This window comes from Mycobacterium sp. E3305, from assembly GCF_001666785.1.
Lineage (GTDB): Bacteria > Actinomycetota > Actinomycetes > Mycobacteriales > Mycobacteriaceae > Mycobacterium.
On sequence record NZ_LZJA01000133.1, the window covers coordinates 1 to 52,949 of the forward strand.

51 protein-coding genes and 2 pseudogenes are annotated in these 52,949 nt (G+C 68.3%); 44 read left to right on the forward strand and 9 right to left on the reverse strand.

The annotated features are described in order from the left end of the window. Positions 1 to 505 (reverse strand): annotated as a pseudogene (locus A5701_RS12485) (carotenoid oxygenase family protein); the annotation flags it as partial. Here A5701_RS12485 and A5701_RS12490 point away from each other — a divergent pair. From A5701_RS12490 to A5701_RS12535, 10 genes and pseudogenes are all read left to right on the forward strand, one after another. Further along, positions 503 to 1,258, forward strand: a pseudogene (locus A5701_RS12490) (carotenoid oxygenase family protein); the annotation flags it as partial. The pseudogenes A5701_RS12485 and A5701_RS12490 overlap by 3 nt on opposite strands. Positions 1,259 to 1,427: 169 nt before the next feature. After that, on the forward strand, positions 1,428 to 2,438 hold the full coding sequence (locus A5701_RS12495; RefSeq protein WP_067312439.1) for an ABC transporter ATP-binding protein: 1,011 nt from the start codon (positions 1,428 to 1,430) through the stop codon (positions 2,436 to 2,438). Between the two features lie 397 nt (positions 2,439 to 2,835). Further along, on the forward strand, positions 2,836 to 6,342 hold the full coding sequence (locus A5701_RS12500; protein WP_156670070.1) for a DNA-directed RNA polymerase subunit beta: 3,507 nt from the start codon (positions 2,836 to 2,838) through the stop codon (positions 6,340 to 6,342). Between the two features lie 41 nt (positions 6,343 to 6,383). Continuing rightward, entirely contained in the window at positions 6,384 to 10,334 is a 3,951-nt protein-coding gene (locus A5701_RS12505; protein WP_067753430.1) for a DNA-directed RNA polymerase subunit beta', read from the forward strand. Positions 10,335 to 10,479: 145 nt separating this feature from the next. Then, on the forward strand, positions 10,480 to 11,235 hold the full coding sequence (locus A5701_RS12510; protein ID WP_067753538.1) for a deoxyribonuclease IV: 756 nt from the start codon (positions 10,480 to 10,482) through the stop codon (positions 11,233 to 11,235). 11 nt (positions 11,236 to 11,246) lie between these two features. Continuing rightward, positions 11,247 to 12,077: a PHB depolymerase family esterase gene (locus A5701_RS12515; protein ID WP_067753433.1), complete on the forward strand. Its 831-nt coding sequence runs from the start codon at positions 11,247 to 11,249 to the stop codon at positions 12,075 to 12,077. Between the two features lie 51 nt (positions 12,078 to 12,128). Continuing rightward, positions 12,129 to 13,757, forward strand: a complete 1,629-nt coding sequence (locus A5701_RS12520) for an acyl-CoA dehydrogenase family protein (RefSeq protein WP_067753436.1) — start codon at positions 12,129 to 12,131, stop codon at positions 13,755 to 13,757. Then, entirely contained in the window at positions 13,754 to 14,692 is a 939-nt protein-coding gene (locus A5701_RS12525) for a crotonase/enoyl-CoA hydratase family protein (RefSeq protein ID WP_067753440.1), read from the forward strand. The genes A5701_RS12520 and A5701_RS12525 overlap by 4 nt, the downstream gene beginning before the upstream one ends. 3 nt (positions 14,693 to 14,695) lie before the next feature. Continuing rightward, complete coding sequence (locus tag A5701_RS12530) at positions 14,696 to 15,415, forward strand: PaaX family transcriptional regulator C-terminal domain-containing protein (protein ID WP_067753444.1); 720 nt, start codon at positions 14,696 to 14,698, stop codon at positions 15,413 to 15,415. Next, a complete protein-coding gene (locus A5701_RS12535) occupies positions 15,412 to 16,179 on the forward strand; it encodes a crotonase/enoyl-CoA hydratase family protein (protein ID WP_067753447.1) in 768 nt (255 codons plus the stop codon). Before A5701_RS12530 ends, A5701_RS12535 begins: the two co-directional genes overlap by 4 nt. 1 nt (position 16,180) lies before the next feature. Here the strand turns inward: A5701_RS12535 and A5701_RS29140 are convergent, their stop codons facing one another. From A5701_RS29140 to A5701_RS12550, 3 genes are all read right to left on the reverse strand, one after another. Continuing rightward, the gene (locus A5701_RS29140; protein WP_067753541.1) at positions 16,181 to 16,891 is read right to left on the reverse strand and encodes a DUF732 domain-containing protein; all 711 of its coding nucleotides are present in this window, start codon (positions 16,889 to 16,891) and stop codon (positions 16,181 to 16,183) included. A gap of 88 nt (positions 16,892 to 16,979) precedes the next feature. Then, on the reverse strand, positions 16,980 to 17,435 hold the full coding sequence (locus tag A5701_RS12545; RefSeq protein WP_369807416.1) for a DUF3060 domain-containing protein: 456 nt from the start codon (positions 17,433 to 17,435) through the stop codon (positions 16,980 to 16,982). A gap of 78 nt (positions 17,436 to 17,513) precedes the next feature. After that, complete coding sequence (locus tag A5701_RS12550) at positions 17,514 to 17,882, reverse strand: DUF3060 domain-containing protein (protein ID WP_067753450.1); 369 nt, start codon at positions 17,880 to 17,882, stop codon at positions 17,514 to 17,516. Positions 17,883 to 18,019: 137 nt separating this feature from the next. On the opposite strand from A5701_RS12550, the gene A5701_RS12555 reads away from it, so the two are divergent. From A5701_RS12555 to A5701_RS12595, 9 genes are all read left to right on the forward strand, one after another. Then, positions 18,020 to 18,664 carry a TetR/AcrR family transcriptional regulator gene (locus tag A5701_RS12555; protein ID WP_067753453.1) on the forward strand — a complete coding sequence of 215 codons (645 nt, stop codon included), beginning with the start codon at positions 18,020 to 18,022 and terminating at the stop codon, positions 18,662 to 18,664. A 269-nt stretch (positions 18,665 to 18,933) separates the two neighbouring features. Next, complete coding sequence (gene rpsL, locus A5701_RS12560; RefSeq protein WP_007167812.1) at positions 18,934 to 19,308, forward strand: 30S ribosomal protein S12; 375 nt, start codon at positions 18,934 to 18,936, stop codon at positions 19,306 to 19,308. Beyond that, positions 19,308 to 19,778, forward strand: coding sequence for a 30S ribosomal protein S7 (rpsG, locus tag A5701_RS12565; RefSeq protein WP_066999224.1), 471 nt, complete (start codon positions 19,308 to 19,310; stop codon positions 19,776 to 19,778). Before rpsL ends, rpsG begins: the two co-directional genes overlap by 1 nt. Before the next feature lie 69 nt (positions 19,779 to 19,847). Continuing rightward, on the forward strand, positions 19,848 to 21,953 hold the full coding sequence (gene fusA, locus A5701_RS12570; protein ID WP_073880591.1) for an elongation factor G: 2,106 nt from the start codon (positions 19,848 to 19,850) through the stop codon (positions 21,951 to 21,953). A gap of 109 nt (positions 21,954 to 22,062) precedes the next feature. Next, on the forward strand, positions 22,063 to 23,253 hold the full coding sequence (gene tuf / locus A5701_RS12575; RefSeq protein ID WP_007167815.1) for an elongation factor Tu: 1,191 nt from the start codon (positions 22,063 to 22,065) through the stop codon (positions 23,251 to 23,253). Positions 23,254 to 23,384: 131 nt separating this feature from the next. Further along, positions 23,385 to 24,140: a PE family protein gene (locus tag A5701_RS12580; protein WP_067753456.1), complete on the forward strand. Its 756-nt coding sequence runs from the start codon at positions 23,385 to 23,387 to the stop codon at positions 24,138 to 24,140. An 89-nt stretch (positions 24,141 to 24,229) separates the two neighbouring features. Then, positions 24,230 to 25,066, forward strand: coding sequence for an SHOCT domain-containing protein (locus A5701_RS12585; protein ID WP_067753459.1), 837 nt, complete (start codon positions 24,230 to 24,232; stop codon positions 25,064 to 25,066). 49 nt (positions 25,067 to 25,115) lie between these two features. After that, positions 25,116 to 25,934, forward strand: a complete 819-nt coding sequence (locus tag A5701_RS12590) for a mycofactocin-coupled SDR family oxidoreductase (protein ID WP_082954895.1) — start codon at positions 25,116 to 25,118, stop codon at positions 25,932 to 25,934. A 25-nt stretch (positions 25,935 to 25,959) separates the two neighbouring features. Further along, positions 25,960 to 27,138: an NAD(P)/FAD-dependent oxidoreductase gene (locus tag A5701_RS12595; RefSeq protein ID WP_067753465.1), complete on the forward strand. Its 1,179-nt coding sequence runs from the start codon at positions 25,960 to 25,962 to the stop codon at positions 27,136 to 27,138. A gap of 3 nt (positions 27,139 to 27,141) precedes the next feature. On the opposite strand, the gene A5701_RS12600 is transcribed toward A5701_RS12595, so the two are convergent. Further along, on the reverse strand, positions 27,142 to 28,188 hold the full coding sequence (locus A5701_RS12600; RefSeq protein ID WP_067753468.1) for a DUF2332 domain-containing protein: 1,047 nt from the start codon (positions 28,186 to 28,188) through the stop codon (positions 27,142 to 27,144). Beyond that, positions 28,185 to 28,781 carry a mycofactocin system transcriptional regulator gene (gene mftR / locus A5701_RS12605; protein ID WP_067753471.1) on the reverse strand — a complete coding sequence of 199 codons (597 nt, stop codon included), beginning with the start codon at positions 28,779 to 28,781 and terminating at the stop codon, positions 28,185 to 28,187. Before mftR ends, A5701_RS12600 begins: the two co-directional genes overlap by 4 nt. 98 nt (positions 28,782 to 28,879) lie before the next feature. On the opposite strand from mftR, the gene mftA reads away from it, so the two are divergent. From mftA to mftG, 7 genes are all read left to right on the forward strand, one after another. Next, positions 28,880 to 28,969, forward strand: a complete 90-nt coding sequence (gene mftA, locus A5701_RS12610; protein WP_046186817.1) for a mycofactocin precursor MftA — start codon at positions 28,880 to 28,882, stop codon at positions 28,967 to 28,969. A 4-nt stretch (positions 28,970 to 28,973) separates the two neighbouring features. After that, positions 28,974 to 29,246 (forward strand): mycofactocin biosynthesis chaperone MftB, encoded by a 273-nt coding sequence (gene mftB / locus A5701_RS12615; protein ID WP_067753474.1) that lies wholly within the window; start codon positions 28,974 to 28,976, stop codon positions 29,244 to 29,246. Continuing rightward, complete coding sequence (gene mftC / locus A5701_RS12620; RefSeq protein WP_067753477.1) at positions 29,243 to 30,409, forward strand: mycofactocin radical SAM maturase; 1,167 nt, start codon at positions 29,243 to 29,245, stop codon at positions 30,407 to 30,409. Before mftB ends, mftC begins: the two co-directional genes overlap by 4 nt. 3 nt (positions 30,410 to 30,412) lie before the next feature. After that, complete coding sequence (gene mftD / locus A5701_RS12625) at positions 30,413 to 31,603, forward strand: pre-mycofactocin synthase MftD (protein WP_067753480.1); 1,191 nt, start codon at positions 30,413 to 30,415, stop codon at positions 31,601 to 31,603. A 164-nt stretch (positions 31,604 to 31,767) separates the two neighbouring features. Next, positions 31,768 to 32,499 carry a mycofactocin biosynthesis peptidyl-dipeptidase MftE gene (gene mftE / locus A5701_RS12630; protein ID WP_067753483.1) on the forward strand — a complete coding sequence of 244 codons (732 nt, stop codon included), beginning with the start codon at positions 31,768 to 31,770 and terminating at the stop codon, positions 32,497 to 32,499. Beyond that, positions 32,496 to 33,908 carry a mycofactocin biosynthesis glycosyltransferase MftF gene (gene mftF / locus A5701_RS12635; RefSeq protein ID WP_067753486.1) on the forward strand — a complete coding sequence of 471 codons (1,413 nt, stop codon included), beginning with the start codon at positions 32,496 to 32,498 and terminating at the stop codon, positions 33,906 to 33,908. Before mftE ends, mftF begins: the two co-directional genes overlap by 4 nt. A gap of 18 nt (positions 33,909 to 33,926) precedes the next feature. After that, positions 33,927 to 35,366 (forward strand): mycofactocin system GMC family oxidoreductase MftG, encoded by a 1,440-nt coding sequence (gene mftG, locus A5701_RS12640; RefSeq protein WP_067753489.1) that lies wholly within the window; start codon positions 33,927 to 33,929, stop codon positions 35,364 to 35,366. 219 nt (positions 35,367 to 35,585) lie between these two features. Here the strand turns inward: mftG and A5701_RS12645 are convergent, their stop codons facing one another. Then, positions 35,586 to 35,870, reverse strand: coding sequence for a hypothetical protein (locus A5701_RS12645; RefSeq protein WP_156670071.1), 285 nt, complete (start codon positions 35,868 to 35,870; stop codon positions 35,586 to 35,588). 151 nt (positions 35,871 to 36,021) lie between these two features. Continuing rightward, complete coding sequence (locus tag A5701_RS12650; RefSeq protein ID WP_067753495.1) at positions 36,022 to 37,614, reverse strand: MFS transporter; 1,593 nt, start codon at positions 37,612 to 37,614, stop codon at positions 36,022 to 36,024. A gap of 142 nt (positions 37,615 to 37,756) precedes the next feature. Between A5701_RS12650 and A5701_RS12655 the strand changes: the two genes are divergently transcribed. The 15 genes from A5701_RS12655 (at position 37,757) to A5701_RS12725 (ending at position 48,286) form a co-directional block, all read left to right on the forward strand. Next, on the forward strand, positions 37,757 to 38,362 hold the full coding sequence (locus A5701_RS12655) for a TetR/AcrR family transcriptional regulator (protein WP_082950301.1): 606 nt from the start codon (positions 37,757 to 37,759) through the stop codon (positions 38,360 to 38,362). 337 nt (positions 38,363 to 38,699) lie between these two features. Further along, positions 38,700 to 39,005: a 30S ribosomal protein S10 gene (gene rpsJ, locus A5701_RS12660; RefSeq protein ID WP_003873519.1), complete on the forward strand. Its 306-nt coding sequence runs from the start codon at positions 38,700 to 38,702 to the stop codon at positions 39,003 to 39,005. Positions 39,006 to 39,019: 14 nt separating this feature from the next. Next, the gene (gene rplC / locus A5701_RS12665) at positions 39,020 to 39,673 is read left to right on the forward strand and encodes a 50S ribosomal protein L3 (protein WP_067753501.1); all 654 of its coding nucleotides are present in this window, start codon (positions 39,020 to 39,022) and stop codon (positions 39,671 to 39,673) included. After that, complete coding sequence (gene rplD, locus A5701_RS12670; protein ID WP_067753504.1) at positions 39,673 to 40,329, forward strand: 50S ribosomal protein L4; 657 nt, start codon at positions 39,673 to 39,675, stop codon at positions 40,327 to 40,329. Before rplC ends, rplD begins: the two co-directional genes overlap by 1 nt. Next, positions 40,330 to 40,632 (forward strand): 50S ribosomal protein L23, encoded by a 303-nt coding sequence (rplW, locus tag A5701_RS12675; RefSeq protein WP_046183668.1) that lies wholly within the window; start codon positions 40,330 to 40,332, stop codon positions 40,630 to 40,632. 29 nt (positions 40,633 to 40,661) lie between these two features. Further along, the gene (rplB, locus tag A5701_RS12680) at positions 40,662 to 41,504 is read left to right on the forward strand and encodes a 50S ribosomal protein L2 (protein ID WP_067274860.1); all 843 of its coding nucleotides are present in this window, start codon (positions 40,662 to 40,664) and stop codon (positions 41,502 to 41,504) included. 18 nt (positions 41,505 to 41,522) lie between these two features. Then, positions 41,523 to 41,804, forward strand: coding sequence for a 30S ribosomal protein S19 (gene rpsS, locus A5701_RS12685; protein WP_007167837.1), 282 nt, complete (start codon positions 41,523 to 41,525; stop codon positions 41,802 to 41,804). Then, entirely contained in the window at positions 41,801 to 42,343 is a 543-nt protein-coding gene (rplV, locus tag A5701_RS12690) for a 50S ribosomal protein L22 (RefSeq protein WP_067753507.1), read from the forward strand. The genes rpsS and rplV overlap by 4 nt, the downstream gene beginning before the upstream one ends. Next, on the forward strand, positions 42,343 to 43,176 hold the full coding sequence (rpsC, locus tag A5701_RS12695; RefSeq protein WP_067753510.1) for a 30S ribosomal protein S3: 834 nt from the start codon (positions 42,343 to 42,345) through the stop codon (positions 43,174 to 43,176). Before rplV ends, rpsC begins: the two co-directional genes overlap by 1 nt. 3 nt (positions 43,177 to 43,179) lie before the next feature. Further along, positions 43,180 to 43,596: a 50S ribosomal protein L16 gene (gene rplP, locus A5701_RS12700; protein WP_007167840.1), complete on the forward strand. Its 417-nt coding sequence runs from the start codon at positions 43,180 to 43,182 to the stop codon at positions 43,594 to 43,596. Continuing rightward, complete coding sequence (gene rpmC / locus A5701_RS12705; RefSeq protein ID WP_067274850.1) at positions 43,596 to 43,829, forward strand: 50S ribosomal protein L29; 234 nt, start codon at positions 43,596 to 43,598, stop codon at positions 43,827 to 43,829. The genes rplP and rpmC overlap by 1 nt, the downstream gene beginning before the upstream one ends. Continuing rightward, positions 43,829 to 44,173 carry a 30S ribosomal protein S17 gene (gene rpsQ / locus A5701_RS12710; protein ID WP_067753513.1) on the forward strand — a complete coding sequence of 115 codons (345 nt, stop codon included), beginning with the start codon at positions 43,829 to 43,831 and terminating at the stop codon, positions 44,171 to 44,173. Before rpmC ends, rpsQ begins: the two co-directional genes overlap by 1 nt. Positions 44,174 to 44,288: 115 nt before the next feature. Continuing rightward, complete coding sequence (locus tag A5701_RS12715; RefSeq protein ID WP_067753516.1) at positions 44,289 to 46,649, forward strand: arylsulfatase; 2,361 nt, start codon at positions 44,289 to 44,291, stop codon at positions 46,647 to 46,649. Then, complete coding sequence (locus A5701_RS28875) at positions 46,630 to 47,307, forward strand: hypothetical protein (RefSeq protein ID WP_231969169.1); 678 nt, start codon at positions 46,630 to 46,632, stop codon at positions 47,305 to 47,307. The genes A5701_RS12715 and A5701_RS28875 overlap by 20 nt, the downstream gene beginning before the upstream one ends. Positions 47,308 to 47,350: 43 nt before the next feature. Further along, complete coding sequence (locus A5701_RS12725) at positions 47,351 to 48,286, forward strand: DUF4436 domain-containing protein (RefSeq protein WP_067753520.1); 936 nt, start codon at positions 47,351 to 47,353, stop codon at positions 48,284 to 48,286. A 3-nt stretch (positions 48,287 to 48,289) separates the two neighbouring features. Here the strand turns inward: A5701_RS12725 and pstS are convergent, their stop codons facing one another. Then, positions 48,290 to 49,420 carry a phosphate ABC transporter substrate-binding protein PstS gene (pstS, locus tag A5701_RS12730; RefSeq protein ID WP_067753522.1) on the reverse strand — a complete coding sequence of 377 codons (1,131 nt, stop codon included), beginning with the start codon at positions 49,418 to 49,420 and terminating at the stop codon, positions 48,290 to 48,292. A gap of 375 nt (positions 49,421 to 49,795) precedes the next feature. Here pstS and A5701_RS12735 point away from each other — a divergent pair, with 375 nt between their 5' ends. The 3 genes from A5701_RS12735 (at position 49,796) to A5701_RS12745 (ending at position 52,779) form a co-directional block, all read left to right on the forward strand. Beyond that, positions 49,796 to 50,749 (forward strand): DUF4436 domain-containing protein, encoded by a 954-nt coding sequence (locus tag A5701_RS12735; RefSeq protein ID WP_067753554.1) that lies wholly within the window; start codon positions 49,796 to 49,798, stop codon positions 50,747 to 50,749. Between the two features lie 20 nt (positions 50,750 to 50,769). Then, a complete protein-coding gene (locus A5701_RS12740; protein WP_067753532.1) occupies positions 50,770 to 51,684 on the forward strand; it encodes a formylglycine-generating enzyme family protein in 915 nt (304 codons plus the stop codon). Between the two features lie 216 nt (positions 51,685 to 51,900). Beyond that, positions 51,901 to 52,779: a DUF4436 domain-containing protein gene (locus tag A5701_RS12745; protein WP_068266636.1), complete on the forward strand. Its 879-nt coding sequence runs from the start codon at positions 51,901 to 51,903 to the stop codon at positions 52,777 to 52,779. Positions 52,780 to 52,949 lie beyond the last annotated feature (170 nt).

A 52,949-nucleotide genomic window follows, 5' to 3' on the forward strand; every position in this document is an offset into this window, starting at 1 on the left:
TCCGGTTCATCAGGGCGTTGATCGGGCTCGGCACTCGCACGCGCCCGATCAGCGACTGCATCGCCAGCCGGGCCGGCAGGCCGAGCCAGCGGGGCATGGTCTGCGGCAGCGCCTGCACCGGGTCGAAGGTCACCGGCAGGTCGTAGATGACGACGTACTTCTCGGTCAGTGAGAAGTCGTGCATCATTGGCGACCCGGACACCTCGATGTCGACCGTGCGGCGGGCGCGGCCCCGGGTGTCGATCACCGAATACTGCACGGTGCGTCCGCGGGCGAACGAGTAAGAGACGGCGTGCAATTCGCCGGTGCGCGGGTCGCGGTGCGGATGGGCGGTGTAGCCGCCCGCCAGCGTGCCGTCGAAGTCGCAGGTGCCGACCGTGTCCAGCTCGTCGGTCAGCTCGTAGTTGGCCACCCCGCCCTCGACCAGCGCCAGGGTGCGCCCGGCGTGGGTCAAGACATTGGTGTTGGCGCCGAGCGAGAGCATGCCCGCCCGCGGGTCGAGCCGGCCCGGCTGGCGATGCAGTCGCTGATCGGGCGCGTGCGAGTGCCGAGCCCGATCAACGCCCTGATGAACCGGAACCCGAAGCACTCCGACCGCATGCCGTACGCCTGGAACCCCGGCTACCCGGCGCGCATCGGGGTCATGCCGCGCGAGGGCGGCAACGCGGACGTCCGCTGGTTCGAGATCGAGCCCTGCTACGTCTACCACCCCCTCAACGCCTACTCCGAGATGCGGGACGGCGCAGAGGTTTTGGTGCTCGACGTGGTGCGATACGCGCGGATGTTCGACCGCGACCGGCACGGGCCCGGCGAGACACCGCCGACGCTGGACCGGTGGACGATCAACCTGGCGACCGGCGCGGTGGCCACCGAATGCCGCGACGATCAGCCGCAGGAATTTCCGCGGATCAACGAGGACATGCTGGGCGGCCCGCACCGCTTCGGCTACACCGTCGGGGCTTACTTCGCCGGCGGCGCCGCCGCGCTGTACAAGCACGACTACCAGACCGGCGCCCGCGAGGTCGCCGCGCTCGATCCCGACCTTTTGCTCGGCGAGATGTCCTTTGTGCCCAACCCCGGCTCCCAGAAGGGACGAGTCGAGGACGACGGCGTTCTGATGGGCTACGGCTACCACCGGGGCCGCGACGAGGGCCAGCTGGTGTTGCTCGACGCGCAGACGCTCGAGTCCGTGGCCACCGTGCATTTGCCACAGCGGGTGCCGATGGGCTTTCACGGCAATTGGGCGCCCACTGGCTAACGCGCGTCGAATAGGATGGCGGCCGCCGGCGACGGCCGGATCTCAGGTCAGCCAATTTTTCCCGGCTGTGCCTTGCAACCCTGATGCCGTGCAGCAAGCGTGCGCTACAGTGACTCATGCCACATAAAAGGGCAGGTGGCGGGCATGAGCGTCGACGGAAGGATCTCCCATGGGTGTCGCTATTGAGGTGAACGGCCTCACCAAGTCCTTCGGATCGTCGAGAATTTGGGAAGACGTGACCCTGGAGATCCCCGCCGGGGAGGTCAGCGTGCTGCTGGGGCCGTCCGGTACCGGCAAATCGGTGTTCCTGAAGTCCCTGATCGGCCTGCTGCGTCCCGAGCGCGGCTCGGTGGTCATCGACGGCACCGACATCCTGCAGTGCTCGGCCAAGGAGCTCTACGAGATCCGCACGCTGTTCGGCGTCATGTTCCAGGACGGTGCCCTGTTCGGTTCGATGAACCTGTTCGACAACGCCGCCTTCCCGCTGCGCGAGCACACCAAGAAGAAGGAAAGCGAGATCCGTGACATCGTCATGGAGAAGCTGCAGATGGTGGGTCTCGGCGGCGACGAGAAGAAGTTCCCCGGCGAGATCTCCGGCGGTATGCGCAAGCGCGCCAGCCTGGCCCGCGCCCTGGTGATGGACCCGCAGATCATCCTCTGCGACGAGCCCGACTCCGGTCTGGACCCGGTCCGCACCGCCTACCTGAGCCAGCTGATCCTCGACATCAACGCCCAGATCGACGCCACCGTCCTCATCGTCACGCACAACATCAACATCGCCCGCACCGTGCCGGACAACATGGGCATGCTCTTCCGGCGCAAGCTGGTCATGTTCGGCCCCCGCGAGGTGCTGCTGACCAGCGACGAGCCGGTCGTGCGGCAGTTCCTCAACGGCCGCCGCATCGGCCCGATCGGCATGTCCGAGGAAAAGGACGAGGCGACGATGGCCGAAGAGCAGGCCGCCCTCGAGGCCGGCCAGCACGCCGGCGGTGTGGAGGAGATCGAGGGCGTGCCGCCGCAGATCGTCGCGTCCCCCGGGATGCCCGAGCGCAAGGCCGTCGGCCGGCGCCAGGCGCGGGTGCGCGAGATCCTGCACACCCTGCCGCAGAAGGCGCAAGCCGCGATCATCGACGACATGGAGGGCACCCACAAGTACCGCGCGCACGAGGTCGGCGACTAGCTCCTCCGGCCCGAGGTTTCGCGATAACTTCGCGTAACTCCCCCGGCCCGCCCTCTTGACGACGGGCCGTAAACGGGCCAGTCTGTTGGGCAGCATGTATCCAGCGGAGAGTCGAGATGCCAGCCAGCGCCGATGTCCCTGGATGTCCTGTGCTGGACAGTTGAGGAATGCGCCGCCCTACGCTATTGTTGGACGTTGCGCTGGCTACCTCCTGCCCACCTCACCCGCCACCTGACACCGTGGTCTAAGCCTGAGCCCCCTGCAAGCGGCTTAGTTCTTTCACCGTGCGCGTGAGATCCGGACAGTTCGTTCGCCGGCCTAACCGACACAATTCGCGGCGAACGCAACCGGTGGTTCCGGTCTTCGTGAGTCGCACGAGGTGCTGGAAGGATGCATCTTGGCTGATTCTCGCCAGAGCAAAACGGATCGCCCACAAAGTTCCTCTAATGGAAGTTCCCTAAACGGCTCCGTCCCCGGAGCGCCCAACCGAGTTTCCTTCGCCAAGCTCCGCGAACCGCTCGAGGTTCCCGGCCTGCTCGACGTGCAGATCGACTCCTTCGAGTGGTTGATCGGCTCACCGCGCTGGCGCGAGGCCGCCACCGATCGTGGCGAGCCCAGCCCGGTCGGCGGCCTCGAAGAGGTGCTCTACGAGCTCTCGCCGATCGAGGACTTCTCCGGCTCGATGTCGCTGTCGTTCTCCGATCCCCGTTTCGACGAGGTCAAGGCGCCGGTCGACGAGTGCAAAGACAAGGACATGACGTACGCGGCCCCGCTGTTCGTCACGGCCGAGTTCATCAACAACAACACCGGCGAGATCAAGAGCCAGACGGTGTTCATGGGCGACTTCCCGATGATGACCGAGAAGGGCACCTTCATCATCAACGGGACCGAGCGCGTGGTCGTCAGCCAGCTCGTTCGCTCGCCCGGCGTGTACTTCGACGAGACCATCGACAAGTCCACCGAGAAGCTGCTGCACAGCGTCAAGGTGATCCCCAGCCGCGGCGCGTGGCTGGAGTTCGACGTCGACAAGCGCGACACCGTCGGCGTGCGCATCGACCGCAAGCGCCGCCAGCCCGTCACCGTGCTGCTCAAGGCGCTGGGCTGGACCAACGAGCAGATCCACGAGCGGTTCGGCTTCTCCGAGATCATGATGGGCACGCTGGAGAAGGACAACACCGCGGGCACCGACGAGGCGCTGCTGGACATCTACCGCAAGCTGCGCCCGGGCGAGCCGCCGACCAAGGAGTCCGCGCAGACCCTGCTGGAGAACCTGTTCTTCAAGGAGAAGCGCTACGACCTGGCCCGCGTCGGCCGCTACAAGGTCAACAAGAAGCTCGGCCTGCACGCCGGCGAGCCGATCACGTCGTCCACGCTGACCGAGGAAGACGTCGTCGCGACCATCGAATACCTGGTCCGCCTGCACGAGGGCCAGGCCACGATGACCGTCCCGGGCGGCATCGAGGTGCCGGTGGAGACCGACGACATCGACCACTTCGGCAACCGGCGGCTGCGCACGGTCGGCGAGTTGATCCAGAACCAGATCCGGGTCGGCATGTCCCGGATGGAGCGCGTCGTCCGCGAGCGGATGACCACGCAGGACGTCGAGGCGATCACGCCGCAGACGCTGATCAACATCCGGCCGGTCGTCGCCGCGATCAAGGAGTTCTTCGGCACCAGCCAGCTCTCCCAGTTCATGGACCAGAACAACCCGCTGTCGGGTCTGACCCACAAGCGCCGCCTGTCGGCGCTGGGCCCCGGCGGTCTGTCCCGTGAGCGGGCCGGGCTGGAGGTTCGTGACGTGCACCCGTCGCACTACGGCCGGATGTGCCCGATCGAGACCCCGGAGGGTCCGAACATCGGCCTGATCGGCTCGCTGTCGGTGTACGCGCGGGTCAACCCGTTCGGCTTCATCGAGACGCCGTACCGCAAGGTGGTCGACGGTGTGGTCACCGACGAGATCCACTACCTGACCGCCGACGAGGAGGACCGCCACGTGGTGGCGCAGGCCAACTCGCCGATCGACGCGAAGGGCCGGTTTGAGGAGTCGCGCGTCCTGGTCCGCCGCAAGGCGGGCGAGGTCGAGTACGTGCCGTCGTCCGAGGTGGACTACATGGACGTGTCGCCGCGCCAGATGGTGTCGGTGGCCACCGCCATGATCCCGTTCCTCGAACACGACGACGCCAACCGTGCCCTGATGGGCGCCAACATGCAGCGTCAGGCGGTTCCGCTGGTGCGCAGCGAGGCGCCGCTGGTGGGCACCGGCATGGAGCTGCGCGCCGCGATCGACGCCGGCGACGTCGTCGTCGCGGACAAGGCCGGGGTGATCGAGGAGGTCTCCGCCGACTACATCACGGTGATGGCCGACGACGGCACCCGGCACACCTACCGGATGCGCAAGTTCGAGCGGTCCAACCACGGCACCTGCGCCAACCAGTCGCCGATCGTGGACGCCGGGGACCGGGTCGAGGCCGGCCAGGTCATCGCCGACGGCCCCTGCACCGAGAACGGTGAGATGGCGTTGGGCAAGAACCTGCTGGTGGCGATCATGCCGTGGGAGGGCCACAACTACGAGGACGCGATCATCCTGTCCAACCGCCTGGTTGAGGAGGACGTGCTCACCTCGATCCACATCGAGGAGCACGAGATCGACGCCCGCGACACCAAGCTGGGCGCCGAGGAGATCACCCGGGACATCCCGAACGTCTCCGACGAGGTGCTGGCCGACCTCGACGAGCGCGGCATCGTCCGCATCGGCGCCGAGGTGCGCGACGGCGACATCCTGGTCGGCAAGGTCACCCCGAAGGGGGAGACCGAGCTGACCCCGGAGGAGCGGCTGCTGCGGGCGATCTTCGGTGAGAAGGCCCGCGAGGTCCGCGACACCTCGCTGAAGGTGCCGCACGGCGAGTCCGGCAAGGTGATCGGCATCCGGGTGTTCTCCCGCGAGGACGACGACGAGCTGCCGGCCGGTGTCAACGAGCTGGTCCGCGTCTACGTGGCCCAGAAGCGCAAGATCTCCGACGGTGACAAGCTCGCCGGCCGGCACGGCAACAAGGGCGTGATCGGCAAGATCCTGCCCGTCGAGGACATGCCGTTCCTGCCGGACGGCACCCCGGTGGACATCATCCTGAACACGCACGGTGTGCCGCGACGGATGAACATCGGCCAGATCCTGGAGACCCACCTCGGGTGGGTGGCCAAGTCCGGCTGGAACATCGAGGGTTCCCCCGAGTGGGCGGCCAACCTGCCCAAGGAGCTGCAGAGCGCGGAGCCGAACGCCATCGTGTCGACGCCGGTGTTCGACGGCGCCCGGGAGGCGGAGCTGCAGGGGCTGCTGTCCTGCACGCTGCCCAACCGGGACAACGAGGTGATGGTGGACGGCGACGGCAAGGCGGTGCTCTTCGACGGCCGCAGCGGTGAGCCGTTCCCGTACCCGGTGACGGTTGGCTTCATGTACATCATGAAGCTGCACCACCTGGTGGACGACAAGATCCACGCCCGCTCCACCGGCCCGTACTCGATGATCACCCAGCAGCCGCTGGGCGGTAAGGCGCAGTTCGGTGGCCAGCGGTTCGGTGAGATGGAGTGCTGGGCCATGCAGGCCTACGGCGCCGCGTACACGCTGCAGGAGCTGTTGACCATCAAGTCCGACGACACGGTCGGCCGGGTCAAGGTGTACGAGGCGATCGTCAAGGGCGAGAACATCCCCGAGCCGGGCATCCCCGAGTCGTTCAAGGTGCTGCTCAAGGAGCTGCAGTCGCTGTGCCTGAACGTCGAGGTGCTCTCGTCGGACGGCGCGGCGATCGAATTGCGCGAAGGCGAGGACGAGGACCTGGAGCGGGCTGCGGCCAACCTGGGAATCAACTTGTCGCGCAACGAATCCGCCTCCGTTGAGGACCTGGCTTAATCACTTTTAGTTACTAAACCCGCAAGGGGAAAGGGAGTTACGTGCTCGACGTCAACTTCTTCGATGAACTCCGTATCGGCCTGGCCACCGCGGAGGACATCAGGCAATGGTCTTACGGCGAGGTCAAGAAGCCGGAGACGATCAACTACCGCACGCTGAAGCCGGAGAAGGACGGCCTGTTCTGCGAGAAGATCTTCGGACCTACTCGCGACTGGGAGTGCTACTGCGGCAAGTACAAGCGCGTCCGCTTCAAGGGCATCATCTGTGAGCGTTGCGGCGTCGAGGTGACTCGCGCCAAGGTGCGCCGCGAGCGGATGGGTCACATCGAGCTGGCCGCGCCGGTCACGCACATCTGGTACTTCAAGGGTGTGCCGAGCCGCCTCGGTTACCTGCTCGACCTCGCCCCGAAGGATCTCGAGAAGATCATCTACTTCGCGGCGTACGTGATCACGTCGGTCGACGACGAGATGCGGCACAACGAGCTGTCCACGCTCGAGGCCGAAATGATGGTGGAGCGCAAGGCCGTTGAGGATCAGCGCGACGCCGACCTGGAGGCCCGCGCGCAGAAGCTGGAGGCCGACCTGGCCGAGCTGGAGGCCGAGGGCGCCAAGGCCGACGCCCGCCGCAAGGTGCGCGACGGCGGCGAGCGGGAGATGCGTCAGCTCCGCGACCGCGCCCAGCGTGAGCTGGACCGGCTGGAGGACATTTGGAGCACCTTCACCAAGCTGGCCCCCAAGCAGTTGATCGTCGACGAGAACCTCTACCGCGAGCTCGTCGACCGCTACGGCGAGTACTTCACCGGCGCCATGGGCGCGGAGTCGATCCAGAAGCTCATCGAGAACTTCGACATCGACGCCGAGGCCGACTCGCTGCGTGACGTCATCCGAAACGGCAAGGGGCAGAAGAAGCTTCGCGCCCTCAAGCGCCTGAAGGTGGTCGCCGCCTTCCAGCAGTCGGGCAACTCGCCGATGGGCATGGTGCTCGACGCCGTCCCGGTGATCCCGCCGGAACTGCGCCCGATGGTGCAGTTGGACGGTGGCCGCTTCGCGACCAGTGACCTGAACGACCTGTACCGCCGGGTCATCAACCGCAACAACCGCCTCAAGAGGCTGATCGACCTCGGCGCGCCCGAGATCATCGTCAACAACGAGAAGCGGATGCTGCAGGAGTCCGTCGACGCGCTGTTCGACAACGGCCGTCGCGGCCGCCCGGTCACCGGGCCGGGCAACCGTCCGCTGAAGTCGCTGTCGGATCTGTTGAAGGGCAAGCAGGGCCGGTTCCGTCAGAACCTGCTCGGTAAGCGTGTCGACTACTCGGGCCGCAGCGTCATCGTGGTCGGCCCGCAGCTCAAGCTGCACCAGTGCGGCCTGCCCAAGCTGATGGCGCTCGAGCTGTTCAAGCCGTTCGTGATGAAGCGGCTCGTCGACCTCAACCACGCGCAGAACATCAAGAGCGCCAAGCGGATGGTGGAGCGGCAGCGTCCCCAGGTGTGGGACGTCCTGGAAGAGGTCATCGCCGAGCACCCGGTGCTGCTGAACCGCGCACCCACGCTGCACCGGCTGGGCATCCAGGCCTTCGAGCCGATGCTGGTGGAGGGCAAGGCGATTCAGCTGCACCCGCTGGTGTGTGAGGCGTTCAACGCCGACTTCGACGGTGACCAGATGGCGGTGCACCTGCCGCTGAGCGCCGAGGCGCAGGCCGAGGCCCGCATCCTGATGCTGTCTTCCAACAACATCCTGTCGCCGGCCTCCGGCCGCCCGCTGGCCATGCCGCGACTGGACATGGTGACCGGGCTGTACTTCCTGACCACCGAGGTCGACGGCGACAAGGGCGAATTCTCGCCCGCCGCAAAGGATCAGCCGGAGGTTGGCGTGTACTCCTCGCCGGCCGAGGCGATCATGGCCGCCGACCGCGGCGTGCTGTCGGTGCGGGCCAAGATCAAGGTGCGACTGACGCAGCTGCGTCCGCCCGCCGAGATCGAGGCCGAGCTGTTCGGCGCCAACGGCTGGCAGCCGGGCGACGCCTGGATGGCCGAGACGACGCTGGGCCGGGTGCTGTTCAACGAGCTGCTGCCGGTGGGCTACCCGTTCGTGAACAAGCAGATGCACAAGAAGGTGCAGGCCGCGATCATCAACGACCTCGCCGAGCGCTACCCGATGATCGTGGTGGCGCAGACCGTCGACAAGCTCAAGGACGCCGGCTTCTACTGGGCCACCCGCAGTGGGGTCACCGTGTCGATGGCCGACGTGCTGGTCCCGCCGCGCAAGAAGGAGATCCTCGACCAGTACGAGGAGCGGGCCGAGAAGGTCGAAAAGCAGTTCCAGCGAGGCGCTTTGAACCACGACGAGCGCAACGAGGCGCTGGTGGAGATCTGGAAGGAAGCCACCGACGAGGTCGGTCAGGCGCTCCGCGAGCACTACCCCAGCGACAACCCGATCATCACGATCGTCGACTCGGGTGCCACGGGTAACTTCACCCAGACCCGAACGCTGGCCGGCATGAAGGGTCTGGTGACCAACCCGAAGGGTGAGTTCATCCCGCGTCCGGTCAAGTCGTCGTTCCGCGAGGGCCTGACGGTGCTGGAGTACTTCATCAACACGCACGGCGCCCGAAAGGGCCTGGCGGACACCGCGTTGCGTACCGCCGACTCGGGTTACCTGACCCGTCGTCTGGTGGACGTGAGCCAGGACGTCATCGTCCGCGAGCACGACTGCGAGACCGAGCGCGGCATCATCGTCGAGCTCGCCGAGCGTCAGCCCGACGGCACCCTGATCCGCGACCCGTACATCGAAACCTCGGCGTACGCGCGGACTTTGGGCACCGACGCGGTCGACGAGGCCGGCAACGTCGTCGTCGCGCGCGGCGAGGACCTGGGTGACCCGGAGATCGACGCCCTGCTGGCGGCCGGCATCACGCAGGTGAAGGTGCGCTCGGTGCTGACCTGCACCACGGGCACCGGCGTGTGCGCGACCTGCTACGGGCGTTCGATGGCCACCGGCAAGCTGGTCGACATCGGCGAGGCCGTCGGCATCGTCGCGGCCCAGTCCATCGGTGAGCCCGGCACGCAGCTGACCATGCGTACCTTCCACCAGGGTGGTGTCGGTGAGGACATCACCGGCGGTCTGCCCCGGGTCCAGGAACTGTTCGAGGCCCGCGTCCCGCGCGGCAAGGCGCCGATCGCCGACGTCACCGGGCGGGTGCAACTCGAGGAGGGTGAGCGCTTCTACAAGATCACCATCGTTCCCGACGACGGGAGCGAGGAGGTCGTGTACGACAAGCTCTCCAAGCGGCAGCGGCTGCGCGTGTTCAAGCACGACGACGGTTCCGAGCGGGTCCTGTCCGACGGCGACCACGTCGAGGTGGGCCAGCAGCTGATGGAGGGTTCGGCCGACCCGCACGAGGTGTTGCGCGTGCAGGGCCCCCGCGAGGTGCAGATCCACCTGGTCCGCGAGGTCCAGGAGGTTTACCGCGCCCAGGGTGTGTCGATCCACGACAAGCACATCGAGGTGATCGTCCGCCAGATGCTGCGTCGCGTCACCATCATCGACTCGGGCTCGACGGAGTTCCTGCCCGGCTCGCTGATCGACCGCGCGGAGTTCGAGGCGGAGAACCGTCGCGTGGTGGCCGAGGGCGGCGAGCCCGCCGCCGGGCGCCCGGTACTGATGGGTATCACGAAGGCATCGCTGGCCACCGATTCGTGGCTCAGTGCGGCGTCGTTCCAGGAGACCACGCGAGTGCTGACCGATGCGGCCATCAACTGCCGCAGCGACAAGCTCAACGGTCTGAAGGAGAACGTGATCATCGGAAAGCTGATCCCGGCCGGTACCGGCATCAACCGGTACCGCAACATCCAGGTGCAGCCGACCGAGGAGGCCCGGGCCGCCGCGTACACGATCCCGTCCTACGAGGATCAGTACTACAGCCCGGACTTCGGCCAGGCGACTGGAGCCGCGGTTCCGCTGGACGACTACGGCTACAGCGACTACCGGTAGTCGACACAGAAAAAGCCCCGGGCACTCGCCCGGGGTTTTTTCGTACCCGCTCGTACCCGCCGACTGTCACGCCAGCGTGGCTCTGGCGACCCAATGTCACGCTGGCGTGACGCTCGCGTCGGCCGCCCTTTACTACACTGGCGACGTGCTCATCGGTTCACACGTCCACAACGAAGACCCGCTGGCGGCCGCCCAGGCGGACGGGGCCGACGTGGTGCAGTTCTTCCTCGGCAACCCGCAGAGCTGGAAGAAGCCGAAGCCCCGCGACGACGCCGGCACGCTCAAGGCGTCGGCCGTGCCGCTCTACGTCCACGCGCCGTACCTCATCAACGTGGCGTCGGCCAACAACCGCATCCGCATCCCGTCGCGCAAGATCCTGCAGGACACCTGCGACGCGGCCGCGGAGATCGGCGCGACGGCCGTGATCGTGCACGGCGGCCACGCCGACGACGACGACATGGAGGCCGGGTTCGAGCGGTGGGTCAAGGCGCTGGACTACCTGGAAACCGATGTGCCCGTGTACCTGGAGAACACGGCGGGCGGCGACCACGCGATGGCGCGTCACTTCGACACCATCGGCAAACTCTGGGATCACATCGGCGACAAGGGAATCGGCTTCTGCCTGGACACCTGCCACGCCTGGGCCGCCGGCGAGGCGCTGGTCGACGCGGTCGACCGGATCAAGGCGCTGACCGGCCGCATCGACCTGGTGCACTGCAACGACTCGAGGGACGCGGCGGGCTCGGGCGCCGACCGGCACGCCAACTTCGGCACCGGCCAGATCGATCCCGAGCTGCTCGTCGCGGTGGTCACGGCGGCCGCTGCACCCGTCATCTGCGAGACCGCCGACGAGGGACGCAAGGACGACATCGCGTTCCTGCGGGAAAAGACCGGCGGCTGAGATCTCCGCCCGTGCTCGGTCGGCTCGCAACGCTCCTCGGGGTCGTCCTCCTGGTCGCGAGCTGTTCGCCTGCGCCGCCCTCGGGCTTCGTCACCGGGACCAGCCTGCACCACCTCGATGTGGGCGGGCACGATCGCAGCTACCGGCTCTACGAGCCGGCGGGCAAATCCGCATCGCCTCCGCTGGTCGTCGTGCTGCACGGCTATTCCGGGAGCGCCCGGCAGGTCGAAAGGGATTACGGCTGGGACGAATTGGCCGATTCGGCCAAGGTCGTCGTCGCCTACCCGGACGGGCTGGACCGGGCCTGGAACGTCGACGGGGAGACCTGCTGCGGCCGGCCGGGACGGGAGGGCGTCGACGACGTCGCGTTCATCAGCGCGGTCGTCGCCGACGTCGCCAAGCACGTCGGCACCGACCCCGCCCGTGTCTATGTCTCCGGAATGAGCAACGGCGGCATCATGTCCTTTACGCTCGCGTGCGCCACCGACATCTTCGCCGCGATCGGGCCGGTCGCCGCCACGCAGCTGACTCGATGCCCCAACCCGCGTCCGACGTCGATCATGCACATTCACGGCACGGCGGACCGGCTGGTGCCCTACGGCGGCGGGCAGGGTTTCAGCGTGATCAACGGCCCCGCGGTGCCCGAGGTGAATGCGTTCTGGCGCAACGTCGATCAGTGCGCAAGCCCGGCCACCACCAGCAATGGCCCGATCACCACGTCGACGGCGGGCTGCGCAGGCAACCGCGGCGTCACGCTCATCACGATCGATCAGGGCGGCCACGAGTGGCCGCCGTTCGCCGCCCGCACCCTGTGGGAGTTCTTCGCCGCGCACCCACGGTGACGTCGCATTACACCTCTTGTGCGGCTGTCGAAAAAATGTAACATGAGGGGCATGTCGGATACGCATGTCGTCACCAACCAGGTTCCCCCGCTGGAGAACTACAACCCCGCGACGTCCGCGGTACTCGCCGAGGCCCTGATCCGTGAGGGTGGGGAATGGGGCTCCGAAGAGGTGACCGAGGTGGGCGCGATCGCCGGCGGCGCCCAAGCCCAGCGCTGGGGCGAGCTCGCCGACCGCAACCGGCCCATCCTGCACACCCATGACAAATACGGCCACCGGGTCGACGAGGTCGAGTACGACCCGGCCTACCACGAACTGATGCGCACGGCGATCGCCAGCGGCATCCACGCGGCACCGTGGGCCGACGGGCGCCCGGGCGCCCACGTGGTGCGTGCGGCCAAGATGTCGGTCTGGAACGTCGAGCCCGGCCACACCTGCCCGATCTCGATGACCTACGCCGTCGTCCCTGCGCTGCGCTACAACCCCGAACTCGCGGCGGTCTACGAGCCGCTGCTCACCAGCCGCGAATACGATCCCGAGCTCAAGCTGGCCACCACCAAACGCGGCATCACCGCGGGCATGTCGATGACCGAGAAGCAGGGCGGCTCCGACGTGCGGGCGGGGACGACGCAGGCCACCCCGAACGGCGACGGCACCTACAGCCTCGTCGGTCACAAGTGGTTCACCTCGGCCCCGATGTGCGACATCTTCCTGGTTCTCGCGCAGGCCCCGGGCGGGCTGTCCTGCTTCCTGCTGCCGCGGGTGCTGCCCGACGGCAGTCGCAACCGCATGTTCCTGCAGCGGCTCAAGGACAAGCTGGGCAACCACGCCAACGCGTCCAGCGAGGTCGAGTACGACGGCGCCACCGCATGGTTGGTGGGCGAGGAGGGCCGCGGCGTCCCCACCATCATCGAGATGGTCAACCTGACGCGGCTGGACTGCACCCTCGGCAGTGCCACCAGCATGCGCACCGGCCTGACCCGCGCGATCCACCACGCTCAGCACCGAAAGGCGTTCGGCGCCTACCTGATCGACCAGCCGCTCATGCGCAACGTGCTGGCCGACCTGGCCGTGGAGGCCGAGGCCGCCACCATCGTCGCGATGCGGATGGCCGGCGCCACCGACAAGGCGTTGCGCGGCGACGACCGGGAGGCGTTGCTGCGCCGCATCGGGTTGGCGGCCAGCAAGTACTGGGTGTGCAAGCGCGCCACCCCGCACGCCGCCGAGGCGCTGGAATGCCTGGGCGGCAACGGCTACGTCGAGGACTCGGGCATGCCGCGGTTGTTCCGTGAGGCGCCGCTGATGGGCATCTGGGAGGGCTCGGGCAATGTGAGCGCGCTGGACACGTTGCGCGCCATGGCAACTCGCCCCGAATGCGTCGAGGTGTTGTTCGGTGAACTCTCCGAAAGCGCCGCGGCCGACCCGCGACTGGGCGCGCACGTCGACCGGCTGCGGCAGGACCTGAGCGACCTGGACACCATCGCGCATCGGGCCCGCAAGGTCGCCGAGGACATCTGTCTGGCGCTGCAGGGCTCGCTGCTGGTGCGCCACGGCCACCCCGCGGTCGCCGAGGCCTTCCTGACCACCCGGCTCGACCGTCGGTGGGGCGGCGCGTTCGGCACGATGCCCACCGGGCTCGACCTGGCTCCCATTCTCGAGCGTGCTCTAGTAAAGGGATGACTCACGCGATCAGGCCGGTCGACTTCGACAACCTGAAGACGATGACCTATGAGGTCACCGATCGGGTTGCCCGGATCACCTTCAACCGGCCGGAGAAGGGCAACGCGATCGTCGCGGACACCCCGCTGGAGCTCTCGGCGCTGGTGGAGCGCGCCGATCTGGATCCCAATGTGCACGTGATCCTGGTGTCGGGTCGTGGCGAGGGCTTCTGTGCGGGCTTCGACCTGAGCGCGTACGCCGATCGCACCGGCTCGGCCGGCGGGACCGGCGCCTATGCGGGGACCGTTCTCAGCGGAAAAACCCAGGCGGTCAACCACTTACCCGATCAGCCGTGGGACCCGATGATCGACTACCAGATGATGAGCCGGTTCGTGCGCGGCTTCTCCAGCCTGATGCACGCCGACAAGCCGACGGTGGTCAAGATCCATGGCTATTGCGTGGCCGGCGGCACCGACATCGCGCTGCACGCCGACCAGGTGATCGCTGCCGCCGACGCCAAGATCGGGTACCCGCCGACCCGGGTATGGGGCGTCCCGGCGGCGGGCCTGTGGGCGCACCGGCTGGGCGACCAGCGCGCCAAGCGCCTGCTGTTCACCGGCGATTGCATCACCGGGGCTCAGGCCGCGGAATGGGGCCTGGCGGTCGAGGCGCCGGAGCCCGAAGACCTCGACGAGCGCACCGAGCGGCTGGTGCAGCGGATCGCCGCGGTGCCGGTCAACCAGCTGATCATGGTCAAGCTCGCGCTCAATTCGGCTCTGCTGCAACAGGGTGTGGCCACCAGCAGGATGGTCAGCACCGTGTTCGACGGTGTCGCCCGGCATACCCCCGAAGGCCACGCCTTCGTCGCCGACGCGACCGAACACGGCTTCCGGGAAGCGGTGCGGCATCGCGACGAGCCCTTCGGTGACTACGGCCGCCGCGCGTCACAGGTCTAGCCCATGGCCACCATGACGGCCCGGTCGGTGGTGCTCAGCGTGCTGCTGGGCGCCCACCCGGCGCACGCCCGGGCCAGCGAATTGGTCAGGCTTACTGCGGATTTCGGCATCAAAGAGACCACCCTGCGGGTGGCGCTGACCCGCATGGTGGGTGCCGGTGACCTGATCCGCTCCGCCGACGGCTATCGGCTCTCGGATCGGCTGCTGGCCCGGCAGCGCCGCCAGGACGACGCCATCGACCCGCGGGTCCGCCCGTGGGGCGGGGAGTGGGTCACGCTGATCGTGACCAGCGTGGGCGGCGACGCGCGTACCCGGGCCTCGCTGCGAAACGCCATGCACGGCAAGCGCTTCGGTGAACTGCGCGAGGGTGTGTGGATGCGCCCCGACAACCTGGAGTCCGACCTCGATCCCGAGATCGACGCCCGGGTGCGGGTCCTGCGGGCGCGCGTCGACGACGCCGCCGAACTCGCCACCCAGCTGTGGGACCTGCCCGCGTGGGCCCGGGCCGGTAACCGGCTGCTCGACGAGATGGCCGCCGCGCCGGACATTCCCGCCCGGTTCGTGGTGGCCGCGGCGACGGTGCGACACCTGCTCACCGACCCGGTCCTGCCCGACGAACTGCTGCCCGCCGACTGGCCCGGTGCGCGGCTGCGGGCGGCCTACCACGACTTCGCCACTGAGCTGCTGCAGCGGCGGGAACCACTATTCGCGGAGGCAAAATGAGCGACCCAGTGCGGATCGAACGCAACGGCCCGGTGACGACGGTGATCCTGAACCGGCCGGCCGCCCGCAATGCGGTCAACGGCCCCACGGCCGCCGCGCTGTACGCGGCGTTCGACGAATTCGACCGCGACGACAGCGCATCGGTCGCCGTGTTGTGGGGCGACGGCGGAACGTTCTGCGCCGGCGCCGATCTGAAGGCCTTCGGCACGCCCGACGCCAACGCCGTGCACCGGACGGGCCCGGGCCCGATGGGGCCGACGCGAATGGTGTTGTCCAAGCCGGTGATCGCCGCCGTCAGCGGCTTCGCGGTCGCCGGGGGTTTGGAGTTGGCCGTCTGGTGCGACCTGCGGGTGGCCGAGGAGGACGCCGTGTTCGGGGTGTACTGCCGCCGCTGGGGCGTGCCGCTGATCGATGGCGGCACGGTGCGGTTGCCGCGGCTGATCGGACACAGCCGCGCGATGGACATGATCCTCACCGGCCGCGGCGTCAAGGCCGACGAAGCCCTCGCGATGGGGCTGGCCAACCGCGTCGTGCCCAACGGCCAGGCGCGGCAGGCGGCGGAGGAATTGGCGGCGCAACTGGCCGCGCTGCCGCAGCAGTGCCTGCGGTCCGATCGACTCTCGGCGTTACATCAATGGGGGACAACGGAATCCGAGGCGATCGACTTCGAATTCGCCAGCATCTCCCGCGTCGCCGCCGAGGCGAACGAGGGGGCTGGGCGGTTCGCCGCCGGCGCGGGCCGGCACGGCGCTCCCGCGGGCTAGCCTACGGCGCGAGCCGCACCCTGCCGGGCGGCGTGGGAGGGGTGTCACCGCCGGCGCCGGGAGGGCCACCCGGTGCGGGAGCCACCGTCGGTCCCTGCTGCGGTCCCGGTTGTGGCTCTTGCGCCGGTGCGGGCGCTTGCGGCCGCGGCGACGGGGCCGCGACGGGCGGGGGCGGCGCCAGGATCTGGGCCGTCGGGGCGGGCGGCGGCGGAAGTTGCGGCGGGTCCGGCTGCGCGGTTTCCCCCGCGGGCAACGGTCCGTACGACGCCAGCCGAACCCCGGCCGGTTGGGCGGTTGGTTCGCTCGAACCGGGTCCGCGATTGGCCACGCCCTGCAGCGAAGCGATCTTCGGCTGGTTGTTCGGGCAATAGGCCTCGACCGAAGCGGAGATGAATCGGGCGATGGTGCGCGCCACGCGATCGGCGGGGTACTGGCCGCCGCCCGGATTGGCTTTGAAGGCCCGTTCCCTCAGGTCGTCGACTACGCCGTCGACCGGCATCCCGCCATCGAGTTGGCGGCAGATCCGGTGTGCCGTGCCGATGAGGCTGGGAATGTTGTCCAGCGCGGGGATTCCCTTTTGGTCGAGCAGTGATACGAACTGGTCGTCGGTCGGGTCGGCCGCCGCCACCTCGTGGGGAAGCATCACGACGCCGGTCAGCACCACGATCGCCGTGACCAGTGCGCCGGCGCGGATGGTGGTGCGGGTGAGCATGGCTGGATTCCGTTCTGCCGGGATCATCATATGCCCCAATCAAAACGCTCGCCTCACGGCGAATGCCCCTGTCAGGGAACGACTACCGTCAGCCGCCCTTGGTGATCGTGTTGCCCGAGCCGAGGTTGTCCACCTTGGGCTCACCGTCCTTGTAGGTGATGGTGTTGTTGAATCCGATCACGCTGATCCGCGTGTCGACCTTGTCCAGGGTGATCTTGTTGCTCGCGCCGCCGACGGTCACCGTCGCGCAGGAGCCGGTGATGGTGAGGGTGTTGTCCGAGCCGCCCACGTTCAGCGACTTGCCGCTGGCGCAGTCAAGCGTCGCGGTGGTCCCCATCGACCCGTAGGTGAGCGTGTTGCCGATCTCGACTGACGCGGTGGTGCTGGCCCCGCCCGACTTGGTGGTGGTGGCCGCCCCGGCGCTTGTCGTCGTCGTCGGGCTGCTCTTGGTCGTCGTGCTGGAACCGCCGGGCGGGTTGGCCGTCGAGCTGCAGCCGGCCACCAACACGGCCGCGAGCGCCGGGGCCACGGTGAGCGCGATCAGCCCCGAGGGGCGGTCAAAGATGCGGGCGGACAATGTTCCTCGATTCCCCTGAAGTTGGATGGTGACGTGGTGTCGGGCCTAGCCGGGCACTTGCTGGAGCCGGTTGGTCATGCCCAGTTCGCGGCCGCGGTCCCACAGGACCGGCGCGCCGTTGTGGAAGAACACGGTCTGGTCGTAGCCGTAGACGGTGATGTCGTGCGAGACGGAATCGGCGACGACGGTGTTGGACGAGCCCATCACCGTCACCGCGTAGCAGTTGCCCAGCGCCGTGACGTTGTTGAAGGAGCCGTTGACGAACAGCGTGGCGTCGTTGCAGTCCAGCGTCTGCTGGATGCCCTGGCCGACGACGTGGGTGTCGCCGTTCTTGGCGTGCGCCGCGGGGGCGGGGGTGGCGGCGACGGTGATGACACAGGTAGCCAGCGACCCGGCGACGGTTGTCCAGTGCACTGCGGGCCCCCTTGGTGACGGGTGATCAGCTGGACTGAGATTACGTCCATCCGGCCGTGGCTGAAATAGTTTCGCGACCGGCGTCAACTAGAGTCATTAGTTAAGCACCCCGAACATCCCGAGCGAAGGGCCCCGCCATGGCAGCTCAGCCCGAAACGCCGACGGCGGCCGGGCGCCCGCGCGGGGGGAGGGCCGGCTCCCGCCCGGCCAAGCTGAGCCGCGAGGGCATCATCGACGGCGCGCTGACCTTCCTGGACCGGGAGGGCTGGGACGCCCTCACCATCAACGCGCTGGCGACGCAGCTGGGCACCAAGGGGCCGTCGCTGTACAACCACGTGGACAGCCTGGAGGACCTGCGCCGGGCGGTGCGGATCCGCGTCATCGACGACATCATCACGATGCTGAACCGGGTCGGCGAGGGCCGCGCCCGCGACGACGCGGTGCTCGTCATGGCGGGCGCCTACCGCAGCTATGCGCATCACCACCCCGGCCGCTACTCGGCATTCACCCGGATGCCGCTGGGCGGCGACGACCCGGAGTACACGGCGGCCACCCGGGGCGCGGCCGCGCCGGTGATCGCGGTGCTGTCCTCCTACGGGCTCGACGGCGACGAGGCCTTCCACGCGGCGCTGGAGTTCTGGTCCGCGCTGCACGGCTTCGTGCTGCTGGAGATGACCGGTGTCATGGACGACATCGACACCGACGCGCTGTTTTCGGACATGGTGCTGCGCCTGGCGGCGGGTCTGGAGCGGCGCGTCACCCACGACGGCGTCAGGGGCTAGCTTCGACGGTGTCCGGGGTTTGACCGCCGCTTTGACCTGCAAGACCGGCGGCGGGTATTGTGGAGGCTCGTGCCTGGCGGCTTACGGCGCCTAACCGTAAGGAAGTGGATGCCGGGCGAATTCACATGTCCACGATGCATCGGATCGTCCTCCGGTGCGCAACGCGTGCGACACACCCGGCCGCGGGGTAGTGCGACCGGGCATAACTGCAGTACGAAGACTTGAGAACCGCCGACAGACGCCCAACACGAACACAGAAAGCCTCCTAGATGCCAACCATTCAGCAGCTGGTCCGCAAGGGTCGCCGCGACAAGATCGCCAAGGTCAAGACCGCGGCCCTGAAGGGCAGCCCGCAGCGCCGTGGCGTATGCACTCGCGTGTACACCACCACCCCGAAGAAGCCGAACTCGGCGCTTCGGAAGGTCGCGCGCGTGAAGCTGACGAGCCAGGTCGAGGTCACCGCCTACATCCCGGGCGAGGGCCACAACCTCCAGGAACACTCGATGGTGCTGGTGCGTGGTGGCCGAGTCAAGGACTTGCCCGGCGTGCGCTACAAGATCATCCGCGGTTCGCTCGACACCCAGGGCGTCAAGAACCGCAAGCAGGCCCGCAGCCGTTACGGCGCCAAGAAGGAGAAGAGCTAATGCCGCGCAAGGGGCCCGCGCCCAAGCGTCCGCTGGTCAACGACCCGGTCTACGGTTCGCAGCTCGTCACGCAGCTCGTCAACAAAGTCCTGCTGGACGGGAAGAAATCGCTGGCCGAACGCATTGTTTATGGTGCGCTCGAACAAGCTCGTGAGAAGACCGGCACCGACCCGGTGATCACTCTCAAGCGCGCCATGGACAACGTCAAGCCTTCCCTCGAGGTGCGGAGTCGCCGCGTCGGTGGTGCGACGTATCAGGTTCCGGTCGAGGTGCGACCGGACCGCTCGGTGACGCTGGCCCTGCGTTGGCTGGTCAGCTTCTCCAAGCAGCGTCGCGAGAAGACCATGGTCGAGCGGCTGGCGAACGAGATCCTGGACGCCAGCAACGGCCTGGGTGCCGCCGTCAAGCGACGCGAGGACACCCACAAGATGGCCGAGGCCAACCGCGCCTTCGCGCACTATCGCTGGTGATCTAGCCGGCGACGGGGCCGGCGCAAACAAGACAGCGAACCAAGCAATCGAAAGAGTGGGAAGACTTCTGTGGCACAGAAGGACGTGCTGACCGACCTGACCAAGGTCCGCAACATCGGCATCATGGCGCACATCGACGCCGGCAAGACGACGACGACCGAGCGCATCCTCTACTACACCGGTATCAGCTACAAGATCGGTGAGGTGCACGACGGCGCCGCCACCATGGACTGGATGGAGCAGGAGCAGGAGCGGGGGATCACCATCACCTCCGCGGCTACCACCTGCTTCTGGAACGACAACCAGATCAACATCATCGACACCCCGGGCCACGTCGACTTCACCGTCGAGGTGGAGCGCAGCCTGCGCGTGCTCGACGGTGCCGTCGCCGTCTTCGACGGCAAGGAGGGTGTCGAGCCGCAGTCCGAGCAGGTGTGGCGCCAGGCCGACAAGTACGACGTTCCGCGGATCTGTTTCGTCAACAAGATGGACAAGATCGGCGCCGACTTCTACTTCTCCGTGCGCACCATGGAGGAGCGCCTGGGCGCCAACGTCATCCCGATCCAGCTGCCCGTCGGCTCCGAGGGTGACTTCGAGGGCGTTGTCGACCTGGTCGAGATGAAGGCCAAGGTGTGGAGCGCCGAGGCCAAGCTCGGCGAGAAGTACGACGTCGTCGACATCCCGGCCGACCTGCAGGAGAAGGCCGACGAGTACCGCACCAAGCTGCTCGAGGCCGTCGCCGAGACGGACGAGGCGCTACTGGACAAGTACCTGGGTGGTGAGGAGCTCACCGTCGAGGAGATCAAGGGCGCCATCCGCAAGCTGACCATCAGCTCGGAGGCCTACCCCGTCCTGTGCGGCAGCGCGTTCAAGAACAAGGGCGTCCAGCCGATGCTGGACGCGGTCATCGACTACCTGCCCTCGCCGCTGGACGTGCCGCCGGCCGTCGGCCACGCGCCGGGCAAGGAGGACGTCGAGGTCATCCGCAAGCCGTCGACCGACGAGCCGTTCGCCGCGCTGGCGTTCAAGGTGGCCACGCACCCGTTCTTCGGCAAGCTGACCTACGTCCGGGTCTACTCGGGCAAGGTCGACTCCGGCAGCCAGGTCATCAACGCCACCAAGGGCAAGAAGGAGCGGCTGGGCAAGCTGTTCCAGATGCACTCCAACAAGGAGAACCCGGTGGAGACCGCGTCGGCGGGTCACATCTACGCCGTGATCGGCCTGAAGGACACCACCACGGGCGACACCCTGTGCGACCCGAACGACCAGGTCGTCCTCGAGTCGATGACCTTCCCGGACCCGGTCATCGAGGTGGCCATCGAGCCCAAGACCAAGAGCGACCAGGAGAAGCTGAGCCTCTCGATCCAGAAGCTCGCCGAGGAGGACCCGACCTTCAAGGTGCACCTGGACCAGGAGACCGGCCAGACCGTGATCGGCGGAATGGGCGAGCTGCACCTGGACATCCTGGTGGACCGCATGCGTCGCGAGTTCAAGGTCGAGGCCAACGTCGGCAAGCCGCAGGTGGCCTACAAGGAGACCATCAAGCGGGCCGCGAACAACGTCGAGTTCACCCACAAGAAGCAGACGGGTGGCTCGGGCCAGTTCGCGAAGGTGATCATCAACCTCGAGCCGTTCACCGGCGAGGACGGTGCGACCTACGAGTTCGAGAACAAGGTCACCGGTGGCCGCATCCCCCGGGAGTACATCCCGTCGGTGGACGCCGGGGCGCAGGACGCCATGCAATACGGTGTGCTGGCCGGCTACCCGCTGGTGAACCTCAAGGTCACCCTGCTCGACGGCGCCTTCCACGAGGTCGACTCGTCCGAGATGGCGTTCAAGATCGCCGGTTCGCAGGTCCTGAAAAAGGCTGCGCAGCAAGCACAACCGGTCATCCTGGAGCCGATCATGGCCGTCGAGGTCACCACGCCCGAGGACTACATGGGCGACGTGATCGGCGACCTGAACTCCCGCCGTGGCCAGATCCAGGCCATGGAGGAGCGGAGCGGTGCACGCGTCGTCAGGGCGCACGTGCCGCTGTCGGAGATGTTCGGCTACGTCGGCGACCTGAGGTCCAAGACCCAAGGCCGGGCGAACTACTCCATGGTGTTCGACTCGTACGCCGAAGTACCGGCCAACGTGTCGAAGGAGATCATCGCGAAGGCGACGGGTCAGTAAAAATCCCCTCGGAGTAATCTTGCCGGGTCATTGCAAAGCCTTGGGCGCGGCACAACTGAAAACACCAACACTGCTTTAACGAGCACCAACAGTCCAGGAGGACAACGAAGTGGCGAAGGCGAAGTTCGAGCGGACGAAGCCGCACGTCAACATTGGGACCATCGGTCACGTTGACCACGGCAAGACGACGCTGACCGCGGCTATCACCAAGGTTCTGCACGACAAGTACCCGGACCTGAACGAGTCCCGCGCGTTCGACCAGATCGACAACGCTCCCGAGGAGCGTCAGCGCGGTATCACCATCAACATCTCCCACGTGGAGTACCAGACCGACAAGCGCCACTACGCGCACGTCGACGCCCCGGGTCACGCCGACTACATCAAGAACATGATCACCGGCGCCGCCCAGATGGACGGCGCGATCCTGGTGGTCGCCGCCACCGACGGCCCGATGCCGCAGACCCGTGAGCACGTGCTGCTCGCGCGTCAGGTCGGCGTGCCCTACATCCTGGTCGCGCTGAACAAGGCCGACATGGTCGACGACGAGGAGCTCCTCGAGCTCGTCGAGATGGAGGTCCGCGAGCTGCTGGCCGCCCAGGAGTTCGACGAGGACGCCCCCGTCGTGCGGGTCTCGGCGCTCAAGGCGCTCGAGGGCGACGCCAAGTGGGTCGAGTCCGTCGAGCAGCTGATGGAGGCCGTCGACGAGTCGATCCCGGACCCGGTCCGCGAGACCGACAAGCCGTTCCTGATGCCGGTGGAGGACGTCTTCACCATCACCGGGCGTGGCACGGTGGTCACCGGTCGTGTCGAGCGCGGCGTGATCAACGTGAACGAGGAAGTCGAGATCGTCGGCATCCGCCCCGCCAGCACCAAGACCACGGTCACCGGTGTGGAGATGTTCCGCAAGCTGCTCGATCAGGGCCAGGCCGGTGACAACGTCGGTCTGCTGCTCCGCGGTATCAAGCGCGAGGACGTCGAGCGCGGTCAGGTCGTCACGAAGCCCGGCACCACCACGCCGCACACCGAGTTCGAGGGCCAGGTCTACATCCTGTCCAAGGACGAGGGCGGCCGGCACACGCCGTTCTTCAACAACTACCGTCCGCAGTTCTACTTCCGCACCACCGACGTGACCGGTGTGGTGACGCTGCCGGAGGGCACCGAGATGGTGATGCCCGGTGACAACACCAACATCTCGGTCAAGCTGATCCAGCCCGTCGCCATGGACGAGGGGCTGCGGTTCGCGATCCGCGAGGGTGGCCGCACCGTCGGCGCCGGCCGGGTCGTCAAGATCATCAAGTAGGTCCAGTTCGCCATAGGGCCCGGATTGCCGAAAGCGGCAATCCGGGCTTTATGCGTTTACCGGGCCTGATGCGGGCGGCTCCGCTACGATTCCGTGATAAGGGAGTCGGGGGAAGACGGCCGGGAGGTTAGATGTCCTTCGTATTCACGACGCCTGAGTACGTCGCCGCGGCGGCGTCGGACCTGGCCAGGATCGGCTGGACGATCACGTCCGCCAACACGATGGCGCTGGGTCCTACGTCTAACGTGCTGGCCCCGGGTGCCGACGAGGTGTCGGCCAGCATCGCGACCCTGTTCGGCGCGCACTCCCAGGTGTACCAGGCGCTCAGCGCGCAGGCCGCGGCGTTCCACCAGCAGTTCGTGCAGCTGATGAACGGCGGCGCGGCGCAGTATCTCGCCACCGAGGCGGCCAACACCTCGCCCCTGCAGAGCGCGGCGGCGCCCGCGTCGATGGCCGCCCAGCTGCCGGCGGTGACGGCCGCGGGTGGGTCGGCGCCGGGCGTGCCCGCGGGACCCGTGGCCTCGGCGATCGCCCCCGCTTCGGCGCTCGCGGGAGCGCAGGCGCAGGCCGGCCAGACGGCGGCCGCCGCCACCGCGGGGCCGGCGGCGATGGCCCCGGCCGCCACACCGGCGACGCCGGTGCGGATGGTGACCCCCGCCTACACCCCGGCCACCGCGACGCAGCCGGCGGCGCCGGCACCGGCGCCGGTGAACCCGCTCGCGACGGCGCCGGCGCAGGTCGAGACGCCGCAGGCCGCCGCGGCGCCCGCGATGCCGGTGTCGACCGGCACGCCGGTCAAGATGGTGTCGGCGCATTCGCCCGTCGGGGCGACGCCCGCGGGGTCTTCGGAGCGCCCGGCGCCGACGGTGATACCCAAGATCGACTGACGCTCGCCGGTTTGCGCGTATGGCGCGCGTGGCGACAGCGCGGAAGCTAACCTGGCACGAAAATTCCCAGCAAGGGTAAGGAGACACTCGTGTTGGCGCGCTATCTCAAGGCACAGTTGATCGTTTTGCTGTGTGGCGGCCTTGTCGGGCCGATCTTCCTCGTCGTCTACTTCACCCTCGGGTTCGGCAGCCTGCTGCAGTGGATGTTCTACGCCGGCCTGCTCATCACCGTGGCCGACGTGCTGATCGCGCTCGCGCTGGCCAACTACGGCGCGAAGTCGTCGGCCAAGAACGCGGAGCTCGAGCAGAGCGGCGTGCTGGCGCTGGCCCAGATCACCGGGGTCACCGAGACGGGCACCTGGATCAACAACCAGCAGGTCGTGAAGGTGCACCTGCACATCGCGGGCCCCGGATTCCTGCCGTTCGACAGCGAAGACCGGGTGATCGCCAGCGTCACCCGGCTCGGCAACCTGTCCGCCCGCAAGCTGGTGGTGCTGGTCAACCCGACCACCAACGAGTACCGGATCGACTGGGAGCGAAGCGCTTTGGTCAACGGCCTGGTCCCCGCGCAGTTCACCGTGGCCGAGGACAACAAGACCTACGACCTGAGCGGCCAGGCCGGCCCGCTGATGGAGATCCTGCAGATCCTCAAGGCCAACAACGTTCCGCTGAACCGGATGGTCGACATCCGGTCGAACCCTGCGCTGCGCCAACAGATCCAGGCGGTGGTGCGCCGGGCGGCCGAACAACAGGCGCCGGCTGCCCAGCCGCAGCCGGCCACCGCCGGAGGGCCGGCACCGGTGGTGACGCCCCCGCAACCGTCGATCGCTCAGCGGCTCCAGGAGCTCGAGACCCTGCGCGCCAGCGGCGCGCTGACCGACCAGGAATACAACAGCCGGCGGGCCCAGATCATCTCGGAAATCTGACCGCCGGGCGAGTTAGAACAGGTTTCAGTTCCGCTGCTAGCCTTGCCTCGTGGCTGACTCACTGCAAGGCCGGGTGGCATTCATCACCGGCGCCGCGCGCGCCCAGGGCCGCTCGCACGCGGTGCGGCTCGCCCGCGAAGGCGCCGACATCATCGCGCTCGACATCTGCGCGCCCGCGTCAGAGAGCATCACCTACACGCCTGCCACGCCGGAGGACCTCAACGAGACCGTACGGCTGGTGGAGGCCGAGGGCCGCAAGGTCTTGGCCCGTGAGGCCGACATCCGGGACGATGCCGCACTGCGCCAGCTGGTGGCCGACGGCATCGAGCAATTCGGCCGGCTCGACATCGTGGTGGCCAACGCCGGGGTCTTGAGCTGGGGCCGGCTCTGGGAGCTCACCGACGAGCAGTGGGACACCGTGATCGGCGTCAACCTGACCGGCACCTGGCGCACGCTGCGCGCCGCCGTGCCCGCGATGATCGAGGCGGGCAACGGGGGCTCGATCATCGTGGTCAGCTCGTCCGCGGGCCTGAAAGCCACACCGGGCAACGGGCACTACTCGGCCAGCAAGCACGGGCTCACCGCGCTGACCAACACGCTGGCCATCGAGCTCGGCGAATACGACATCCGGGTCAACTCCATCCATCCGTACTCCATCGACACCCCGATGATCGAGCCCGAGGCGATGATGGAGATATTTGCCCGCCATCCCAGCTTCGTGCACAGCTTCCCCCCGATGCCGTTGCAGCCCAACGGGTTCATGTCGCCCGACGAAGTGGCCGACGTCGTGGCGTGGCTAGCTGGTGACGGGTCGGCCACGGTGACGGGCACGCAGGTCCCCGTCGACAAGGGCGCATTGAAGTACTGATCGGCGATCGTGGTATGAACTCCACGTGACCGCGAGCAAAGGAATAGTGATCGTCGGTGGCGGCCTGGCCGCCGCCCGGACCGCCGAGCAACTTCGCCGGGCGGAGTACGCCGGCCGCGTCACGATCGTCAGCGACGAGGTGCATTTGCCCTACGATCGCCCGCCGCTGTCAAAAGAGGTGCTGCGCAAGGAGGTCGACGACGTCGCCCTCAAGCCCCGGGAGTGGTACGACGACAACGACATCACCCTGCGGCTGGGCGCGGCGGCCACCGCCCTGGACACCGCGGCGCAGACGGTGACGCTGGCCGACGGGTCCGTGATCGGCTACGACGAACTCGTCATCGCGACCGGCCTGGTACCGCGGCGCATCCCGACACTGCCGGACCTCGAGGGCATCCGGGTCCTGCGCACGTTCGACGAGAGCATGGCGCTGCGCGAGCACGCGTCCTCCGCGCGGCGCGCCGTCGTCATCGGCGCCGGATTCATCGGCTGTGAGGTCGCGGCCAGCCTGCGCAGCCTCGGCGTGGACGTGGTGTTGGTCGAGCCGCAGCCGACGCCCCTGGCGTCGGTGCTCGGCGAGCGGATCGGCGAGCTGGTCGCGCGCCTGCACCGCGACGAAGGGGTGGACGTCCGTCTCGGCGTCGGGGTGGCCGACGTGCGCGGCGACGGACGAGTGGACACGGTGCTGCTGACGGACGGCACCGAGCTGGCGGCCGACCTGGTGGTCATCGGCATCGGGTCGCACCCAGCGACCGGTTGGCTCGAGGGCAGCGGCGTCGCCGTGGACAACGGTGTGCTCTGCGACGGGGCCGGGCGGACCAGCGCGCCCAACGTGTGGGCGCTCGGCGACGTCGCCTCCTGGCGCGACGCCACGGGACATCAAGCGCGCGTGGAACATTGGAGCAACGTCGCCGACCAGACCCGCGTCGTGGTGCCCGCGATGCTTGGACAGGACTCCTCGTCGTCGGCCGTCGTAGTTCCGTACTTCTGGAGCGACCAGTACGACGTCAAGATCCAGTGCCTGGGCGAACCGGAAGCCACCGACACCGTCCACCTCGTCGAGGACGACGGCCGCAAGTTCCTGGCCTACTACGAGCGAGACGGCGTGCTCGTGGGCGTGGTCGGCGGCGGGATGCCCGGCAAGGTCATGAAGGTGCGCGCGAAGATCGCGGCCGGCGCGCCCATTTCCGACGTGCTGGGCTGAGCCCTAGCGCCACTGCACCGGCGGGCCGTGCGGATGGCATTCGCCGAGGATCTCGAGACCGCCGCCCGGCCAGCGCCGCGCCCGCACCAGGAACCGGATCGGCGCGTCGGGCGCGTCGCGTGCCGGTTCCAGCGTGAGGTGGACGAGCGGCGACCGTTCGTCGGCCTGCTCGCCCAGCGCGCTGATCGTGGCGCGGACCGTGTCGCGCTCCTCGTGGCTCAGGTACTGCCAAGTGATCGAGTGCCACAGCACCGTCAACGCGCCCGCGGCCAGCGTCAGCCCGGCGACCGCGTCGGCCGCCGATCGGCGCTCCAGCCGCGCGGGCACCCGGCGGGCGACCTCGACGGCGCCGCGCAGCCGCTCGAGCCGCGCGGTCTGATCTGGCCAGACGTAGCTCAACACCGTGAGCTCCCCGTCGGTGGCGGTGACGTCGATGGGTGCGATGTCGAAGCCGTGCCGCTCGACGATCCGCACCCCGCCGTCGGGCGGTAGCGCGCCGCGCCACGCGTCCTCGATGGTCACGGGCGAATCGCCCGGGCCCCACTGGCCGTCGGCGAACCGGTAACGGTAATGGTCGGCGCGCAGGTTCAGCCCCGCACTGGAGCCGATCTCGAAAAGCCTTATCGGCAAACCTGATTCACCGTTGGCGCGCAGCAAGCCGCCGATCAGGGCGGCCGATCGGCCGACCTCGTTGGTCTGCGGCGGTTGCCGCAGGGCGGCGCGTAGCGCGTCGGCGTGTTCGGCCGCGACGCCCTCGATTTCCGGCCAGGCGGCCTCGGCGTCCCAGCTGCCTCCGGTGCTGGGGTACCACCGGCGCAATCCCGGTGCCCGGCCGTCGAGCACCAACCGGTGTAACCCGCCGAGCAGGCGCAGCGGCACCGCGAGGGGCGCGGGGTCGTCCTCGTGCCCGGACAGGATCGTTGCGAAGACGCCCCCCGACTCGACGTCGCGGGCCACCAGCTCGAAGAGTTCGCCGTACATCGGGGACCCGGAGCGGGCGCAGAACCGCCCTTGCGCGCGCAGTGTGTGCAGCAGGTGGTCCGCGGTCACCGATCCAGCCCGTCCAGCCCGGCGCCGACGACATCGAACGCGTTGCCCAGCGCGGTCGGCAGCGGGACGGACTCGTCGCCGAGCCAGTGCTCGTAGGCCGCCAGCGCCACCCCGAGCATCGTCCAGGCGGCGGTCTGGGGCAGCAGGTCCGTGGTCTTGAGGTCCGACCGGCGGGCCACGAATCCGGCGATCACCTCGCGCCAGCCCGCGTACATCGTCATCGAGTAGGCCTGCAGCTCGGCGGTTTGCAGGATCACCCGCATGCGCTGGCGGTGCCGCGCCGTCTCGGACTCGTCAAAGGTGTTGAACGCCAACAGCGCATCGCGCAGCGCCTGACCCAGCGGCACGCGCGGGTCGACGTCGTCGAGCAGGTCGCGCAGGCGCGCGAGGTGGGTGTCGAAGTCACCCCAGGGGATGGCGTTCTTGGAGGCGTAGTAGCGGAACAGCGTTCGCCGGGAGATGCCGGCGGCCTGGGCGACGTCGTCGACGCTGACGTCGGCGAAGCCGCGGGCGCTGAACAGCTCGATGGCGACGTCGGTGATGTGGTGCGGCGTTGTCGAGCGGCGACGGCCCACCCGCGGCTGCGGCACCATGAGACCCGCCCTTCCATTTCGGCACTCGATGCCATATTCTGACGAAGCTTGTGACTCGATCCCCATCGTTGTCAAGAACCGACGAAAGGCAATGACCCGTGGACCACGAAACCGAGACCGAGACCCAGCTCGTCACCGAGACCCTGGTCGAAGAGGTGTCCATCGACGGCATGTGCGGGGTCTACTGACCCCGTGTTCGACCCCGACCGCGGCTGGCGGTTGCACCCGCAGGTGGCGGTTCGACCCGAACCCTTCGGGGCGCTGCTCTACCACTTCGGCACCCGCAAGCTGTCCTTCCTGAAGAACCGCACCATCCTCACCGTGGTGCGGTCGCTGGCCGACCATGCCGACGTCCATTCCGCCTGCCGCGCGGCGGGGGTGGACGACGCCGGCGAGGCGCCCTATCTGCACGCGCTCGGCGTGTTGGCCGATTCGAAGATGTTGGTACCCCAGGAGGCCCCATGACTGCCACCGTGCCGCGGCTCATCGAGCAGTTCGAGAGCGGCCTGGACGCGCCCATCTGCCTGACGTGGGAGCTCACGTACGCATGCAACCTGGCGTGCGTGCACTGCCTTTCGTCCTCGGGCAAGCGCGATCCGCGAGAGCTCTCCACCCGTCAGTGCATGGACATCATCGACGAGCTGGAACGCATGCAGGTGTTCTACGTCAACATCGGCGGCGGGGAGCCCACCGTCCGGCCGGACTTCTGGGAGCTGGTCGACTACGCGACCGCGCACCACATCGGGGTGAAGTTCTCCACCAACGGGGTCCGCATCACCGAAGAGGTCGCCGCCCGGCTGGCTGCCAGCGACTACGTCGACGTCCAGATCTCGCTCGACGGCGCCACCGCGGAGGTCAACGACGCGGTCCGCGGTCCGGGGTCCTTCGCCATGGCGGTGCGCGCGCTGGAGAACCTGGCCGCCGCCGGTTTCGCCGACGCGAAGATCTCCGTCGTGGTGACCCGCCACAACGTCGACCAGCTTGACGAATTCGCCGCGCTCGCAAGCCGTTACGGCGCCACCTTGCGGATCACCCGGCTGCGGCCCTCGGGCCGCGGCGCGGACGTCTGGGAGGATCTGCACCCCACGGCCGCCCAGCAGGTTCAGCTCTACGAGTGGCTGGTGGCCAAGGGCGAGCGGGTGCTCACCGGCGACTCCTTCTTCCACCTGGCGCCACTGGGCTCCTCCGGGGCGCTGGCCGGCCTGAACATGTGCGGCGCCGGCCGGGTGGTGTGCCTGATCGACCCGGTGGGCGACGTGTATGCCTGCCCGTTCGCCATCCACGACCGCTTCCTGGCCGGAAATGTGTTGACCGACAACGGGTTCGACAATGTCTGGAAGAACGCCCCGCTGTTTCGCGAGCTGCGGAAGCCGCAGTCCGCGGGCGCCTGCGGCAGCTGCGGGCACTACGACGCCTGCCGGGGCGGCTGCATGGCGGCCAAGTTCTTCACCGGCCTGCCGATGGACGGCCCGGACCCCGAGTGCGTCCAGGGCCACAGCGAGGCGGCGCTGGCCCGGCGGCGCGAGACGCCGCGCCCCCGCGCCGACCACTCCCGGAAGTCCGGCGGCCCGGTACCCCTGACACTGTCTCGGCCGCCCGCCCGCCTGTGCAACGAAAGCCCCGTCTAGACCATGGCCGGCCAATGGTTCGAAACGGTCGCCATCGCGCAGGAACGCGCGAAACGGCGGCTGCCCAAATCCGTCTATTCGTCCCTGATTTCCGCGAGCGAAAAAGGGGTCACGGTCGGCGACAATGTCGCGGCGTTCAGCGAACTCGGTTTCGCGCCCCACGTCGTCGGCGCACAGGAAAAGCGCGACCTGGCGACCACCGTTATGGGCCAAGATATTTCACTGCCGGTGATCATTTCGCCCACCGGTGTCCAGGCGGTCGACCCCGACGGGGAAGTGGCCGTCGCGCGGGCCGCCGCGGCGCGCGGAACTGCGATGGGCCTGTCCTCGTTCGCGAGCAAACCGATCGAGGAGGTCATCGCCGCCAACCCCAAGGTCTTCTTCCAGGTGTACTGGCTGGGCGGGCGGGACGCGATCGCCGAGCGGGTGGAACGGGCCCGTCAGGCCGGCGCGGTCGGCCTGATCGTCACCACCGACTGGACCTTCTCCCACGGCCGCGACTGGGGCAGCCCGCAGATCCCCGAGCAGATGAACCTGCGGACCATCCTGCGGCTGTCGCCGGAGGCGATCACGCGTCCGCGGTGGCTGTGGAAGTTCGGCAAGACCCTGCACCCGCCCGAGCTGCGGGTGCCCAACCAGGGGCGCCGCGGCGAGCCCGGCCCGCCGTTCTTCGCGGCCTACGGGGAGTGGATGGGCACGCCGCCCCCGACGTGGGAGGACATCGCCTGGCTGCGGGAGTTGTGGGGCGGGCCCTTCATGCTCAAGGGTGTGATGCGCGTCGACGACGCGAAAAGGGCTGTGGATGCCGGAGTTTCGGCGATCTCGGTGTCGAACCACGGCGGCAACAACCTGGACGGCACGCCGGCGTCGATCCGGGCCCTGCCCGCGGTGGCCGCCGCGGTCGGCGATCAGGTGGAGCTGCTGCTCGACGGCGGCATCCGCCGCGGGAGCGACGTCGTCAAGGCCGTGGCGCTGGGCGCCCGCGCGGTGATGATCGGCCGCGCCTACCTGTGGGGCCTGGCGGCCGCCGGCCAGGCCGGCGTGGAGAACGTCCTCGACATCCTGCGCGGCGGCATCGACTCGGCGCTCATGGGGCTGGGCCACGCGAGTGTGGCAGACCTCGGCGCGGACGACATCCTGGTGCCGCCCGGCTTCACCCGGGCGCTCGGCGTGCCACCCACCGGGAATACCTGAGCAGCCAATTACCGATATCCGGGGCAGGCCTACCCGGATGATTGACGCCCCCGCAAACGGTGGTACAAGCGTGGTGCCCGTGACGAACGAGCACAAAATTCGAACGCCCGATGAACCAGCCAGAAAAAAATAGTTTTCACCAGACAACAATTGGTGCACGCCAGGTGAATTCGTCCTACCATCACCGAGTGCCCGTACTCGGCGAATTGGCGATGGCCACATCAGGCCGGCTATCGGGCACCTCGCCGTCGATATTGATCCCGCTCGGGTCCACCGAACAGCACGGTCCGCACCTGCCGTTGGACACCGACACCCGCATCGCCACCGCAGTCGCGCGCGGCGCCCGGGCCGGTCTGGACGGCGACTGGTGGGTGGCGCCGGCCGTCGCCTACGGCGCCAGCGGCGAGCACCAGAGCTTCGCCGGAACGATCTCCATCGGTACCGAAGCCCTGACCGCGTTGCTGGTCGAGTACGGCCGGTCGGCCGCCGACTGGGCCCGGCGCCTGGTCTTCGTCAACGGCCACGGCGGGAACATCGCCGCCCTGACCGCCGCCGTGACCCGGCTGCGGGCCGAGGGCCGCGACGCCGGCTGGTGCCCATGCCTGGCCGGCGGCGGCGATGCCCACGCCGGGCACACCGAAACCTCGCTGGTGCTGCACATCTCGCCAGCCGACGTGCTGACCGACCGGTGGCTCGCGGGCAACAGGGCGCCGCTGCCGGAATTGCTGCCGTCGATGCGCCGCGGGGGAGTCGCCGCCGTCAGCCCCGTCGGCGTGCTGGGGGACCCGACCACCGCGACCGCCGCCGACGGCGAGCGCATCCTCGCCGAGATGGTGGACACCTGTGTCCGTCGAGTGGTCCGCTGGTCGCCCGGGCGCGACGGAATGCTGACATGAGCCAGCCCCGGCTGCCCGACGGCTTCGCCGTCCAGGTCGATCGCCGCGTCCGGGTGCTGGGCGACGGCTCGGCGCTGCTCGGTGGTTCGCCGACGCGGCTGCTGAAGCTGGCGCCGGCCGCCCAGGACTTGCTCTGCGACGGCCGGCTGAAGGTGCGCGACGACGTGAGCGCGCAGCTGGCCCGCACGCTGCTGGACGCCACGGTGGCGCATCCGCGGCCCGCGGGCGGACCGTCGCACCACGACGTGACCGTGGTAATCCCGGTGCGGGACAATCTTTCCGGCGTGCGCCGCCTGGTCAGCTCGCTGCGCGGCCTGCGCGTCATCGTGGTGGACGACGGTTCCTCCCCGCCGATCGAGCCGGCCGACTTCGTCGGCGCGCACTGCGACGTCGAGGTGTTGCGCCATTCGCGCAGCAAGGGCCCGGCGGCCGCGCGCAACACCGGGCTGGCGGCCTGCACCACCGACTTCGTCGCCTTCCTGGACTCCGACGTCGCGCCCCGGCGCGGATGGCTGGAGGCGCTGCTCGGGCATTTCTGCGACCCCACCGTCGCCCTGGTCGCCCCGCGCATCGTCGGTTTGTCGCACAGCGAGAACGTGGTGGCGCGGTACGAGGCGGTGCACTCGTCGCTCGACCTCGGCGAGCGCGAAGCGCCGGTGCTGCCCCACAGCACGGTGTCCTACGTGCCCAGCGCGGCGATCATCTGTCGCTGCGCCGCCCTGCGCGGGGTCGGCGGGTTCGACGAGACCCTGCAATCGGGCGAGGACGTCGACCTGTGCTGGCGGCTCATCGAAGCGGGCGCGCGGCTGCGCTACGAGCCCATCGCGCTGGTCGCCCACGACCATCGCACCGAGCTGCGGGATTGGATCGCGCGCAAGGCATTCTATGGCGGTTCGGCCGCGCCGCTGTCCGTCCGCCACCCGGACAAGACGGCACCGGTGGTGATCTCCGGCTGGGCGTTGATGACCTGGATCCTGGTGGCGTTCGGGACCAGCCTGACCCAGCTGGCGTCTGTCCTCGTCGCCGTGATCACCGGTCGCCGGATCGCCAGGGCCATGCGGGGCGCCGAGACGTCGATCACCGACGTGGTGCTGATCGCCGGCCGCGGCCTGTGGTCGGCAGCGCTGCAGCTGGCGTCGGCCCTGTGCAGGCACTACTGGCCGCTGGCGTTGCTGGCCGCCACGCTGTCGCGGCATTTCCGACACGTCGTGCTGGTCGCGGCGATCATGGACGGCGTGGTGGACTGGCTGCGCCGCAGGGACGCCGTCGGCGACGACGCCGAACCGATCGGCCTGCTCACCTACCTGGTGCTCAAACGTGTCGACGACCTGGCGTACGGGCTCGGATTGTGGTGGGGTGTGCTGCGGGAGCGCAACCTGCGCGCGCTGAAACCGCAGATTCGGAGCTAGCCGCCACCTTGACCCCCCTTGAGTAAGGCCGCCCCGCACAGCGACGTGCTGATCGTCGGTGCCGGCAGCGCTGGATCGGTTGTTGCCGAACGTCTTTCCATCGATCCCCGCCGCACCGTGACCGTGCTGGAGGCGGGGCCGGCCCTCGATGACCCCGGATTGCTCGCTCAGACCGCCAACGGTCTGCAGCTGCCGATCGGGGCCGGCAGTCCACTGGTGCGGCGGTACCAGACCAGCCTCACCGATCGGCCCATGCGCCGGCATCCGATCGTGCGCGGGGCCACGGTCGGCGGCTCGGGCGCGGTGAACGGCGGCTACTTCTGCCGCGGGCTGCCCCGCGACTTCGATAGCCTGGCGCTGCCCGGGTGGGCCTGGTCCGATGTCCTGAGCAGCTTCCGGGCCATCGAGACCGACCTGGATTTCGCCGGCCCCGCCCACGGCGACAGCGGCCCCATCCGGGTGCGGCGAACCCACGAAATGACCGGAACCACCGAGCGTTTCATCACCGCCGTGCGCGGCGCCGGGTTCGACTGGATCGATGATCTCAACGACGTCGGGCCCGAACCGGTTTCGGGGGTGGGCGCCGTTCCGCTCAACATCGTCGACGGCGTGCGCACCGGATCCGGAGCCGGCTTTCTGCTCCCGGCTCTTGGCCGGCCGAACCTGACGTTGCACGCGCGGACACGCGCACTGCGTTTGCGATTTGCCGGGACCGCGGCGGTCGGTGTCGACGCCATCGGCCCGCACGGCGGCGTGACCGTCACCGCCGACCGGATCGTGTTGTGCACCGGCGCCATTCAAACGGCGCAGCTGCTCATGCTTTCCGGCGTCGGGACGGAGGAGGGTTTGCGGGCCGTTGGCGTGCCCGTGCTGGCCCCGCTGCCGGTGGGGGAGTCGTTCAGCGATCACCCCGAGTGGGTGCTGTCCACCGACTGGACGGTGGCGCCCGGCCGGCCGGTTCTCGAGGCCGTCCTCAGCACCGCCGATGACCTCGAGATCAGGCCCTACACGGGCGGATTCGTCGCGATGACCGGTGACGGCACCGCCGGGCACGCCGACTGGCCGCACATCGGCGTGGCGCTGATGCAGCCGCGGGCGCGCGGGCGCATCACGCTGGTGTCGGCGGACCCCGACGTGGCTCCCCGCATCGAGCATCGTTACGACAGCGAGCCGGACGACGTCGCGGCGCTGCGGCGCGGGGCCGAAATGGCTCGTGAATTGGCCGGTGCGGCAACGGATGTCGGCGCCCCGGTGTGGTCGACATCGCAACATCTGTGCGGCACGGCGCCGATGGGTCCCGATACCGACCCGCGGGCCGTCGTCGACCCGCGCTGCCGGGTGCACGGCGTCGACAACCTGTGGGTGATCGACGGCTCGATCCTGCCGGCCATCACCAGCCGCGGGCCGCACGCCACCATCGTGATGCTCGGGCACCGGGCCGCGGAATTCGTTGATTGAGGCGCCCGGGTATGGGGGCGGGCCCCACGGTGAGGCATGGGGCCCGCCCGCGAGCGGTTGATGTTCATGCGGTCCACGTAGATGGCCACGACAAGTGGCGGTGCGCGCGCAAGAGTGCGTCGCGCGAACGATGCGTCGCAATATTCGTGGACGGCACGACCGCTGTCTCGCTCGTTCGACCTCCCTTCGATCGTCTGAAAAGGGCTTAGCGGCTTGGTGTCACGCTTGCCGCGGAGGTGAACGCTCCCGCGCCCAGACCAGGGAGACCGGCCAGTCGGTTCGGCGTCCGCGGGCGTGCGTCGAGCACGCGGTGTCAGTCGGTTCGGTGGACACGATGGTGCCCGTGCGGCGGCGGCGCCGCCGCACCGAGGGCAATTCGCAGGTGGGGTGTCGAGCCGGGCCGCTCGGTCGCCGCAGGCGTATCCATTCGGCCTCCACGATCGCCGCCGCCTCGCACAGCGCCGGGCATCCCGGCTCGACCACGCTCGTATCACTTATCAACACCACATCCACCTCGCGCTTACTTCAGAGATGACCTGTATCTGTCGATGTACATCCGGTGATACCAGAATCGGCGGACGTTTTCAAGCACTCCCGGCGGGGTCGAGTCGGTTGAACCCGATGTCGGACAACGGTATTGGAACGGCGTGGTGGGTTAGCGGCGCCGTGAGAGCAGGCCCCGAACCGGTCGCAGCTGTCGGCCGTCGCGGCCGGGGGCCCAAACGCCGACCAGCATCGCGGCGACGGCGACGATCACGGCCATCGTGATGGTCGACGCGTGTAAGGCCGCCAGGAACGCGGTCTTGCTGGCCTCGGCGAGCTGGTGGCCCTGGGGCCCCAGCCGGCCGGCGACCTCGACGGCCTTGGCCAGCGAATCGGTGGCCGGGCCGCGGACCGGCTCGGGGAAGCCCGCCAACTTCGGCGCGAGCTCGTGCGAATACCGGCCGGCCAGAATGGAACCGGCCACCGCGATGCCCAGCGCGCCGCCCATCTCCCGGGAGGTGTCGTTCACCGCGGAGGCGACGCCCTGCTTCTCGTCGGGCACCGCCCCCATGATCGCCGACGTCGTCGGCGCCGTGCAGATTCCGATGCCGGTGGCCAATATCAATGTCGGCCAAGCGAATTCCAGATAAGAGGAGTGCAGGTTCAGCCGGTACATGCAGGCGAAGCCGACCGCCATCAGCAACGTCCCGACGAACAGCACAAGGCGCAGACCGAGTTTGGGCACGTACCAGAAGGACAGCGCCGAGAAGATGGCGAGCGGCACCATGAACGGCCCGAAGGAGATGGCCGTCGCTAGGGGCGAATAGCCCATGATCTGCTGCACGTACTGCATCCCGATGTAGAAGAACCCGAACGTCGCGCCGAACAGGATGACGATCGCTGCGACGCCGGTGGCGAAATTCGGGTCGGCGAACAGCCGGACGTCCAGCAGCGGTTGGCGGCCGCGCCCGGCGAGCCGCAACTGCACGGCAGCGAAGGCCGCGGCGAGCACCGCACCCGCGGCCAGGCCGCCCCAGACCAGCGAATCGCTCCACCCTCGGGTCGGCGCCTCCAGGATCGCGGCCACGGCGATGGCCACCGCGGCGCCGATCAGAACGGCGCCCAGCGAATCGATCCGCGGCGCGCCGCTGTCCCGCGACGAGGCGACGGTGCACGCCAGCGCGAAGATGACCAGCCCGGCGGCGCCCAGGGACCAGAAGATCGCGTGCCAGTCCCAGAACCGCAGCAGCAGGCCCGAACCGAGCATGCCCAGCACGCCGCCGGACCCGGCCGTTCCGGCCCAGATGCCGACCGCCTTGGTGCGGTCGTCTTTCGGATAGGCCACGGTCAGCAGCGACAGGGTCGCCGGCATCACGAAGGCGGCGCCGATGCCGGCCACCGCCCGCCCGGCGATGAGCTGCGCCGGGCTGTGCAGCATCGCCGGCGCCATCGAGCCGACCGAGAAGACGATCAGCCCGATCAACAGGGCGCCGCGCCTGCCGTAGCGGTCGCCGATCGCGCCCGCCGGCAACAGCAGGCACGCGAGCGCCACGGTGTAGCCGTCGACGACCCAGTTGAGCTGGGACTGCGTGGCCGAGGTGGCCACCGCCAGGTCCCCAAGCGCGGTGTTCAGCGCCGTCATCGACGCGACGACCAGCGCGACGCCCATGCAGGCGACGGCCAGCGTCCAGTTTCGCGCTCGGGGGCTACCGCCGATGCCGACTGCGTCAGTACGCTGGTCGGGCCGGGCCAGGGTTTCGACCATGCTGCGCCTCCTCACGGTGGCGTTGGGAGTTTCGAGACCAATGGTCTTGTAGGTAGACCGATAGTCTCGTTCTCAAACTCGGAGGTGGGTCACAATTACCGGCGGTACCACCGATCCCCGTCCAGCGCGTTCGCGGGCCCGTTTGCTCGAGGCCGCGGCCACGTTGCTGCGGTCAGGGGGGCCCAGCGCGGTGACCGTCGACGCGGTCACCCGTACCGCCAACGTGGCCAGGGCCACGCTGTATCGCCACTTCCCGAGCGGAAACGACCTGCTGGCAGCGGCTTTCAACAGCCTCATCCCGCCGTCTCCGACGCCGCCGGCCGAGGGATCGCTGCGTGATCGCCTGGTGGCGGTGGTGCTGGCCCAGGCGGAGTCGGTGGCGCAGGCGCCGGCGCTGATGACGGCGATGTCGTGGTTGTCCATGGGGCGGGACCTGGACGAGCTGCCGGAACCCCGCGACTGCGCCGTGAACAGCACGGCGATCACCACGCTGCGTGAGCGCATCGCCCAGCAGTACGCCGCGCCGTTCGACGCCATCTTCGACAGCCCCGAGGCCGCCGAGCTGGGCGAGGTGGACCGGTCGCGGGCCATCGCGCTGCTCATCGGGCCCCTCGTGCTGGGCCGCCTGTCCACGCTTCCCGACTTCGATTACCGCGAGTGCGCGCTCGCCGCGGTCGACGGTTTCCTCTATGTTCAGCGCGCACACAACCGGGCGGGCGCCGCGAGCGTCGAACCGGCGGGCGCCTGAGGGCCAAAAGGGCAGGTCGGCGGCCTTCGCCCGAGATTTGGCCAAACCCATGATCTAGGGCATACTGTTCAGGTTGCCTTGGGCCAGGTTCGCGCCTGGTCGGGCATACGACCAGCGCCCAAACGGGCGCGTCCGGTCCCATCCTTGGAGCGCGACAATTTCGCCGCGGTCCAGGCTGCGTGAGGGTGACACACCCGACCGCGGGGGCCGGTGGACCACGACAGGTAAACAGCGGCGCAGTATCCGGCGCGACGCTCGATCGGCCAGGCCGATCAGCGCGCTGGGAGCACCAGGTCCGGACACGGATTTTTGTAAGTGGAGTGAGGGTAGGAGAAGCGTGGCGGGACAAAAGATCCGCATCAGGCTCAAGGCCTACGACCATGAGGCCATCGACGCATCGGCGCGCAAAATCGTCGAGACCGTCGTCCGCACGGGTGCCAGTGTCGTAGGTCCGGTGCCGCTGCCGACCGAGAAGAACGTGTATTGCGTCATCCGCTCTCCGCATAAGTACAAGGACTCGCGGGAGCACTTCGAGATGCGTACTCACAAGCGGCTGATCGACATCCTCGACCCGACGCCGAAGACCGTCGACGCGCTGATGCGCATCGACCTTCCGGCCAGTGTCGACGTCAACATCCAGTAGGAGATCCAGAGCTCATGGCAAGAAAAGGCATTCTGGGTACCAAGCTGGGCATGACGCAGGTGTTCGACGAGAACAACCGGGTCGTCCCGGTGACGGTGGTCAAAGCAGGGCCCAATGTGGTCACCCGGATCCGCACACCCGAGCGCGACGGTTACAGCGCCGTTCAGCTGGCGTACGGCGAGATCAGCCCCCGCAAGGTGAACAAGCCGGTGACCGGGCAGTACAGCGCCGCGGGTGTCAACCCGCGCAGGCACCTCGCCGAGTTGCGGCTCGATGACGAGGCCGCGGCCAGCGAATACGAGGTCGGCCAGGAGCTGACCGCGGAGATCTTCGCCGACGGCAGCTACGTCGACGTGACCGGAACCTCCAAGGGGAAGGGCTTCGCCGGCACCATGAAGCGCCACGGTTTCCGCGGCCAGGGCGCCAGCCACGGTGCGCAGGCGGTCCACCGCCGGCCGGGTTCCATCGGTGGTTGTGCCACCCCCGCCCGGGTGTTCAAGGGCACCCGGATGGCGGGCCGGATGGGCAACGACCGGGTCACGGTGCAGAACCTGGTGGTGCACAAGGTCGATGCCGAGAACGGCGTGCTGTTGATCAAGGGCGCGGTCCCCGGCCGCACCGGTGGGCTCGTGGTGGTCCGCAGCGCGATCAAACGAGGTGAGAAGTAATGGCAGCACTCAAGATCGACGTCAAGACGCCCGACGGCAAGGTCGAGGGCTCTGTCGAGTTGCCGGCCGAATTGTTCGACGCCCCGGCCAATATCGCGCTGATGCACCAGGTGGTCACCGCGCAGCGGGCGGCGGCGCGTCAGGGCACGCACTCGACCAAGACCCGCGGTGAGGTCAGCGGCGGTGGGCGGAAGCCGTACCGGCAGAAGGGAACCGGCCGCGCCCGTCAGGGTTCGACGCGGGCCCCGCAGTTCACCGGCGGTGGCGTGGTGCACGGTCCCAAGCCGCGCGACTACTCCCAGCGCACCCCGAAGAAGATGATCGTCGCGGCGTTGCGCGGCGCGTTGTCCGACCGGGCCCGCAACGGCCGCATCCACGCGGTCACCGAGCTGGTGTCGGGTCAGACGCCGTCGACCAAGAACGCCAAGGCGTTCCTGGGCACGCTGACCGATCGCAAGAAGGTGCTGATCGTGATCGGCCGCAGCGACGAGGCCGGCGCCAAGAGCGTGCGCAACCTGCCCGGCGTTCACATCCTGACGCCCGATCAGCTCAACACCTATGACGTGCTGCGCTCCGACGACGTGGTTTTCAGCGTCGAGGCCCTCAACGCCTACATCGGTGGCAACACGGCTAGCACCGAGGAGGTTTCGGCGTAGATGGCGACCATCACCGACCCCCGCGACATCATCCTGGCCCCGGTCATCTCGGAGAAGTCCTATGGGCTGCTGGATGAGAACGTGTACACCTTTGTGGTGCACCCCGATTCGAACAAGACGCAGATCAAGATCGCCATCGAGAAGATCTTCTCCGTCAAGGTCGCGTCGGTGAACACCGCGAACCGGCAGGGCAAGCGCAAGCGCACCAGGACCGGGTACGGCAAGCGCAAGGGCACCAAGCGGGCCATCGTCACGCTGGCGCCGGGTAGCAAGCCGATCGACCTGTTCGGGGCCCCGGCCTAGCCGCGCGCGAGAGAAAGACCTGATGAGACATGGCAATTCGTAAGTACAAGCCGACGAGCCCGGGCCGCCGCGGCTCCAGCGTGTCCGACTTCGCCGAGGTCACCCGGGCGGAACCGGAGAAGTCGTTGGTGCGTCCGCTGCACGGCCACGGTGGCCGTAACGCGCACGGCCGCATCACCACCCGCCACAAGGGCGGTGGCCACAAGCGCGCCTACCGGGTGATCGACTTCCGTCGCAACGACAAGGACGGGGTCAACGCCAAGGTGGCGCACATCGAGTACGACCCCAACCGCACCGCCAACATCGCGCTGCTGCACTACCTGGACGGCGAGAAGCGTTACATCATCGCGCCGCAGGGCCTTTCGCAGGGCGACGTGGTGGAGTCGGGCGCCAACGCCGACATCAAGCCGGGCAACAACTTGCCGCTGCGCAACATCCCGGCCGGTACCGTGATCCACGCCGTTGAGCTGCGGCCGGGCGGTGGCGCCAAGCTGGCGCGGTCCGCCGGCTCGAGCATCCAGTTGCTCGGCAAGGAGGGCACCTACGCGTCGCTGCGGATGCCCAGCGGTGAGATCCGCCGCGTCGACGTGCGCTGCCGCGCCACGGTCGGCGAGGTGGGCAACGCCGAGCAGGCGAACATCAACTGGGGCAAGGCCGGCCGCATGCGGTGGAAGGGCAAGCGCCCCTCGGTCCGCGGTGTGGTCATGAACCCGGTGGACCACCCGCACGGTGGTGGTGAGGGTAAGACCTCCGGTGGCCGGCACCCGGTGAGCCCGTGGGGCAAGCCGGAGGGCCGCACCCGCCACCCGAATAAGGCCAGCAACAAACTCATCGTCCGGCGCCGGCGCACCGGCAAGAAGCACGGTCGCTAGGAAGTCGAGGAGTAACACATGCCACGCAGCCTGAAGAAGGGCCCGTTCGTCGACGACCACCTGCTGAAGAAGGTGGACGCGCAGAACGAGAAGAACACCAAGCAGGTCATCAAGACCTGGTCGCGGCGTTCGACGATCATCCCGGACTTCATCGGCCACACCTTCGCCGTCCACGACGGGCGCAAGCACGTCCCGGTGTTCGTCACCGAGGCGATGGTCGGCCACAAGCTTGGTGAATTCGCGCCGACGCGCACCTTCAAGGGACACATCAAGGACGACCGGAAGGCCAAACGGCGATGACCACAACCGAATTCCCGTCCGCGGTCGCCAAGGCGCGGTTCGTGCGGGTGTCGCCGACCAAGGCGCGCCGGGTGATCGACCTGGTGCGCGGCAAGTCGGTGAACGACGCGCTCGACATCCTGCGCTGGGCGCCGCAGGCGGCCAGTGAGCCGGTGGCCAAGGTGATCGCCAGCGCCGCGGCGAACGCGCAGAACAACAACGGGCTGGACCCGGCCACCCTGGTGGTCGCCACGGTCTATGCCGACGAGGGCCCGACCGCCAAGCGCATCCGCCCGCGCGCCCAGGGGCGCGCGTTCCGGATCCGCAAGCGCACCAGCCACATCACGGTCGTGGTGGAGAGCCGGCCGGCCAAGGACCAGCGTTCGGCGAAGTCGACGAGGGCCCGCCGGGCCGAGGCCAGCAAGGCGGCCGCGAAGGCGCCCGCGAAGAAGGCTGCCACCAAGGCCCCGGCCAAGAAAGCGGCCGCCAAGAAGGCGCCGGCCAAGAAGGCACCTGCCAAAACGTCTGAGACTTCTGAGGCGAAGGGAGGCTCAGACTAGTGGGCCAGAAGATCAATCCGCACGGCTTCCGGCTGGGCATCACCACGGACTGGAAGTCGCGCTGGTACGCCGACAAGCAGTACGCGGACTACGTCAAGGAAGACGTCGCGATCCGGCGGCTGCTGTCCACCGGTCTGGAGCGCGCCGGCATCGCCGACGTGGAGATCGAGCGCACCCGTGACCGGGTGCGCGTCGACATCCACACCGCACGCCCCGGCATCGTGATCGGGCGTCGCGGCACCGAAGCCGACCGCATCCGCGCGGACCTGGAGAAGCTGACCGGCAAGCAGGTTCAGCTCAACATCCTCGAGGTCAGAAACCCCGAGTCGCAGGCCCAGCTGGTGGCGCAGGGCGTCGCCGAGCAGCTGAGCAACCGGGTGGCGTTCCGCCGCGCCATGCGTAAGGCCATCCAGTCGGCGATGCGCCAGCCCAACGTCAAGGGCATCCGGGTGCAATGCTCGGGTCGTCTCGGCGGTGCGGAGATGAGCCGTTCGGAGTTCTACCGCGAGGGCCGGGTGCCGCTGCACACGCTGCGCGCCGACATCGACTACGGCCTGTATGAGGCCAAGACCACCTTCGGCCGGATCGGTGTGAAGGTGTGGATCTACAAGGGCGACATCGTCGGTGGCAAGCGGGAATTGGCCGCGGCCGCGCCGGCGGGCGCCGACCGTCCGCGCCGCGAGCGTCCGTCGGGCACCCGCCCCCGGCGCAGCGGTGCGTCGGGCACGACGGCGACCAGCACCGAGGCCGGCCGCGCCGCAGCGGGCGCCGAGGAGCAGGCCGCCGCGGCCGAGGCCCCGCCCGCTCCAGAACCGCAGAGCACGGAGAGCTGAACCATGTTGATTCCCCGCAGGGTTAAACACCGTAAGCAACACCACCCCCGCCAGCGCGGCATCGCCAGCGGTGGCACCGCGGTGAACTTCGGCGACTACGGCATTCAGGCGCTCGAGCACGCCTACGTGACCAACCGGCAGATCGAGTCCGCCCGTATCGCGATCAACCGCCACATCAAGCGTGGGGGCAAGGTGTGGATCAACGTCTTCCCGGACCGCCCGCTGACCAAGAAGCCCGCCGAGACCCGGATGGGTTCGGGTAAGGGCTCCCCCGAATGGTGGGTGGTCAACGTCAAGCCGGGCCGCGTGCTGTTCGAGCTGAGCTACCCCAACGAGCAGGTGGCCCGGGCGGCACTCACCCGTGCAATCCACAAGTTGCCGATCAAGGCACGCATCGTGACTCGAGAGGATCAGTTCTGATGGCAGTGGGAATTTCGCCTGGTGAACTGCGTGAGCTCACCGACGAGGAGCTGACCGAGCGTCTGCGCGAATCCAAGGAGGAGCTGTTCAACCTCCGCTTCCAGATGGCGACCGGGCAGCTGTCGAACAACCGCCGGCTGCGCACGGTGCGTCAGGAGATCGCGCGCGTCTACACGGTGCTGCGCGAACGAGAACTGGGCCTGGCTTCCGGGCCCGACGGTAAGGAATCGTGATGGCAGAAGCGAAGAAGGCGCCGGCAAAGGCGGCCGCGAAGGACACCGGGTCGAAAGAGAAGGGCCCCAAGCACACTCCGGCCAACCCCAAGGTGCGTGGCCGGCGCAAGGTGCGCATCGGTTACGTGGTGAGTGACAAGATGCAGAAGACCATCGTCGTCGAGCTCGAAGACCGCGTCCGTCACCCGCTGTACGGCAAGATCATCCGTACCACCAAGAAGGTGAAGGCGCACGACGAGAACAGCACCGCGGGCATCGGCGACCGCGTCTCGCTGATGGAGACGCGCCCGACGTCGGCCACCAAACGGTGGCGGCTCGTCGAAATCCTGGAGAAGGCCAAGTAGCTCCGAAGCGACATCGAAACGCCCGGGTCCCGATGGTCCCGGGCGTTTTGCTTTGGCAGGGTTGACGGTCCGCGAAAAGCGATCGGAATTTTCGCGGCCGCGTTACTCTCGGCGCATGTCGCCTGACTCCCGCGCCTTCGAGGGCAAGATCGAGCTGGACATCCGGGACTCCGAACCGGACTGGGGCCCGTACGCCGCGCCGACCGCCCCCGAGAACTCGCCCAACATCCTCTATCTGGTGTGGGACGACACCGGGATAGCGACGTGGGACTGCTTCGGCGGCCTGGTCGAGATGCCGGCGATGACCCGCATCGCCGAGCGGGGTGTCCGGCTGTCGCAGTTCCACACCACCGCGCTGTGCTCGCCGACCCGCGCGTCGCTGCTCACCGGCCGCAACGCCACCACGGTCGGCATGGCCACCATCGAGGAGTTCACCGACGCGTTCCCCAACGCCAACGGCCGCATCCCGTTCGACACCGCGCTGCTCTCCGAGGTGCTCGCCGAGCGCGGCTACAACACGTACTGCGTCGGCAAGTGGCACCTGACGCCGCTCGAGGAGTCCAATCTGGCGTCGACGAAACGACATTGGCCGACCTCGCGCGGCTTCGAGCGGTTCTACGGTTTCCTGGGCGGCGAGACCGACCAGTGGTATCCCGACCTGGTGTACGACAACCATCCGGTCAACCCGCCGGGTACACCGGAGGACGGTTACCACCTCTCGAAGGACCTCGCCGACAAGACCATCGAGTTCATCCGCGACGCCAAGGTGATCGCGCCGGACAAGCCGTGGTTCAGCTACGTGTGCCCGGGCGCCGGGCATGCGCCGCACCACGTGTTCTCCGAGTGGGCGGACCGCTACGCCGGCCGGTTCGACATGGGCTACGAGCGGTACCGCGAGATCGTGCTGGAGAACCAGAAGTCGTTGGGGATCGTGCCGCCCGACACCGAGCTCTCGCCGGTCAACCCGTACGCGGACGTTACGGGGCCGAAGGGCGAGCCCTGGCCGCTGCAGGACACGGTGCGACCGTGGGACTCGCTGAACCCCGACGAGCAGAGGCTCTTCGCCCGCATGGCCGAGGTGTTCGCAGGCTTCCTAAGCTACACCGACGCCCAGATCGGCCGGATCCTGGACTATCTGGAGGAATCCGGGCAGCTGGACAACACCATCATCGTGGTGATCTCCGACAACGGCGCCAGCGGGGAGGGCGGCCCCAACGGATCGGTGAACGAGGGCAAGTTCTTCAACGGCTACATCGACACGGTCGAAGAGAGCATGAAGCTGTTCGACCACCTGGGCGGCCCGGAGACGTACAACCATTACCCAATCGGCTGGGCGATGGCGTTCAACACCCCGTACAAGCTGTACAAGCGGTACGCCTCGCACGAAGGCGGCATTGCCGACACGGCCATCATCTCCTGGCCCAATGGCGTTGCCGCACACGGAGAGATCCGCGACAACTACGTCAACGTCTGCGACGTCACGCCCACCGTCTACGACCTGCTCGGCATGACACCGCCCGAGACCGTCAGGGGCATTGCTCAGAAGCCTCTGGACGGAGTGAGTTTCAAAGCGGCCCTTACCGATCCGGCCGCCGACACCGGGAAGCGGACCCAGTTCTATTCCATGCTCGGCACCCGCGGCATCTGGCATCAGGGCTGGTTCGCCAACACCATCCACGCGGCGACCCCGGCCGGCTGGTCGCATTTCGACACCGACCGCTGGGAGCTGTTCCACATCGAGGCCGACCGCAGCCAGTGCCACGACCTGGCTGCCGAGCACCCGGACAAACTGGAAGAACTCAAGGCGCTGTGGTTCTCCGAGGCCGCCAAGTACAACGGGCTGCCGCTCTCGGACCTGAACATCATCGAGACGATGACGCGACCCCGCCCATACCTCGGCGGTAATCGGACCAGCTACGTCTACTATCCCGACTGCGCGGACGTCAGCATCGGCGCCGCCGCCGAAATCCAGGGCAGGTCGTTCTCGCTGCTGGCCGAGGTGACCATAGATACCACCGGCGCGGAAGGGGTGCTGTTCAAGCAGGGTGGCGCGCACGGCGGGCACGTGCTGTTCATCCAGGACGGGCGGCTGCATTACGTCTACAACTTCCTGGGCGAGCGCCAGCAGGTGGTCTCCTCATCGGGCGCGGTGCCGCTGGGCAAACACCTGCTGGGGGCGAGCTATTCGCGGACCGGCACCGTGGCCAACAGCCACACGCCACTCGGCGATGTCACGTTGTTCATCGACGACGAAGTGGTCGGAACGCTCGCGGACGTGCAAACCCATCCCGGCACGTTCGGGCTCGCGGGCGCCGGGATCACCGTCGGGCGCAACGGCGGCTCGGGGGTTTGCAGCCGCTACAAGGCCCCGTTCTCCTTTACGGGGGGCACCATCGCGCAGGTCACCGTCGACCTGTCCGGTCGGCCCTACGTTGACGTGGAAGCCGAAGTTGCGCTTGCCTTTTCGCGCGACTGAAGCCGCGGCGCTGTGCCTGCTGGCCGTCGCCGCTGTCGGTTGCGAGAAGACCACCGCCGGCACGGCGACCAGCGGGCCGGCGTCGTCGACGACCTCGGCGACCTCGACGACACGAGTGCCCGACCCGGCCGAGCCGGTGCCCGGCGTCGAAACCACCCTGCCCGACCACATTCCACCCAATGCGCTGGTGTGCTTCCCGCCGCCGCCGGCGAGCGGATCCATGACCAAGGCCTCGGTCGCGGACCCGGCGGCGCCGGTGCTCACGGTGCCGCTGCCGGACGGCTGGCCGTCGACCCCGGGTACCGGTGACGTCGCGCTGACGGCGACGGGCCCCGACGGCATGGCGGTGCGGGTCAGCATCACCCGGACCGATCTCGAACCGGGCGGGGCGTTCCTGCGCTACGCCACCGATCTGCGAACGGCGAATCCGGGAGTCAAAGTCACCGTCACCGCCGCCCAGTTCTGCGGTTACAGCAGCCAGCTACTGAGCGGCACCGGCGGCACGGCCGCAAACGACTTCGCCGACCGCGTCACCCACGTCTGGACGAACACCCAGAAATATCTGGTCGTCGTCCATCTCGAGGGCCCCGGCAAAGCCCAGGGGTTCGAAGCGGCCAAATCCACGCTGATGCAGCAATTCGCGGTCATTATCCCCTGAAACTTGTCGTTTCCCTTGCTAGCATCTGGCCCGTGATGCCTCAATGACCGCCGGGACTCCGGCGCCGCCCGTACCGCCAGCGCCGACCGGTTCCCGTGGCCGGCAAATCGCGATCGCCTTCGGGATCGTCGTCGCCGTCATCGTCATCTACGTCCTGTCCCTGATCGCCGTGCACCTGCTGGCCAAATCGGCGCCCCCTCTGCCCCCGGTCGATTTCAGCAAGCTCGAGGCCGAGGACAGCGTCGTGCAGGTCCACATCGAGAAGCTGGATACCGTCGCGAACCGGCTGACGGTGAACGTGCTTGTCTACCCGAAAGATTCGCTCTACGACAAGAACTTCGGCGTGCTGACCACCGACGCCGCGGTGCGGCTCTATCCGGAGAACGATCTGGGCGATTTGCAGTATCCGGTAGGTAAGGCGCCCGCGCAGGTCAGCACCGCGCTGGTGGCCCACGGCGATCCCGGTAACTGGCCGTTCGACTCGTACAAGACCGAAGTCATCGCGGCCGACGTGTTCACCGGCACCGGCCAGAACCGCGAAAAGGCGGCCGCCCGTGTGGAAGTCACCGGGAAGCTGGACGGCTGGGACGCCACGGTGACCCGAGTGCATGATCCCGAGGACGCCAACCCGGACGTCCAGGACAATGTGATCATCACGTTGCACAGGGCCAAGGGCCCGCTGATCTTCGACCTGGGCATCTGTCTGGTGCTCATCGCTTTGCCCGTGCTGGCGTTGTGGGTGGCCATCCCGGTGGCGCTGGGCAGGACGTCGTTCCTGCCGCCGATGACGACGTGGTACGGCGCGATGCTGTTCGCCATTGTTCCGCTGCGCAACATCTTGCCGGGGAGCCCACCGTACGGGTCGTGGATCGACCAGGCCGTCGTGCTCTGGGTCCTGATCGGTCTGGTCACCGCGATGGCGCTCTTCCTGTTCGGCTGGTGGCGGCAACGCGACCGCAGGCGCGGGCACAAGGCTTAGCCGCTACTCCGAATTCGTCACTCCCGCAGCGCTGATCGAGTCGACGGCGCTCGAGACCCGCGACTGGAAGTCCGGCGAGAGCGGGATGTACCCGTTGCGGGCGAGGTCGACCTGGCCGGGACCAATCGCGGCCTGCAGGAAGGCCTTGACCGCCTTGGCCGTTTCGGGGTCCGCATATTTGGAGCAGACGATCTCGTAGGTGGCCAGCACGATCGGGTAGACGTCGGGCTGGGCCGGGTTGTAGAACGACGAGATGTCGAGCACCAGGTCGTTGCCGCTGCCGATGATCTTGGCGCCGGTGATGGTCTTGCCGACGGTGTCGGTGCCGATGCGCACCGGCCGCAAGGACCTGCGGCTCGCCGGGGTCTTGATCTCGGCGGCGTAAAGCCCTTGCTGCAGCGCGAAAGACAGCTCGTTGTAACTGATCGCGCCCTCGGTGGACTTCACCAGCGCCGCGGTGCCGTTGTTGCCCTGCGCGCCGGTGCCGACGCCCCCGTTGAATGCCTTGCCTGTGCCCTTGTTCCAGGCCCCACCGGACGCCGCCTGCAAATAGGACTGGAAGTTATCGGTGGTTCCGGACGCGTCGCTGCGATAGATGACGCGGATGTCTTCGGCCGGCATGGACGCGTTCAGTGCGGTGAGGGCCGGGTCATCCCAGCGTGTGATGGTGCCGTCGAAGATCTTGGCGATCGTCGACGCGTCGAGCACCAACGAGTCAACCGAGCCCAGGTTGTAGGTGATCGCCAGCGGGCCGAACACGACGGGCAGGTTCCAGGCGTCGGCGCCACCGCAGCGCTGTTTGGCTGCGGCGTACTGGTTTCCGGCCAGTGGCGTGTCCGATCCACCGAAATCCGTTTTGCCGGCTAGGAAGTCGCTGATTCCCGCGCCGGACCCGTTGGCCGTGTAGTTGAGGGTCTGCCCGGCGCACACCTTGCCGTAGGCCGCGACGAACTTCGTCATCGCGTTGGCCTGCGCGGTCGAACCGCTGGCCGTCAGGGTCTGCTTGCCGCCGCAGTCCACCTTGGCGCCGGCGGCGTAGGCCAGCGTCGGGTGGGGGTCGGTGCTGCAAGCTGACACCGCCACTGCCGCCGCGGCGAGCAGGCTGATGGCGGTCGCCGGTGGGTTGCGCTTCACGGTGGTTGGCTCCTGGTGGCTGCGGTCTCGGCCCGAGCGGGCGACGATGCGTCTGACGCCCGGCGGCTGCGGCGAGCACTGGGGCGACCTGCCCCGATTCGACACACGTCGAGACTTACCGCCATCGCGCCCGCCAAGCAAACAAACATCAGGTGAACGGGCTACCTGCTCCGATGAATGCCCGCTGCGGCTGCCGGCGGAGCCGAGCTGCGCCGTCGACGATTCGCTGCCGAGGCGATCCGCGGCCGCCGGAACGGCTAAAAAGCCTGACTCGGGATATGAATGCGATTCACCGCCGGGGAGATCGAAGTTCGCTACGATCTCTCTGGTGTCGCCTCAGGGTGGCGCATCGATCAATCTCTACCAAGGAGAATGATGGCCAGTCACGCGTCTCCCCCGCAGCAGCAGCCCGCAACTCCAGCAACGCCGCCGCCCGCCGCCACGGCGTCGGCGCCGCCCGAGCCGCCGCGCAAGCCCAGGCGGCGCCTGATCGTCGGTCTCGTCACCCTGCTCGGCTTCGTCGTGGTCTATTCGCTGACGCTGTTCGGCTTCCACCTGCTGGCCAGGTCGGGGGAGCCGCTCAAGCCGCCGGATTTGAACGCGACGAGCGACACCATCGTGCTGGTCCGGCTCGAGAAGCTGGACACCATCGCCAACCGCCTGACGGTGAAAGTGCTTGTGATTCCCGAAGACTCGATGTTCGACAAACGCCTTGACGTGTTGAAGACCGACACCGCGGTCCGCATGGACCCCCCCAACGACCTCGGTGATCTGCAATACCCGGCGGGGAAGTCGCCGGCGCAGGTCGCCACCACGATCGAGGCGCACGGCGACCCCAACAACTGGCCGTTCGACTCCTATCGGACCGACACCCTCTCGGCCGACGTCCTCGTCGGCCAGGGCGACGCCCGCCAATACATCCCCGCCCGGGTCGAGGTCGCGGGCGCGTTGGACGGCTGGGATGTGAGCGTCCAGCGCGTCGGCGAAGCCAGCCAGGAATCGGACCGGCCGGACAACGTGGTCATCACGCTGCACCGGGCCAAGGGTCCGCTGATCTTCGACCTCGGCATCTGCCTGGTCCTCTTCGCCCTGCCGGCGCTGGCGTTCGCGGTTGCCATCCAGATCGCCCTGGGCAAGCGCAAATTCGTGCCGCCGTTCGTGACGTGGTTCGCCGCGATGCTGTTCGCCGTCATACCGATCCGCAACTTCCTTCCCGGTTCGCCGCCGCCCGGTGCGTGGATCGACCAGGCGCTGGTGATCTGGGTGCTGCTCGCGCTGGTCGGTGCGATGGGCCTGTACATGCTCACGTGGTACCGCCAGTCCGACTGAGGTGCTCGTACCCTGAACGGGTGCTCAGCGAGTTGGTCGACCTACCCGGCGGATCGTTCCGCATGGGCTCGACCAGCTTCTACCCCGAAGAGGCCCCGATCCACACGGTGACCGTTGCCGCCTTTGCGGTGGAACGGCACCCGGTGACCAACGCGCAGTTCGCCGAATTCGTCTCGGCCACAGGGTATGTGACCGTGGCCGAGCAACCGATCGACCCGGCGCTGTATCCGGGCGCCAACCCGGCGGACCTGTGTCCCGGCGCCATGGTTTTCCGGCCCACCTCCGGCCCCGTCGACCTGCGCGACTGGCGGCAATGGTGGGAATGGGTGCCGGGTGCCAGTTGGCGGCATCCGTTCGGCCCGGACAGCGACATCACCGACCGGCCCGATCACCCGGTGGTGCAAGTGGCCTACCCCGACGCCGCCGCATACGCGCGCTGGGCCGGCCGGCGGCTGCCGACCGAGGCCGAGTGGGAGTACGCCGCCCGCGGCGGGTGCGCCGGCACGTACGCGTGGGGGGAGAAGCCCACACCAGCCGGCCGACTGATGGCCAACACCTGGCAGGGCCGGTTCCCCTACCGCAACGACGGCGCACTCGGCTGGGTGGGCACGTCGCCCGTGGGAACGTTTCCACCCAACGGATTCGGCCTGCTCGACATGATCGGCAACGTCTGGGAATGGACCGCCACGGAGTTCTCCGCGCACCACCGGATCGGCGGGCCGCCCAAGGCCTGTTGCGCCCCGACGGGACCCGCGGATCCGACCGTCAGCCAGACGCTGAAGGGTGGTTCGCACCTGTGCGCGCCGGAGTACTGCCACCGGTACCGTCCGGCCGCCCGATCGCCACAGTCACAGGACACCGCGACAACCCACATCGGGTTCCGCTGCGTCGCGCAGCAAACGGACCCCGCTGGCGGAGACGCCCCCCGACACTGAGGCGACGAGCGGGTTACCGCCGCATGGACGGCGAGTGACGGGGCGTTCGTCGGCGCGCACGGTCTGCACGAGTTCGCTAGCATCTGACCACGTGTGGCCCTCGACGCGCCCCGGAACACCGGTGGTTTGCCCGTGACCGCCGAGGCCCCCGCGGCACCGGCCCCGCCGCCCCCGTCGGACGCACCGACGCCGTCCTCGCCGCCCAGTGGCAAACACATGGCGAAACGTCCCCGCATCGTCATCGGCGTGGCCATCCTGGCCGTTGTCGTCACCGCCTACATGTTGTCCCTGTTTGGGGTGCACTGGCTCGAACGGTCGGAGGGGCCACTCCCTCCGCTTGACCTGAGCCAGGGCGGCGGCGATGCGACCATCGTGCAGCTGCAGGTGGAGGAGCTGAAACCGGTCGCCAAACGCCTCGGGGTGAATGTGCTTGTCTACCCGGGCATTTCGGCATACGACAACCGCTTCGACGTGCTGGGGACCGACGTCGCCGTGCGGCTTTATCCGACGAGCGACCTCGGCGACCTGCATTACCCCAAGGGGAAGGCGCCGGCGCAACTCAACACCACCGTCGTGGCGCACGGCGATCCGGGCAACTGGCCGTTCGACTCCTATCGGACCGAGCCGATCTCGGCGGACGCGTTCGTCGGGTCGGGCGACAACCTGAAGAAGGTGCCCGCGCGGGTCGAGGTGACCGGGGAGTTGGACGGCTGGGACATCAGCGTCAACCGCGTCCACGATCCCGGCGCGCTCCCGACGCAGCGCGGCACCGACAACGGGAACGTGGTCATCACCTTGAAGCGGGCGAAGGGCCCGCTGATCTTCGACTTGGGCATCTGTCTGGTCCTGATCAGCCTGCCCACCTTGGCGCTGCTGGTCGCCATTCCGATGGCGCTGGGCAGAAGGAAGTTCCTGCCGCCATTCGCAACCTGGTACGCCGCGAACCTGTTCGCCATCGTGCCGCTGCGCAACATCCTTCCCGGCGCGCCGCCGCCCGGCTCGTGGATCGACCAAGCCATCGTGCAGTGGGTGTTGATCGCGCTCGTGACGGCGATGAGCCTGTACATCTTCGCCTGGGTCCGGCAGGGGGACTAGCGGGTCGCGGATTTGGCGTGGCGCGCCGGGCCGCGGCGAGTTATCCACAGCCCGAGAAAGTTGGGCTGGACCTGTCGTAGCCGGGTGGCATAATCGAATGTATGTTCGATTCGAGGGTGCCGTCGGCGGAGTCGATCGCCGCGTTGGATGAGCACTTCGAGCGGCGCTAT

Coding starts and splice junctions, on each gene's coding strand:
- A5701_RS12495 (WP_067312439.1), top strand. CDS start 1,428: ATGGGTGTCGCTATTGAGGTGAACGGCCTCACCAAGTCCTTCGGATCG.
- A5701_RS12520 (WP_067753436.1), top strand. CDS start 12,129: ATGTCGGATACGCATGTCGTCACCAACCAGGTTCCCCCGCTGGAGAAC.
- A5701_RS12525 (WP_067753440.1), top strand. CDS start 13,754: ATGACTCACGCGATCAGGCCGGTCGACTTCGACAACCTGAAGACGATG.
- A5701_RS12530 (WP_067753444.1), top strand. CDS start 14,696: ATGGCCACCATGACGGCCCGGTCGGTGGTGCTCAGCGTGCTGCTGGGC.
- A5701_RS12535 (WP_067753447.1), top strand. CDS start 15,412: ATGAGCGACCCAGTGCGGATCGAACGCAACGGCCCGGTGACGACGGTG.
- A5701_RS29140 (WP_067753541.1), bottom strand. CDS start 16,891: ATGCTCACCCGCACCACCATCCGCGCCGGCGCACTGGTCACGGCGATC.
- A5701_RS12555 (WP_067753453.1), top strand. CDS start 18,020: ATGGCAGCTCAGCCCGAAACGCCGACGGCGGCCGGGCGCCCGCGCGGG.
- rpsL (WP_007167812.1), top strand. CDS start 18,934: ATGCCAACCATTCAGCAGCTGGTCCGCAAGGGTCGCCGCGACAAGATC.
- rpsG (WP_066999224.1), top strand. CDS start 19,308: ATGCCGCGCAAGGGGCCCGCGCCCAAGCGTCCGCTGGTCAACGACCCG.
- A5701_RS12580 (WP_067753456.1), top strand. CDS start 23,385: ATGTCCTTCGTATTCACGACGCCTGAGTACGTCGCCGCGGCGGCGTCG.
- mftR (WP_067753471.1), bottom strand. CDS start 28,781: ATGGTGCCGCAGCCGCGGGTGGGCCGTCGCCGCTCGACAACGCCGCAC.
- mftC (WP_067753477.1), top strand. CDS start 29,243: ATGACTGCCACCGTGCCGCGGCTCATCGAGCAGTTCGAGAGCGGCCTG.
- mftD (WP_067753480.1), top strand. CDS start 30,413: ATGGCCGGCCAATGGTTCGAAACGGTCGCCATCGCGCAGGAACGCGCG.
- mftF (WP_067753486.1), top strand. CDS start 32,496: ATGAGCCAGCCCCGGCTGCCCGACGGCTTCGCCGTCCAGGTCGATCGC.
- A5701_RS12650 (WP_067753495.1), bottom strand. CDS start 37,614: ATGGTCGAAACCCTGGCCCGGCCCGACCAGCGTACTGACGCAGTCGGC.
- rplC (WP_067753501.1), top strand. CDS start 39,020: ATGGCAAGAAAAGGCATTCTGGGTACCAAGCTGGGCATGACGCAGGTG.
- rplD (WP_067753504.1), top strand. CDS start 39,673: ATGGCAGCACTCAAGATCGACGTCAAGACGCCCGACGGCAAGGTCGAG.
- rplW (WP_046183668.1), top strand. CDS start 40,330: ATGGCGACCATCACCGACCCCCGCGACATCATCCTGGCCCCGGTCATC.
- rplB (WP_067274860.1), top strand. CDS start 40,662: ATGGCAATTCGTAAGTACAAGCCGACGAGCCCGGGCCGCCGCGGCTCC.
- rpsS (WP_007167837.1), top strand. CDS start 41,523: ATGCCACGCAGCCTGAAGAAGGGCCCGTTCGTCGACGACCACCTGCTG.
- rplV (WP_067753507.1), top strand. CDS start 41,801: ATGACCACAACCGAATTCCCGTCCGCGGTCGCCAAGGCGCGGTTCGTG.
- rplP (WP_007167840.1), top strand. CDS start 43,180: ATGTTGATTCCCCGCAGGGTTAAACACCGTAAGCAACACCACCCCCGC.
- rpmC (WP_067274850.1), top strand. CDS start 43,596: ATGGCAGTGGGAATTTCGCCTGGTGAACTGCGTGAGCTCACCGACGAG.
- rpsQ (WP_067753513.1), top strand. CDS start 43,829: ATGGCAGAAGCGAAGAAGGCGCCGGCAAAGGCGGCCGCGAAGGACACC.
- A5701_RS12715 (WP_067753516.1), top strand. CDS start 44,289: ATGTCGCCTGACTCCCGCGCCTTCGAGGGCAAGATCGAGCTGGACATC.
- A5701_RS12725 (WP_067753520.1), top strand. CDS start 47,351: ATGACCGCCGGGACTCCGGCGCCGCCCGTACCGCCAGCGCCGACCGGT.
- A5701_RS12735 (WP_067753554.1), top strand. CDS start 49,796: ATGGCCAGTCACGCGTCTCCCCCGCAGCAGCAGCCCGCAACTCCAGCA.
- A5701_RS12745 (WP_068266636.1), top strand. CDS start 51,901: ATGGCGAAACGTCCCCGCATCGTCATCGGCGTGGCCATCCTGGCCGTT.